The organism is Streptomyces sp. NPDC007991, from assembly GCF_042958445.1.
Classification (GTDB): domain Bacteria; phylum Actinomycetota; class Actinomycetes; order Streptomycetales; family Streptomycetaceae; genus Streptomyces.
In genome coordinates this window covers 613,582-671,252 of the sequence record NZ_JBIBJD010000005.1, presented here as the reverse complement: position 1 = coordinate 671,252, position 57,671 = coordinate 613,582, and the positions used below count along the sequence as shown (strand labels likewise).

At 69.0% G+C, this 57,671-nt stretch carries 42 protein-coding genes, 1 tRNA gene and 7 pseudogenes (1 of these 50 running past the window's edge); 32 read left to right on the top strand and 18 right to left on the bottom strand.

Annotated elements, in window-relative coordinates; genetic code table 11:
* Positions 1 to 2,163: the 5' portion of a cytochrome P450 gene (locus ACFZDA_RS17630; protein WP_391081664.1), read on the bottom strand. It extends 1,059 nt beyond the left edge of the window; only the first 2,163 of its 3,222 coding nucleotides appear in the window; its start codon is at positions 2,161 to 2,163; the stop codon falls past the left edge of the window.
* Between the two features lie 436 nt (positions 2,164 to 2,599).
* On the opposite strand from ACFZDA_RS17630, the gene ACFZDA_RS17625 reads away from it, so the two are divergent.
* A complete protein-coding gene (locus ACFZDA_RS17625) occupies positions 2,600 to 3,661 on the top strand; it encodes a zinc-binding dehydrogenase (protein ID WP_355397104.1) in 1,062 nt (353 codons plus the stop codon).
* Positions 3,662 to 4,266: 605 nt separating this feature from the next.
* Here ACFZDA_RS17625 and ACFZDA_RS17620 read toward each other — a convergent pair.
* Positions 4,267 to 4,895: pseudogene (locus tag ACFZDA_RS17620) on the bottom strand (alcohol dehydrogenase catalytic domain-containing protein); the annotation flags it as partial.
* 243 nt (positions 4,896 to 5,138) lie between these two features.
* On the opposite strand from ACFZDA_RS17620, the gene ACFZDA_RS17615 reads away from it, so the two are divergent.
* Positions 5,139 to 5,729, top strand: a complete 591-nt coding sequence (locus tag ACFZDA_RS17615) for a TetR family transcriptional regulator (RefSeq protein WP_391081661.1) — start codon at positions 5,139 to 5,141, stop codon at positions 5,727 to 5,729.
* A gap of 366 nt (positions 5,730 to 6,095) precedes the next feature.
* Here the strand turns inward: ACFZDA_RS17615 and ACFZDA_RS17610 are convergent, their stop codons facing one another.
* Positions 6,096 to 6,902 carry a class II aldolase/adducin family protein gene (locus ACFZDA_RS17610; RefSeq protein ID WP_391081658.1) on the bottom strand — a complete coding sequence of 269 codons (807 nt, stop codon included), beginning with the start codon at positions 6,900 to 6,902 and terminating at the stop codon, positions 6,096 to 6,098.
* Between the two features lie 40 nt (positions 6,903 to 6,942).
* The gene (locus tag ACFZDA_RS17605; protein WP_391081655.1) at positions 6,943 to 8,484 is read right to left on the bottom strand and encodes an aldehyde dehydrogenase family protein; all 1,542 of its coding nucleotides are present in this window, start codon (positions 8,482 to 8,484) and stop codon (positions 6,943 to 6,945) included.
* A gap of 143 nt (positions 8,485 to 8,627) precedes the next feature.
* Between ACFZDA_RS17605 and ACFZDA_RS17600 the strand changes: the two genes are divergently transcribed.
* From ACFZDA_RS17600 to ACFZDA_RS17565, 8 genes are all read left to right on the top strand, one after another.
* On the top strand, positions 8,628 to 9,599 hold the full coding sequence (locus ACFZDA_RS17600; protein ID WP_391081652.1) for an SMP-30/gluconolactonase/LRE family protein: 972 nt from the start codon (positions 8,628 to 8,630) through the stop codon (positions 9,597 to 9,599).
* A 76-nt stretch (positions 9,600 to 9,675) separates the two neighbouring features.
* Entirely contained in the window at positions 9,676 to 10,542 is an 867-nt protein-coding gene (locus ACFZDA_RS17595; RefSeq protein ID WP_391081649.1) for an SDR family NAD(P)-dependent oxidoreductase, read from the top strand.
* A gap of 111 nt (positions 10,543 to 10,653) precedes the next feature.
* Positions 10,654 to 11,856 (top strand): alanine racemase, encoded by a 1,203-nt coding sequence (locus tag ACFZDA_RS17590; RefSeq protein WP_391081746.1) that lies wholly within the window; start codon positions 10,654 to 10,656, stop codon positions 11,854 to 11,856.
* A 42-nt stretch (positions 11,857 to 11,898) separates the two neighbouring features.
* Positions 11,899 to 13,170, top strand: a complete 1,272-nt coding sequence (locus ACFZDA_RS17585; RefSeq protein ID WP_391081646.1) for an MFS transporter — start codon at positions 11,899 to 11,901, stop codon at positions 13,168 to 13,170.
* 48 nt (positions 13,171 to 13,218) lie between these two features.
* The gene (locus ACFZDA_RS17580) at positions 13,219 to 14,562 is read left to right on the top strand and encodes a D-arabinono-1,4-lactone oxidase (RefSeq protein ID WP_391081643.1); all 1,344 of its coding nucleotides are present in this window, start codon (positions 13,219 to 13,221) and stop codon (positions 14,560 to 14,562) included.
* A 46-nt stretch (positions 14,563 to 14,608) separates the two neighbouring features.
* Positions 14,609 to 15,898 carry a cytochrome P450 gene (locus tag ACFZDA_RS17575; protein WP_391081640.1) on the top strand — a complete coding sequence of 430 codons (1,290 nt, stop codon included), beginning with the start codon at positions 14,609 to 14,611 and terminating at the stop codon, positions 15,896 to 15,898.
* On the top strand, positions 15,895 to 17,136 hold the full coding sequence (locus ACFZDA_RS17570) for an FAD-dependent oxidoreductase (protein ID WP_391081637.1): 1,242 nt from the start codon (positions 15,895 to 15,897) through the stop codon (positions 17,134 to 17,136). Before ACFZDA_RS17575 ends, ACFZDA_RS17570 begins: the two co-directional genes overlap by 4 nt.
* Before the next feature lies 1 nt (position 17,137).
* A complete protein-coding gene (locus ACFZDA_RS17565) occupies positions 17,138 to 17,461 on the top strand; it encodes a 2Fe-2S iron-sulfur cluster-binding protein (RefSeq protein ID WP_318807473.1) in 324 nt (107 codons plus the stop codon).
* A 285-nt stretch (positions 17,462 to 17,746) separates the two neighbouring features.
* Here ACFZDA_RS17565 and ACFZDA_RS17560 read toward each other — a convergent pair whose 3' ends face one another.
* The 6 genes from ACFZDA_RS17560 to ACFZDA_RS17535 form a co-directional block, all read right to left on the bottom strand.
* Positions 17,747 to 18,424 carry a restriction endonuclease gene (locus ACFZDA_RS17560; protein ID WP_391081633.1) on the bottom strand — a complete coding sequence of 226 codons (678 nt, stop codon included), beginning with the start codon at positions 18,422 to 18,424 and terminating at the stop codon, positions 17,747 to 17,749.
* On the bottom strand, positions 18,424 to 18,792 hold the full coding sequence (locus ACFZDA_RS17555; protein ID WP_391081631.1) for a hypothetical protein: 369 nt from the start codon (positions 18,790 to 18,792) through the stop codon (positions 18,424 to 18,426). Before ACFZDA_RS17555 ends, ACFZDA_RS17560 begins: the two co-directional genes overlap by 1 nt.
* Positions 18,793 to 19,457: 665 nt before the next feature.
* Positions 19,458 to 19,531 (bottom strand) — tRNA-Met (locus ACFZDA_RS17550).
* Positions 19,532 to 19,593: 62 nt separating this feature from the next.
* On the bottom strand, positions 19,594 to 20,166 hold the full coding sequence (locus ACFZDA_RS17545) for a transcriptional regulator (protein WP_391081628.1): 573 nt from the start codon (positions 20,164 to 20,166) through the stop codon (positions 19,594 to 19,596).
* Positions 20,166 to 21,734 carry a helix-turn-helix domain-containing protein gene (locus ACFZDA_RS17540; protein WP_391081625.1) on the bottom strand — a complete coding sequence of 523 codons (1,569 nt, stop codon included), beginning with the start codon at positions 21,732 to 21,734 and terminating at the stop codon, positions 20,166 to 20,168. The genes ACFZDA_RS17545 and ACFZDA_RS17540 overlap by 1 nt, the downstream gene beginning before the upstream one ends.
* On the bottom strand, positions 21,731 to 22,018 hold the full coding sequence (locus ACFZDA_RS17535) for a helix-turn-helix domain-containing protein (RefSeq protein ID WP_391081622.1): 288 nt from the start codon (positions 22,016 to 22,018) through the stop codon (positions 21,731 to 21,733). Before ACFZDA_RS17535 ends, ACFZDA_RS17540 begins: the two co-directional genes overlap by 4 nt.
* A gap of 972 nt (positions 22,019 to 22,990) precedes the next feature.
* Here ACFZDA_RS17535 and ACFZDA_RS17530 point away from each other — a divergent pair.
* The 3 genes and pseudogenes from ACFZDA_RS17530 to ACFZDA_RS17520 all read left to right on the top strand — a co-directional run bounded on the left by ACFZDA_RS17530 (position 22,991) and on the right by ACFZDA_RS17520 (position 24,691).
* Complete coding sequence (locus ACFZDA_RS17530) at positions 22,991 to 23,161, top strand: hypothetical protein (protein ID WP_391081620.1); 171 nt, start codon at positions 22,991 to 22,993, stop codon at positions 23,159 to 23,161.
* A 149-nt stretch (positions 23,162 to 23,310) separates the two neighbouring features.
* A pseudogene (locus ACFZDA_RS17525) lies at positions 23,311 to 23,568 on the top strand (lyase family protein); the annotation flags it as partial.
* A gap of 196 nt (positions 23,569 to 23,764) precedes the next feature.
* The gene (locus tag ACFZDA_RS17520; protein WP_391081617.1) at positions 23,765 to 24,691 is read left to right on the top strand and encodes a S41 family peptidase; all 927 of its coding nucleotides are present in this window, start codon (positions 23,765 to 23,767) and stop codon (positions 24,689 to 24,691) included.
* Here the strand turns inward: ACFZDA_RS17520 and ACFZDA_RS17515 are convergent.
* From ACFZDA_RS17515 to ACFZDA_RS17505, 3 genes are read right to left on the bottom strand one after another with little or no spacing between them, the layout of a single operon-like run.
* A complete protein-coding gene (locus ACFZDA_RS17515; RefSeq protein WP_391081615.1) occupies positions 24,663 to 25,532 on the bottom strand; it encodes an IS5 family transposase in 870 nt (289 codons plus the stop codon). The genes ACFZDA_RS17520 and ACFZDA_RS17515 overlap by 29 nt on opposite strands.
* A gap of 57 nt (positions 25,533 to 25,589) precedes the next feature.
* Positions 25,590 to 26,009 (bottom strand): RacP protein, encoded by a 420-nt coding sequence (locus ACFZDA_RS17510; RefSeq protein WP_391081612.1) that lies wholly within the window; start codon positions 26,007 to 26,009, stop codon positions 25,590 to 25,592.
* A 2-nt stretch (positions 26,010 to 26,011) separates the two neighbouring features.
* On the bottom strand, positions 26,012 to 27,013 hold the full coding sequence (locus ACFZDA_RS17505; protein ID WP_391081610.1) for a DUF6192 family protein: 1,002 nt from the start codon (positions 27,011 to 27,013) through the stop codon (positions 26,012 to 26,014).
* A 584-nt stretch (positions 27,014 to 27,597) separates the two neighbouring features.
* Here ACFZDA_RS17505 and ACFZDA_RS17500 point away from each other — a divergent pair.
* The 3 genes from ACFZDA_RS17500 (at position 27,598) to ACFZDA_RS17490 (ending at position 32,743) form a co-directional block, all read left to right on the top strand.
* A protein-coding gene (locus tag ACFZDA_RS17500) for an IS5 family transposase (RefSeq protein WP_391081606.1) occupies positions 27,598 to 28,415 on the top strand; the annotation gives its coding sequence in 2 pieces (ribosomal slippage) (positions 27,598 to 27,958 and positions 27,958 to 28,415; 819 coding nt in all).
* Positions 28,416 to 28,866: 451 nt separating this feature from the next.
* Positions 28,867 to 31,416: a glycoside hydrolase family 3 C-terminal domain-containing protein gene (locus ACFZDA_RS17495; RefSeq protein ID WP_391081603.1), complete on the top strand. Its 2,550-nt coding sequence runs from the start codon at positions 28,867 to 28,869 to the stop codon at positions 31,414 to 31,416.
* A gap of 112 nt (positions 31,417 to 31,528) precedes the next feature.
* Positions 31,529 to 32,743: a family 1 glycosylhydrolase gene (locus ACFZDA_RS17490; protein ID WP_391081601.1), complete on the top strand. Its 1,215-nt coding sequence runs from the start codon at positions 31,529 to 31,531 to the stop codon at positions 32,741 to 32,743.
* Between the two features lie 384 nt (positions 32,744 to 33,127).
* On the opposite strand, the gene ACFZDA_RS17485 is transcribed toward ACFZDA_RS17490, so the two are convergent.
* A complete protein-coding gene (locus tag ACFZDA_RS17485) occupies positions 33,128 to 34,234 on the bottom strand; it encodes a substrate-binding domain-containing protein (RefSeq protein WP_391081598.1) in 1,107 nt (368 codons plus the stop codon).
* Positions 34,235 to 34,805: 571 nt separating this feature from the next.
* Here ACFZDA_RS17485 and ACFZDA_RS17480 point away from each other — a divergent pair.
* The 6 genes and pseudogenes from ACFZDA_RS17480 to ACFZDA_RS17455 all read left to right on the top strand — a co-directional run.
* Positions 34,806 to 36,077 (top strand): extracellular solute-binding protein, encoded by a 1,272-nt coding sequence (locus ACFZDA_RS17480; protein ID WP_391081595.1) that lies wholly within the window; start codon positions 34,806 to 34,808, stop codon positions 36,075 to 36,077.
* A 3-nt stretch (positions 36,078 to 36,080) separates the two neighbouring features.
* Positions 36,081 to 37,049 (top strand): ABC transporter permease subunit, encoded by a 969-nt coding sequence (locus ACFZDA_RS17475; RefSeq protein ID WP_391081593.1) that lies wholly within the window; start codon positions 36,081 to 36,083, stop codon positions 37,047 to 37,049.
* 11 nt (positions 37,050 to 37,060) lie between these two features.
* Positions 37,061 to 37,960, top strand: a complete 900-nt coding sequence (locus ACFZDA_RS17470; protein ID WP_391081590.1) for an ABC transporter permease subunit — start codon at positions 37,061 to 37,063, stop codon at positions 37,958 to 37,960.
* Between the two features lie 103 nt (positions 37,961 to 38,063).
* On the top strand, positions 38,064 to 40,454 hold the full coding sequence (locus ACFZDA_RS17465) for a carbohydrate-binding protein (protein ID WP_391081587.1): 2,391 nt from the start codon (positions 38,064 to 38,066) through the stop codon (positions 40,452 to 40,454).
* 143 nt (positions 40,455 to 40,597) lie between these two features.
* Complete coding sequence (locus ACFZDA_RS17460) at positions 40,598 to 40,933, top strand: hypothetical protein (RefSeq protein WP_391081585.1); 336 nt, start codon at positions 40,598 to 40,600, stop codon at positions 40,931 to 40,933.
* A 167-nt stretch (positions 40,934 to 41,100) separates the two neighbouring features.
* Positions 41,101 to 41,247 (top strand): annotated as a pseudogene (locus ACFZDA_RS17455) (ATP-binding protein); the annotation flags it as partial.
* A gap of 49 nt (positions 41,248 to 41,296) precedes the next feature.
* Here ACFZDA_RS17455 and ACFZDA_RS17450 read toward each other — a convergent pair.
* Positions 41,297 to 42,130 (bottom strand): NAD(P)H-binding protein, encoded by an 834-nt coding sequence (locus ACFZDA_RS17450; protein WP_391081582.1) that lies wholly within the window; start codon positions 42,128 to 42,130, stop codon positions 41,297 to 41,299.
* A gap of 492 nt (positions 42,131 to 42,622) precedes the next feature.
* Between ACFZDA_RS17450 and istA the strand changes: the two are divergent.
* Together istA and ACFZDA_RS17440 are read left to right on the top strand one after the other, a co-directional pair.
* Positions 42,623 to 44,211: pseudogene (gene istA, locus ACFZDA_RS17445) on the top strand (IS21 family transposase).
* Positions 44,208 to 44,921 carry an ATP-binding protein gene (locus tag ACFZDA_RS17440; protein ID WP_391081579.1) on the top strand — a complete coding sequence of 238 codons (714 nt, stop codon included), beginning with the start codon at positions 44,208 to 44,210 and terminating at the stop codon, positions 44,919 to 44,921. Before istA ends, ACFZDA_RS17440 begins: the two are co-directional and overlap by 4 nt.
* A 205-nt stretch (positions 44,922 to 45,126) precedes the next feature.
* On the opposite strand, the gene ACFZDA_RS17435 is transcribed toward ACFZDA_RS17440, so the two are convergent.
* On the bottom strand, positions 45,127 to 45,345 hold the full coding sequence (locus ACFZDA_RS17435; RefSeq protein ID WP_391081576.1) for a peptidase inhibitor family I36 protein: 219 nt from the start codon (positions 45,343 to 45,345) through the stop codon (positions 45,127 to 45,129).
* 212 nt (positions 45,346 to 45,557) lie between these two features.
* On the opposite strand from ACFZDA_RS17435, the pseudogene ACFZDA_RS17430 reads away from it, so the two are divergent.
* Positions 45,558 to 45,747, top strand: a pseudogene (locus ACFZDA_RS17430) (hypothetical protein); the annotation flags it as partial.
* 189 nt (positions 45,748 to 45,936) lie between these two features.
* Entirely contained in the window at positions 45,937 to 48,237 is a 2,301-nt protein-coding gene (locus tag ACFZDA_RS17425) for an FdhF/YdeP family oxidoreductase (RefSeq protein ID WP_391081573.1), read from the top strand.
* 149 nt (positions 48,238 to 48,386) lie between these two features.
* On the opposite strand, the pseudogene ACFZDA_RS17420 reads toward ACFZDA_RS17425, so the two are convergent.
* Together ACFZDA_RS17420 and ACFZDA_RS17415 are read right to left on the bottom strand one after the other, a co-directional pair.
* Positions 48,387 to 48,743 (bottom strand): annotated as a pseudogene (locus ACFZDA_RS17420) (leucine zipper domain-containing protein); the annotation flags it as partial.
* Between the two features lie 214 nt (positions 48,744 to 48,957).
* Positions 48,958 to 49,158, bottom strand: a complete 201-nt coding sequence (locus ACFZDA_RS17415; RefSeq protein ID WP_391081570.1) for a DUF2191 domain-containing protein — start codon at positions 49,156 to 49,158, stop codon at positions 48,958 to 48,960.
* 105 nt (positions 49,159 to 49,263) lie between these two features.
* On the opposite strand from ACFZDA_RS17415, the pseudogene ACFZDA_RS17410 reads away from it, so the two are divergent.
* The 6 genes and pseudogenes from ACFZDA_RS17410 to ACFZDA_RS17385 form a co-directional block, all read left to right on the top strand.
* A pseudogene (locus ACFZDA_RS17410) lies at positions 49,264 to 49,863 on the top strand (transposase family protein); the annotation flags it as partial.
* Between the two features lie 507 nt (positions 49,864 to 50,370).
* Entirely contained in the window at positions 50,371 to 50,991 is a 621-nt protein-coding gene (locus ACFZDA_RS17405; protein ID WP_391081568.1) for an AsnC family transcriptional regulator, read from the top strand.
* Between the two features lie 937 nt (positions 50,992 to 51,928).
* Positions 51,929 to 53,335: a glutamine synthetase family protein gene (locus ACFZDA_RS17400; protein WP_391081566.1), complete on the top strand. Its 1,407-nt coding sequence runs from the start codon at positions 51,929 to 51,931 to the stop codon at positions 53,333 to 53,335.
* Positions 53,336 to 54,251: 916 nt separating this feature from the next.
* Positions 54,252 to 54,998, top strand: coding sequence for a DDE-type integrase/transposase/recombinase (locus ACFZDA_RS17395; protein ID WP_391081563.1), 747 nt, complete (start codon positions 54,252 to 54,254; stop codon positions 54,996 to 54,998).
* 218 nt (positions 54,999 to 55,216) lie between these two features.
* Complete coding sequence (locus ACFZDA_RS17390) at positions 55,217 to 56,788, top strand: FAD-binding protein (protein WP_391081560.1); 1,572 nt, start codon at positions 55,217 to 55,219, stop codon at positions 56,786 to 56,788.
* 26 nt (positions 56,789 to 56,814) lie between these two features.
* Complete coding sequence (locus ACFZDA_RS17385; protein ID WP_391081753.1) at positions 56,815 to 56,988, top strand: hypothetical protein; 174 nt, start codon at positions 56,815 to 56,817, stop codon at positions 56,986 to 56,988.
* Positions 56,989 to 57,671 lie beyond the last annotated feature (683 nt).

Here is a 57,671-nt window from a genome sequence, read left to right as displayed (position 1 = left end):
GCGGTAGGTGACGCCCTCGGGCAGCCGCAGCTTGAGGAAGCGCTTGGAGCGGCCCAGTTCATGCTCCATGTCGACCAGTTCGTAGGCGTCGAGGACCTCCATCGGCTGCACGCCGTGGCGTGCCGCGAGCCCGCCGATGACCGAGTCGGTGGTGTCCTGAAGCTCGTACAGGCCCGTCTCCTGGTCGGTGGCCGGCTCGGTCTGCTGTATGTCTGCGGCGGTCCCGTACTGCTCCAGCAGGGCGGTCCACAACTCGCCGGTCCAGCGGTCGACGGTGCCGGCGAAGTCGCCGGCGGCGTCCGCGGCGCCGCGCTCCAGCAGTGAGGTGGCGCCCGCGGCGGTGAGCCGCTCGTCGATGAGGGTGGGGACGCGCTGGTAGGTGGCGGCCCAGTTGCGGTCGCCGACACCGAGTACGGCGTACTGCAGGCCGTCGAGCGCACCGGGCTCCAGCCCCTCCAGCCAGGCGACGAACTCCGTGGCGTCGTCGGTGGGGCGGCCGTTGTAGGAAGCCGCCACGATCACCACCGGCCCGCCACCCGCGGAAAGCTTGCCCACGGTGTCGTTGAGGGACGCAACAGACGGGGTGAACCCGCGCTCGTCGCCGTCCTCGGCCAGGTCGCTGGCGATGCCCGCGCAGGTGCCCAGGTTGGAGCCGTGCAGCAGGGTCAGCGCGGTTCCGGTGGCCCGCCGGACGGCGGGCCGGTCCTGACCGGCGGGGGCGTTGCCCGCGGCGAGGGCCGCGGCGACGGGCAGGCGCCGTTCCCCGCTGGTGCGCCGGGCCAGGTTCAGGGTGAACTCGTCGGGTTTGATGGTGAGGGACTGCTTGATCTTCAGCTGGTAGTTGGTGTGGTCGATCAGGCGGTAGCGGTGGATGACCAGCGCGAGGACCAGGGTGGCCTCGTGCAGCGCGAACTGGCGTCCGATGCAGGCGCGTTCGCCGTTGCCGAAGGGCTTGAACAGGTGGACGGGCCGCTGCTCCTCCCGCTCGGGCAGGAACCGGTCGGGGTCGAACAGCTCGACGTTCTCGCCCCAGGCGGGGTCGCGGTGCAGCTGCGGGATGAGGATCTGGATCGACTCGCCCTTGCGCACGGCGTATTTCCCGCCGATGACCGTGTCCTCGATCGGCTCCACCGCGAAGGCGGGCGCCGTCGGCCACAGCCGCAGGCCCTCGTTGAGCACCTGGCGGATGTACGTCAGCTTGCCGATGTCGCCGTAGTCGGGCTCGGGGGTGTCCGTGTCGCCCCACAGGGCGTCGACCTCGGCCTGGGCGCGGGCCAGGACCTCGGGGTGCTTGGTCAGGTAGTAGAGGGCGAAGGACAGGGCCCCGCTGGTGGTCTCATGGCCGGCGATGAGGAACGTGATCGCCTGGTAGCGGATGTTGACGTCGTCCAGGGGCTCGCCCGTCACCGCGTCACGGGTGTGCAGCATCCGCCCGAGCAGGTCGTCGGTGCTGGTGTCGCCGGACGCCCGGCGCTGCCGGATCACATCGTCGACCAGGCCCTCCATCAAGGCCACGTCCTCGCGGAACTGCTCCGCCTCCTTCCACTTGAACAACTCCGCGCCGGGAATGGACTCCCCCTTGTCCTGGGCGAAGCCGAGCGCCCGCGACAGGGCGGTGATGAAGGGGTGCGGCTCGTCGCGGTTGAAGGACTCGAAGTCGTAGCCGAAGCCGCACAGGCCGATCGTGTCGAGGGTCAGCCGGGTCATGTCGTCGGCGACGTTCACAGCCTCCGCGCCGGCGGCCTGGTCCCACTTCCCGATGAGCTCGCGGGCGACCTGGAGCATCGTCGCGTGGTAGCCGCGCATCGCGCCGAGCGAGAACGCCGGCATCAGGACGTCGTGCGCCTTGCGCCAGTTGGGCTCGTCGTTGAAGGCGGTGAAGAGCCCGTCGCCACCGATCCCCCGGAGGATCACCAGGTCGGGGTGGACGTTCTTGCGGAACCGGCTCTCGTCCGCCAGCTCGGTGACCAGGTCGAGGCCCGAGGCGAAGTTGATCTCGTTGCCGAAGACACGGAGCTTGAACAGCGGCCCCAGCTCCTTGGCCTCCTTCATCACATAGAGCAGGCCGTCGGCGCCGCTGGGGATGTCGAACGCGTGGCCGACCAGGGGCAGGGCGGGACGCTGGGGAATCGGTTCGGTTCCGCGCAGGGTCTCGTGAGTCATGAGCTTGCCTTTCGTTCCGCACAGGCTGTCGCTGGGCAGAACCATACACACGACATTGTCGTCCGACAATGTCGCTCGATTGTGGCACCTGACACAGTCGACTGAGGGAACGTTCGGAGGACTGCCCTCCCGCAACCCCGGTATCGGGGAGGCGCGGACACAGGTGGTCGCCTCGCTGGATGCCGACGTCCGGCGGCTCGCCGGTGACGCTCCGGCTCGCCGGGAAGGGGAAGCGTTCACGCAAGCGAGTCGACCAACTCAATCAAAGGACATTGTCGGATGACAATGTCGGCTGTATGTTGGCTTCATGCCGCCGCGTCCTGCGGGCACAAAGGCAGACCCGTGATCACCAAGGCCTGCCTTCCCCAGTGCGTTACCGGGGTCATGGCGACCTCGCGGCCCTGCCCACCGACATCCAAGAAATCGAGGTCACACCATGCCCACCATGCTCGCCGGACGTCTCCACCTGGACACTCAGACGTTTGCAGTGGAGGAGGTGGCCGTCCCCGTTCCCGGCCCTGGAGAGGTGCTGGTCGAAGTCAGGGCCGCCGGAGTCTGTTTGTCCGACGTCCACTTGATCGACGGCAGCCTCAGCTCGTCCTTCCCTGTCGACGAGGTGGTCCGCTCGCGTGCGGTCACCCTCGGGCACGAGGTCGCGGGCGTTGTCCACACCCTCGGCCCGGACCTGATGGGGGATTGGGCCCCCGGCATGCGTGTCGCTCTGCAAGCTGGGCAGGCGTGCGGCCAGTGCGACGACTGCATGCGGCGCTCGTCGTGTCGGATGCCGCTGACCCGCGGAGTCGACTACGACGGCGGCTGGGCCGAGTACGCGATCGCCCGCGAGGACACGCTCGCCCCGATCCCCGACCACTTGCCGTTCGACCAGGCCGCGATCATCCCCGACGCGGTCTCCACCCCCTACGCCGCGATTGTCGAGACGGGTGCGGTCCGCCCGGCGCAGGCCGTCGGCATCTGGGGTGCGGGCGGCCTGGGCGCGCACGGCATCCGGCTCGCCCGCCTGGCCGGGGCGACCCCCGTCATCGCCATCGACCCGCTGCCGAAGGCCCGCGAGCGCGCCCTCGCCTTCGGCGCCGACTTCGCGCTCGACCCTGCCGCGGCGGACTTCGCCGCTGCTGTGGACCTCGCCACTGGTGGCCGTGGCCTGGACGCCGCCTTCGACTTCGCCGGCGTCCCCGTGGTCCGTGAGCAGGCCGCGGCCGTCCTGGGCCCCGGCGGGGTGCTGGTACTGGCTGGACTCACCCCCAAGCCCCTCACCGTCACCGACAGCACAGAGTTCTGCTTCCGCGGCAACCAGATCCGTGGCCACTACGGCTCCGGACCTGAACACGTGACCCAGCTCATCGGCCTGGCTTCCACCGGCCGGCTCGACCTGGCCCCCTCCATCACCGCCCACATCCCGCTGGCCGAAGCCGCCGACGCCGTCAGCCGGCTGGAGAAGAAGATCGGCGACCCGATCCGGTTCGTGCTCACCCCTTGAGCGTCTGCCCTACGTGCTGAGCGGGGGCCCGGACGATCGGAGCACAGGGTCGGTGGTGCCCAGAGCTCCACGTACCCGGTGCTCACCGCCGTCCGATGGCTGCACGGATGAGCCGCAGGAGAGGAATGAGCCTGTGCCCGTTCCCTCCCCAGCGAGTGCCCGGATGGTGTCAGGCGGGTCGGCGACGGCGGACCAAGCCGCGCGCCGACGTCTCCTCAAGGTCCGGATTCGGCGCGCGTCTCAGCCCTTGTTGCCCCGGGGCCGCGGCTGAGCGGCTCGTGGCCCCGGACCGCGCCGGGACCGTTGGGGCGGGACCGGCGCACAGGAGCCCGGCGGTGGCCTGGTCCAGGTCATGTGCCGCCGCCGGGCACTCCTTTGCGACTCGCCGCACAGGCCGGATTCCCCTCCCGGCGCCCCCCGGTCCGGCCGGGGTGTTCGGCTCCGGGACTCTGCCGATACTCCCTCGACTGGGCGGGCCGCCACCGGCTCGCAGCCGGGTCTGCATACGGCGCCGCGGAGAAACCGGGGTGGAGGCCGCTCCGGATCCTGCGGAGCTTGGTGGGAAATCCTTCGAACCACCTTCAGGAGACCCAAAGAAAGGAAGCCTCGGCAAAGCCGTCCGCCGTCGGGTCGAGCGCGAGATCGGCACCGAAGGCGAGGGCCCGCTCCCGAGCCGTGGGCAGGGGTCGACCGCGATGACCGGGGCTGCGCCGACCATACGGGCGAGCCGGATGCCGTGGGCACCGAGGCCGCCCGCACCTCAGATCCCGACCGCCTGTGCCGGGCGTACCGCACCCGTGTCCACGATGGCGGCGTAGGGGGTGGAGACCGCGTCGGGGATGATGGCGGCCTGGCCGAAGGAGAGGCCGTCCGGCAGGGCGATCAGGGTGTCCTCACACGCCACGGCGCACTCGGCCCAGCCGTCGTCACAGTCCACACCGCGCCTCAGCGGCTGCCGACACGAGGCGCCACGCAGACAGCCGCCACACCCGCCGCACGCCTGCCCTGCCTGCAGCACCACCCGAGTACCGGGCTTCCATCCCCCGGCCACCTCCGGTCCCACGGCGTGGATGACGTCGGCGACCTCATGGCCGAGCGTGACGGTGCACGTCTTCGCGACGGCGTCGACGGGGAACGCGGGACTGATGCTGCCGTCGACCAGGTGGACGTCGGACAGGCATACGCCCGCGGCCCGCACCCCGACCAGCACCTCCCCCGGGCCGGGGGTGGGCACGGGGACCTCTTCGACGTGCTGTCGGAGCCGAGGAACGGTCGGCGCCGTCGCACGCGAGGCTCGGCGGCGCGTACCGCCGCCTCCTCGACGGCGGGGGAGCGAGCCCGTGGGGCCCGTCAGCGAGACATCGCCACCGTATCGGGTCACCTGACGACCGAATCATAGTTGGTCGATCGTCCAAGACGCCGGTTAGCATGGAGTGAGCATCTCACTCTTGATGAAACGGTGGACCGAATGTCTCGCATGGCAGCGAAGGATCGACGGGAAGAACTCATCGCCGCGGCGTTCCGTGTCATGGTCCGCGACGGAGTCGTCAAGACCACGACACGCGCTGTCGTCAACGAGGCGAAGATGCCGCTGGGCGTTTTTCACTACTGCTTCAACTCACGTGAGGAGCTCCTGCAGGAGGTCATCACCCGCATCACGGACAGCGGCGTGGCCAAGGCCCGGAAAGTGTTCGAGGGAGAGGGCGACCTCGGCGCACGCATCGCCAGGAGCCTCTACACCTTCTGGGAGGGGGTCGAGCTCAGCCCGGGAGAGCATCAGGTGGGGTACGAACTCACTCACTACGCGTTGCGCCAGGAGGGCTTTGAGGATCTGGCTCGCCGGCAGTACGCGCATTACCTGGAAGTCCACGAGCAGCTCCTGGCTGAAGCCGCCGAGAGCGCGGGCATCACGTGGACGGTGCCCCTTCCCGTTCTGGCCCGCTACCTCAACGCGGTGCTGGACGGCGTCACGCTGTGCTGGCTGGCCGACCGCAACAGCGAGAACACCCGCGAGGTGCTCCGTCTGACCGGCGAGCACCTCACGAGCCTCGCCGCCAAGGACGCGTGAGGTGAGGCGCGGGTGAGCGCACGCTCATAGACACTGGCCGCCCCTCCTCGTCGGATGGCGGCCCCACCAGGAAGTCGGGTGGGTGCGGCGGCCTTGAGGCCCTCCCCCGCCCGAGGGCAGGAGATTCCGGTCCGTACTGCTACGCGGTACCACCTCGGGTTCCTGTTTCACGGACCGCTGCCGACCGGTGAGGATCGGTCTTACACGGCCTCCGCAGGCCTGACATCCCGCCCGTCCGGCGGCAGATCCGACAACTACGTCGTCGGACAAGGCGATCCTGCCATGAATCTGCGGCCCTCCGGGCCGCCAGGGGCAGGATGCCCTACACCTCCACCCGACGTGGCTTCCTGGGGTCAGCGCGTCATGTCAGTCGAACAGGTCGGGCTGGTCTGCGGTGATCTGGTCCCACAGGGGGCGGAACTGGAACCAGCCCGGCAGGGGGCCGGAGATCTGGTCGCGCACCATCCGCGCCGTCTCGAGGTCGATGAGCTTCGGCTCACCCGCGGCCATGGCCAGCAGCTGCGCCTGGCAGGAGCGTTCCATGGTGATGAAGTACCAGGCCGCCTCAGCGACGGAGGCCCCGACCGTCAGCAGCCCGTGGTTCTGCAGAACGACGGCCTTGCCCTCCCCCAGCGCCACACCGATCCGCCGGCCTTCCTCGGTGTCGTTCACCACGCCGCGGTAGTCGGAGTAGATGCCGTGGTCCTCGTAGAAGGCGCAGGCGTCCTGGGTGATCGGCTCGAGCGGGACGCCGAGGCTGGAGAAGGCCTTGCCGTGCAGGGAGTGGGTGTGTGCGGCCGCGACCACGTCCGGCCGGGCCCGGTGCACCTCGGAGTGGATACAGAACGCGGCGTTGTTGACCGGGCGCTTGCCCTGAAGGAGCTTGCCGTCATGGTCGACGAGGATCAGGTCGCGGACGCGGATCTGGCTGAACGACATCCCGAAGGGGTTGACCCAGAAGGCCGAGGGGTTCTCCGGGTCGCGGGCCGTGATGTGTCCGGCCACGCCCTCGGAGAAACCGAAGCGGGCGAACAGGCGGAAGGCGGCCGCGAGTTCCTGCTTGCGGACCTGACGCTCCTCCTCGACGCTCAGGTTCTGCGGGGGCAGCGGCAGGGTGACGCCCTCGGGCATGGCGCCGACGGACATGTGCGGGGCGGCGGCTGTCGTGGTCATCGGGATCTGGCCTTTCGTGATCGGGTGGGCGATGGCGCGGTTACTTGCCCCGGCGGCGCAGGCGGTTGCCGTACATGAGGTCCACCAGGCGCAGGATGGACCGGTAGGCCGAGGGGTCGAACGGGAGCATGTGAAGGTCGCGGCGGGTCGGGAAGCGGTTCACGCTGACGGCCTGGAGCCTGGTGTACTTGCGGATTCCTTCGGCGCCGTGCCGTACGCCGAGGCCCGATTCCTTCCAGCCGCCCATGGGCAGGCCGAAGGCCATGTAGTTGGTCTGGGCGTCGTTGATGGTGACGCAGCCTGCCTCGAGACGCTCCGCGAGGTGCCGGGCGCGCTTCATGTTCGAGCTGATGACGGAGGCCTGCAGGCCGTAGGTGCTGTCGTTGACGAGCCGGACGGCCTCCTCGGCGTTTGCGACCTTCATCACGGGCAGGGTGGGTCCGAAGGTCTCCTCACGCATGCATGTCATGGTGTGGTCGACATCGACGAGCAGCGTGGGTCCGAAGAACCGGCCCGGGCCGGGGGCGGCGTGGCCGCCCACGAGGACGCGCGCTCCTCGGCTCACGGCATCCTTGACGTGGTCCTCGACGATCGACATCTGGGGCGGGAAGGTCATGGCGCCCACATCGGTGCTGCCCAGCCCTGCCGGCCTGCCGGAGGTGACCTCCTCGAACCGCCGGCGCAGCCTGGCGACGAACGCGTCGTACACCGGCTCCTCGACGTAGACGCGCTCCACCGAGGTGCACATCTGCCCCCCGTTGCACAGAGCACCGTGCAGGGTGACGTTCACCGCCCGCTCCAGCGAGGCATCGGCCAGCACGATCAGAGCGTCCTTGCCGCCGAGTTCGAGTGAGCACGGGACGAGCCGCTCGCCCGCCCGCGCGGCGACGGCCCGGCCGGTCTTCGTGGATCCGGTGAACATCACGAAGTCGGCGGCGTCGACCAGGGCCTGGCCGGTGGCGCCGGCGCCGGTCACGACCTGGAAGACGTCCCTCGGCCAGCCGCACTCACGGGTCATCTTCTCCATGAGCAGCGCGGTCAGCGGCGTGTACTGCGAAGGTTTGAGGACGACCGCGTTGCCGGCGGCCAGGGCCGGAATGGCGTCACCGAAGGAGTTGATCAACGGGTTGTTCCAGGGGCCGATGACTCCGACCACACCGAGGGGGACCCGCCGGGTGTACATGCTGCGGCCGAGTACGAACGGCGAGAGCGAGCGGATCTTCGTGTCGGCGAGGTAGTGCCGTGCGCGCTTGGCCCAGTGGGCGAAGGCGCTGACGCAGTAGACGATCTCGACGATCGCGTCCTCTTCGGTCTTGCCGTTCTCCGCGACGATGGAGTCGGTGATCTCCTGCCGGTGAGTCAGCAGCCACCGACGGCCGCGCGTAAAGAATTCCGCACGGCTTCGGGCGCTCAGTTCAGCCCAGCCCGGCTGTGCCCGCCGGGCTCGTGCGACCGCTTGCGCCACCTCCTGCGCCGACGCGTCTGCGACGTGGCCGACCACTGCTGCGGTGGCCGGGTTGTCCACTGCGATGTGTGCGTCCGCCCGGGCGCCGTCGGGCGTGAGCGATCGAGTCTGAGCCACGGAAAAACTCCTGCCGGAACGTTGACTTCGGTTTGCCCAGAATGAGACGGTCACCCGTGCAAGTCAAGCGTCTTGTACGGATGACCAACTCGGTTTGCGGCAGCGACACCACGCCCAGGGCCCGTCACCAAGGAGCGGCTGGAATGAAACGGACGGCATCGGTCGCGTTGAGCGGTTTCGGCGTTCCCGAGTCACTGCGCTGGCATCAGGGAGCTCTGTGGTTCTCCGACCTCGCACACGGCACGGTGCACCGCTGGGACGGTACGGGAGAGGCCGAGACGGTCCTCAAGGTTCCCGGCCGGGCCGGCGGGCTCGGCTGGCTTCCGGACGGGCGCATGCTCGTCGCCTCCATGGACGGAGGCGTGGTGTACCGGCTGGAAGCAGACGGCGAGCTTGCCGAGCACGCGGATCTGCGGCACCTTGTCGGCGGCCCGGTCAACGACATGCTCGTCGACCCGCACGGACGTGCGTACGTGGGCAATTTCGGCTTTGACTACCATGCGTTCGCCCGCGAGCACGCCAACGCCATGCTCTACGCGCCGCCCGGCCCGACGAAGGCACCGATCGCGTGCCTGGCCGCGGACGGGACCCTGCTCGGGGTGACGGAGCCGGTGCTCTTCCCCAATGGATGCGTCCTGACGGCCGACGCCGCCACCATGGTGGTGGCCGAAACCCTGGCCATGCGGCTGACCGCCTTCCCCGTGCTGCCCGACGGCACGCTCGGACAGCCGCGCCCCTGGGCCCCGCTGATCTCGCCGTTCCTGTGGCGCGCGGTGAACCATCCGGGGTTTCTCGGCCGGATCACCCGCAGGATCTCGGCGCTGCTGGACCACCCGGCCATCGCCAAGCGCTCCGCCTCACCGATCGCGCCCGACGGCATCGCCTGGCACGGCGACGGCGAGACGATGTGGATCGCGAACGCGCTGCGCGGCGAATGCGTGCGTGTGGCCGAGGGCGGCCGCGTCCTCGACCGCGTGGCGACGAGCCAGAACACCCTGAGCTGCCTGGTCGCAGGTCACGACGGGCGCACCCTGTTCGCCGCGACGGTGCCGACCGACGATCCCGTCCGTGCCGCGAAGCTGAACGGTGGTCGCATCGAGATGCTCCGGCTGTGAATCCCCGAGGGGCGAACGAGGACCATCTCGTATCGGACAGTTGACTTGGACACTCGACCAGGAGACTCTGTTGGCCATGAGAGAAGCGTCTGAAAACAGCCGGGTCCTTCTCGTCACCGGCGCGGCCTCCGGCATCGGGGCCGCGATCGCGCAGTCGGCGGTCGCACGCGGTCACCGCGTGATGCTGTCCGATGTCAACGAGCAGGCCGTACAGGCCAGGGCGCTCAGTCTGGGCGGCCGGGCCGCCGGCTGTGTCCTGGACATCCGGGATCCGGCGGCGTGGGTCAGGGCGTTCGAAGCGACGCAGGCCGCGTTCGGAGCCGTCGACGTGCTGGTCAACAACGCCGGCATCACCCACACCGGCCACGCACGTGACCTCGGCCCCGGGCAGCACCGCGACATCCTGGAGGTCAACCTGCTCGGCGCCGTCACCGGCACCTGCACGGCGATCGAGCGGATGACCGCGCAGGGCCGCGGCCACATCATCACCGTCTGCAGCATGACGTCGTTCCTCCCGCTCCCCGGATACGCGACGTACTGCGGCTCGAAACACGGGCTGCGGGCCTTTCACCACAGCGTGGCCCTGGAGGAACGCGACGGGCCACTGGACTTCACGATCATTCATCCTCCGTCCACGCGCACGGACATGCTGGAGCAGGAACTGGCCGACCCCGCCTGCGCCATCTCCTTCGCCGAGAAGTCCTACGCGCCCGAGGAGATCGCCAAGACCGTCGTCGACGCGATCGTCTCCAAGCCGGTCGAGGTGGTGTTCCCTCCCCTGGGCGGCCGCATCCAGCGGATCGCCGGCGTCTTCCCCCGCCTGATGCGGTGGGTGATCCCGCTCGCCGAGGCCAAGGGACGAAAGCAGCGGGAGCGGATCATCGCCCCCACGGGCCGCCACCGCTCCGCTACGGCGCGGCCTTCGGACCGCTCCACCGTCTGACGCGGTTCCGGCCGCCGCTTGCCGGGCCGGTCCACCGAACTACCGAGAAAGGGTGCGGATGTGAGCGCACATGTGGCGTCCTGGCCGGACATGAAATCGGCCGCCTCCGCCATGGCCGGCTTCAGCGAGGCCCGGATGGCCCAACTGGAGCAGGCCACCCAGCACGTGGATCCGCCGTTCGCCGTGGTGGACCTCGATGCCTTCGACGCCAACGCCGGCGATCTGGTGCACCGCACGGGCGGTCGCGCCACGATCCGCCTGGCCAGCAAGTCGGTCCGCAGCCGCGACCTGATCCAGCGCGTTCTGAAGCGCCAGGGCTACCGGGGCATTCTCGCCTTCACCCTGCCCGAAGCCCTGTGGCTGGCCGAGGACCACGAGGACGTGGTCATCGGCTACCCGACCGCGGACCGCACCGCGTTGCAGCAGCTGGCCAAGGACGAGCGGGCGGCCTCACGTATCACCCTCATGATCGACTCCGTCGCCCAGCTGGACTTCATCGACGAGGCCGTCGGCGTGGCCCGCCCCCGTCTGCGGCTGTGCATCGATCTGGACGCCTCCCTGGAACTGGCCGGCGGACGCATCCACCTGGGCCCGTACCGCTCCCCCGTGCACACCCCGCAGCAGGCGTCCGCGCTCGCCCGGGCGATCCAGAGCCGTCAGGGATTCCACCTGGCCGGGATCATGTCCTACGAAGGACAGATCGCCGGCATGGGGGACAACCAGCCCGGATCCCCTCTCAAGCGCGCCGCGCTGCGCGCCATGCAGCGTCTGTCGGCACGTGAACTGGCCGACCGGCGCGCCGCCGCGATCGCCGCGGTCGAGACCGTCACCCCGCTGGAGTTCGTCAACGGCGGCGGCACCGGCTCCGTGGAGCAGACCTCGGCCGAACACGTCATCACCGAGATCGGCGCCGGTTCGGGCCTGTACGGACCGGGGTTGTTCGACTTCTACCGGCGCTTTTGTCCCCGGCCCGCCGCCTACTTCGTCATGCCGGTCGTACGCCGTCCCACGGACAGGATCGCCACCGTACTCGGGGGCGGCTGGGTCGCCTCCGGCCCGCCCGGCCGCGACCGTCTGCCCACCCTCAGCTGGCCCCGGGGCCTGCGGATGAACCCGCTGGAAGGAGCGGGGGAGGTGCAGACACCGGTGCTCGGCCCGGCAGCACACGGACTGCGCCTCGGCGACCACGTGTGGTTCCGGCACGCCAAAGCCGGCGAACTGTGCGAGCGGGTGAACACCCTCCACCTGGTCTCCGGCAGCGACATCGTCGGCCAGGCCCCCACCTACCGGGGTGAAGGACACGCCTTCCTCTGACCCGTCTCCCCCATCCGCGGCCCACCTTCCCCCGGAGGCCCGATGCTCCCCGACGTCAACTCCCCCGCTCCTGCCCTGGCAAGCCCCCTCGGCCCGGCCACCGCCCAGGGACCGGCCGAACCCGTCTCGCGCCGCTGGGCCAGTCTGTACGGCCTGGTGTGGTTCGGCTTCTGGATGGCAAACCTCGTCCCCCTCCAACTGCTGCTCCCCCAGCAGCTGGAAGCGATCGATCCGGCCTCGAAGGTCTACGACTTCGCCGTCGTCAACGGTGTCTCCGGGCTGGTCGCACTCCTCGCCCTGCCCCTGTGCGGCGCCCTGTGCGACCGTTCCCGCAGCCGCTTCGGCCGGCGCAGACTCTGGCTCACGGCAGGCGCTGTCGCCTTCGCCGCCGGGCTGATCGTCACCGGCGCTCAGACCACCGTGGCCGGCGTGGTCGTGGCGTGGGCGGCCAGCATGATCGGTCTCAGCGCAGCCACCGCCGGGCTCACCGCCATCATCGCCGACCGTGTTCCCGAGGACCAGCGCGGCATGATCTCCAGCGCCATCTACGGTCCCCAGGCCCTCGGCGTGGTCGTCGGCATCGCCCTCGTGTCGGCTTTCGGACTCTCCCCCATGTCCGGCTTCGCCGTCATCGCGGTCCTGCTGATCGTCTCTCTGGTGCCGTTCCTGGCCGCCCATCGCGACATCGCCTTCACCGTCGAGGCGCCGCTCAGCCTCGCGGAACTGCTCGCGTCGATGGGCAGCTCGCTCAGGAACCGGGAATTCGCCTGGGCCTTCAGCGGACGGCTCCTGGTCAATCTGGCGAACTCGCTGGGCACGTGTTACACGCTCTACTTCCTCAGCGACGGCCTCAACGTCCCCGATCCGGCCGGCAGCCTGCTGGTCTGCACCGTTGTCTATCTCCTGGCCGGCCTTCTGGCCACCGCCGCCGCCGGTGTGCTGTCCGACCGCCTCGGCCGACGACGCATCTTCGTCGCCCTGGCGGCGCTGCTCCAGGCTGCTTCCGGCTTCCTGCTGGCGAGCGCCCCCAACCTCACCGTCATGATGGTGGCATCCGCTCTCATGGGCGGCGGCTTCGGTGCGTACATGGCCGTCGACCAGGCCCTGATCACACAAGTGCTCCCCGACGCCGAGAGCCGGGCCAAGGACCTCGGCATCATGAACATCGGCTCGGTCCTTCCCCCGGCGATCGCCCCGTTGATCGCCGGAGCGATCATCAGTTCGCAGCACGGCTACCCGCTCCTCTTCGCGCTCGTAGGCGCGGCCGCCGCCGTCGGAGCGGTCCTCGTCTACCGCATCCGTTCCGTCCGCTAGATGCGCAAATGGCACCACCGCCCAGCTCACCGAGGGGAGAAGAGGAACATGGCAACGACCCGCTACGGCGCGCACGCGGGCAAGGACCGCGCGAAGGGGAGTGTGTGGCGGAACTGGGCCGGGAACGTCACCGCCCGCCCGGTGAGGGACGTCGCACCCGCCTCGGTCGATGAGCTCTGCGCCGTCGTGCGCGAGGCCGCCGAGGACGGCCTGCCGGTGAAGCCCGTCGGCAGCGGCCACTCGTTCACCGCCGCTGCCGCGACCGAGGGCGTGCTGATACGGCCCGACCGCCTGAGGGGCATTCGCGCCATCGACCGGGAGGCCAAAACCGTGACCGTGGAAGCGGGCACACCGCTCAGGGACCTGAACGCCGCCCTGGCCCGGGAAGGCCTGTCACTCACCAACATGGGCGACATCATGGAGCAGACCGTCGCCGGCGCGACCAGTACGGGCACCCATGGCACGGGCCGCAGCTCGGCCGCGATCGCGGCCCAGATACGCGGCCTTGAACTGGTGACCGCGGACGGCTCGTTGCTCACGTGCTCCGAGAAGGAGAACCCGGACGTGTTCGCCGCTGCACGCATCGGGCTGGGCGCGCTCGGGGTCGTCAGTGCCCTCACGTTCGCCGTGGAACCGCTGTTCCTTCTCACCGCGCACGACGAACCGATGACGTTCGACAGGGTCACCGCGACCTTCGACGAACTCCACGCGGCCAACGAGCACTTCGAGTTCTACTGGTTCCCGCACACCGGAAACTGCAACACCCTGCGCAACAACCGCAGCACAGGTCCGCTCGCCCCGATGGGCCGGTTCAGAGGCTGGTTCGAGGACGAGTTTCTCTCCAACGGTGTTTTCCAGGCAGCCAACTCGCTGGGGCGGGCCGTGCCCGCCGCCGTCCCGGCCATAGCGAGGGTGTCGAGCCGGGCTCTTTCCGCCCGCACCTACACGGACATCCCGTACAAGGTCTTCACCTCCCCCCGCCGGGTGAAGATGATCGAGATGGAGTACGCCCTCCCGCGCGAGGCACTGATCGACGCCCTGCGCGAGGTGAAGGCCATGGTCGACCGTTCGGATCTGCGGATCAGCTTTCCCGTCGAAGTGCGTACGGCACCCGCGGACGACATCACCCTCTCCACAGCGTCGGGCCGTGAGAGCGGATACATCGCCGTCCACACCTACCGGGGCATGCCCTTTGGTGAGTACTTCGCCGCGGCGGAGCGCATCTTCACCGCGCACGGCGGACGCCCGCACTGGGGCAAGCTGCACACACGTGACGCCGACTACTTCGCGGCGGCGTATCCACGCTTCGGTGAATTCACCGCACTGCGCGACCGCCTCGATCCGGATCGGCGCTTCACCAACGCATACCTGCGACGAGTCCTGGGCGACTGACCCGGCCCTGTCCACAGCTCATCACAGAAAGGCGGGAGTCAAACCCATGTCCTCCACACAGCTGACTTCGGTGGCAGATCTTCCCGCCATCGAGGACTTCATCACGTTCGACAATTTCTCACGCGACTTCGTGGAAGCGGCACAGGAGTTGCGGGGCCGAGAAGGAACCGACTTTCTCCGCGGCCCGATGAACAGCCTCGTCGTGCTCCGCAACAAAGACGCCAGAACGCTTGCCGCGAATCCGGCGCTGGGCAACGTGCCCGCGGACATCGTCCTGTGGATGGCCACCGAAGCGGACCTCGGCTCCGGGCCCGTGACCAAACCGGATCCCGAACAGACCGAAGGGTACGGCAGGTTCCTGCGGAACCAGGTGTTCACCACCAACCCTCCGCTGCATCAGCCGTACCGCAATCTCCTGGTCCGGCCACTGATGCCCCGCAACATCCTCCGTTTCGCCCCCTCCGCCGCACGCCTCGCACAGGAACTTGTCGAGGAGTGCGCCGGGCGCGACCGGACCGACTTCTCCCGGGAGTTCGCCGGGCGGTTCGTCACCCGCTTCTGGGCCGAGCAACTCGGGCTGAGCAGCAACCAGGCGGCGCACGTCCAGCACCTCATGGAGGAGATGAGCCTGACGTTCCTGCTCACCCGCACGCCCGAGCAGTCGCAGCGCCTGTTCTCCGCTGCGGCGACGTACATGGACGTGGTCGGAGAAGCCGTTCAAAAGGCCTGGTCGGACGGAGGCAACGCGCTTCTCGACGACATGGCGGCCGAACTCGCCACGATCGACATGGAGGGCAAGCCGCAGGACATCGGCTCGTTGGTGGCCTCGAACTTCTTCGACGGCTTCCACACGATCGGTGTGGCGATCGAGAACGTGGTCTTCCGCATGCTGAGCGACGAAACGGCCCTGGAACAGGTCCGTGCCGACCCGGCGCTGGTCACCAGTGCCTTCTACGAGGGCACACGTCTGGAGTCCCCGCTGATGCTCAGCCAGCGACTGACGCTGCAGGACGTCGAGTACAACGGCGTCTTCGTCCCCGCCGGCACACCGGTCGTCATGATGTGGGCCGCGGCCAATCGCGATCCCGAGGTCTTCGACGACCCCGACAGCTACCGGCTGACCCGGCCAATCCAGCACGGCGCGACCTTCGGCGGCGGTGCCCATCTGTGCCCAGGCAGGAACGTGGCCCGGATGCTCACCGAGATCGCCGTGACCGCGCTGACCGCGCCCGGTGTCGATATCGCACTGGTCGGAGACGATCACGCATGGGCGGCCCACTCCCTGATGCGGCAGCTGACGGCGTTGCCGGTCACCATCCGACGGGTACACCGGTGAAGACCGTCGTCATCGTCGGTGCGGGACAGGCCGGCTCGGAACTGGCCGTGGCACTGCGGCAGAACGGTTTCAGCGACCGGATCCTGCTCGTCGGGGCCGAACCCCACCTGCCCTACCAGCGCCCGCCCCTGTCCAAAGCGTTCCTGCGCGGCAAAGTCGAGCAGGTGGCCCTGCGGACTCGCGCCCTGGACGCCTACACCAACGCCGGCATCGAGATCGAACTGGACACTGCCGCGGTCGGGATCGACCGCCGGACACGATCCGTCGCCCTGGCCGACGGCCGCACGCTGCGCTACGACAAGCTGGCCCTCACCACCGGTGGCAGTCCGCGTCCTCTCCCATTCGGCCCCGGCCACATCGCAGGCAGGACTCTGCACACCCTCGACGACGCGATCGCGCTGCGGCAGGAACTCCGCTCCGGCGGCACCCTGCTGATCGTCGGCGGCGGATTCATCGGCCTGGAGACGGCGGCCGCCGCGACCGCCATGGGGATCGCGGTGACACTCGTAGAGGCCCAGCCGCGAGTCCTGGCCCGGACGTGCCCACCGGCCGTCTCCGCCTTCGTCGAACGCGAGCACCGCCATCACGGTGTCGATCTGCGCACAGGCGTGTGTGTCCGCAGCGTCGCCCGGCGCGACGCAGCCCTCCTTGCGGAGCTCAGCGATGACACCGTGGTCAGAGCCAACCTGATCCTGACCGGCGTGGGGATCGCTGCGAACGACACCCTGGCCGCCACCGCGCAACTGGCCGTCGACGACGGTGTCCTGGTCGACGCCGTGGCCCGGACCGAGGACCCCGACATCGTCGCCGCGGGCGACTGCACACGACAGTGGCACGGTTTCCTCGGCCGCAGCGTACGCCTCGAATCCGTTCAGAACGCTACCGACCAGGCCAGAACCGCGGCCCGCACCTTGTGCGGAAAGCCGACCGAGCGCTTCACGGCGCCCTGGTTCTGGTCCGATCAGTACGACCACAAGATCCAGACGGCCGGCCTGCCGCAGACCGGCGACACAGAAGTCGTCCGCGGCGACCCGTCATCGAACTCCTTCAGCGTGGTGTATCTGCGCAACGGCATCATCACCGGCCTGCACGCGGTCAACCGGCCGCGCGATTTCACGGCCGCCCGGCAACTCGTCACGGCGCGGGCCGCCATGACCGGGGACGAAGCCGCCTTGGAAGACCTCCCGCTGTCCGAACTGATGAAGCGACACCAACCCACCGCAGAAAGGCGTGCCTGACGTGCCAGTGATCAGATTCATCGAGGCCGACGGAACACCGCACCCCGTGGAGGCCGCCGTCGGCCAGAGCCTCAAGCAAGCGGCACTCGACCATCTCGTGCCCGGCATCATCGGCGACTGCGGCGGCTGCGCTTCCTGCGGAACCTGTCACGCCTACATCGACGACAAGCACCTACCGCTCCTTGCTCCGGCTGACGAAAACGAGGAGATGATCCTCGAGGGCGTACCGGCGTCACGCACCTCCAACAGCCGCCTCACCTGCCAAATCCCTGTGACAGCCGACATGGCCGGGATGGAAGTGCACATTCCTGACACCCAGTTCTAAGTGGGCGGGCCATGTCTCTGGTGCCAGGGTGGCTCGGCCGGCTCGATGCCGGGCTCACCGAGCTGAGTAAGCGGCTCGGCGAGCGGCACGCCGACGTCGACCAGGAGAGTCGAGAGTCACAGGGCGAGCAAAAAAAGACGATACGGCCCCCGAAGAGTCCGGCGCGTACAAGCCCTCATCCCCCGCAGGCACGGACGAACCCGCCCCCATTCCTGTCCCCAACCAGGGGACAGGAGCGGGTTCAGCGGTTCGCCCCTGCAAGAATCCGCGAACGCGCGCGCTTCTTCATGCGGCCCGGCGCAGGGGTGTCTTGCGAGCCGTGGGCAGCCGCAGAAGGTCTTGCAGGGGCGTGCCGTGTTCGGCCCACCGGCGCAGCCGGTCCCGGTCGACCCAGTGCACCTGGTGGCGCTCGCCCCATGCTTGGGCGTCCCGGGTGAAGGAGCCGTTGGTGACCACGACTGCGGTGTCGGCTCCGTGCGCGGGACCTGCGGTGCCTTTGACCTGGTACATCACTGACGAGCCGACTTTGCCGGCGACGGTGGTGTGCTTGGCCTGCAGGACGATTCTGCCGCGTTGGCGGTCCTCACCGATGACGTCTGCGGCCTGGTCTCCTTGTCGGCCGACCTGTCGTGCGTTCCATCCGTCCCTAAGGAGCAGGTCACGCAGGGCGAACTCGAAGGCCCGGTCGTCCATGGCGTCGAGCTGTGCGAGCGTGATCCGCAGCCGGGCCAGCGTCTGGGCCCGCACTTTCTGGGCCCGTGCCTCGCGCATGAATTTCCAGGCTGCGTACCCCAGGGCGAGAGCCGCAAGGAGGGCGAGCAACGGCCAGATGCGGACGGCTGCCTGCCATGTGGCTGTGGCGATCTTGGCCAGCAGCCAGAGTGCGGCGCAGGCGACGGCCGCGGCGGCGGCCTGTTCCCTGCCGCCGCGGGGTGGGCGCAGCCGGGGCGAGCGGCGGGGCATCAGTGGCCCACGCTCGCTGACACTGATGGTGTAGGGGTTTGCGGTGTTGTCGGGGAGGCTTCTCCGAAGCCGATGAGCTGGCTCCACAGCCACACCACCGCGATCAGCCCTGCGATCGACCAGCCGCTCAGCTTCTTCGCGCTGGGGCGGGGTTTGCGCCGGTAATGACTGCGCACCTTGTAGTAACCCTCGGGCGGCTTCGCCACTGCTTCCTCCTCCGTGTCGTCAGGCCGCCAACTGCGGTCTGATCTCTGGGAATTGGTGTAGCAGCGGGCACTGACAAATCCGCCGGTTTGATCAGTGGAGGCCTTGGCAGTGCCTCGAAAACGCGCCGTGATGCGGTCATGGGTCCGGCGGTGTTCGAACATGCGGGACAGCGGTCCTCGGGTCTGCGGAAATTCCTGTCATGCGGACTGGACTGGCGTGTTCTGGTGCGGCTGGGGTGGCCGATGCAGGTGCTCATGGATCGCAGTGCTCTGTTTCCGTCACTTCGATCACATGCAGAAATGGCATGAAGCAGTACGTGTTCGATGCGCTCCGTCTGAGAGGCAGGTCAGGTGCCGATGGGCGGCTTTCGACGCGGGGGCGCTGTGGGGCTGCCTTTCTCGGCGGGGCCGAGAGGGGTACGGGCAGCCCCGGCGGTTGTGGCTACGCCTCGGGCCGACGGCGGGTTGAAGACCGGTGCGTGTGCGCGGCCTGGGGCTTGCGTTTCGTCGGCGAGGGCGGGTCCGGGGGTCCGTCATGGGGTCATTCGGCCGCTTCGGGCAGGTGTGTGAGGGTGGAGCCGTCGATGTTCTTGGAGATGTGCAGGCGCTGGGTGATGCGGCGACGCAGTTCGGGAACGTGCGCGCGGGCATCCCCTGTCCGTGATGATGCCTGTGCCAGAAAGCCCGGCCTTTCTCGCTGAACGAGGACGTCGCGCGCTCCAGAGCGAATCGTGCCGCCAGGCCGAAAGACCGCCCCGCCCCAGCCGGTCGGGGCCCAGGGAGTGCGAGAGGGCCCGGATCTCGTGGATCCGGGCCCTCTTCGGCAGTAGCGGGGACAGGATTTGAACCTGCGACCTCTGGGTTATGAGCCCAGCGAGCTACCGAGCTGCTCCACCCCGCGTCGGTATCCCCCACCGTACGCCATCCCAGCAGGCGCCGAAGACCGCCTTCCGGCGCAGGGCCCTATGCGGCGAAGCCGACGTTGGTGACGTACTCGTACTGGCCCCACTGCGAGCCGAGGTCGACGATCGTGTCCTGCCACGCGGCCTCGAGGCTCTGGTGGTCACCGGCCGCCCAGGAGCCGACGATGCGGTCCCAGCGGCGCACGTTCATCGTCCGGTACTCCACCACGCGCTGCAGCTGCTGCGGCACCTGGGACTGGTTGAGCGGGTGGATCTCCACCCGGGTGCCGCGTCCGTCGCGGTTGAGGCGTCTGAGGAGATGGCGGGCGACGTTGTGACGGCGCACCGTCCGATATGCCTGGTCGATGCGTTCCAGGCTGGTCTTGGAGGGGCGGCGTTTGCCCTCCAGCCAGGCCTTCAGCGTCCGGTGGGTCACGGTGAGTCCGGCGTCCTGCGCGGCCTTCAGGGTCTGGGGCGACTTCGTCAGGTAGTGCAGGCGCGCCATCCAGCCGCGCTTGGCGGTCACGGGAGTGGCGATGCCGCCCGCGAGTTCGTCGAGTTTGCGGGCGACGGCGTCGCTGCCCTTGATGCCCCGGGCGCCGAACCGTCCGAAGTCGATGTTCTTCTGCGGCACTACTCCCCCTCGCCTGCGTGCTCAGCGACGTTGGTTCCGGCGGTGTACGTGTCCTTGACCTTGACCTCGGTGACAGCTCGGCCTTCGGCGAAGACACGGCGCCAGTCACCGATGACGTGGAGTTCGTCGGTGCCCATCACCCGGACGACGGCCAGGCCCTCGTCATGGGCCTTGAGCGCCTTGAGCCACAGGTTGGCGAAGGCCTGGCTGCGGATGAGGTGCATCCAGTCCGGCCGGTAGAGCTCCCGGTTGTAGTTCGACTCCCCCATCGTGGAGACGAACTTCGAGTACATCGCCTTCACGTACTCCAGCGTCACCGTGTCGCCCTGCTCGATCGCCGTGTCGCGGGCGTCCTTCAGGGCGATGCGGAACTTCTCCAGCAGGTTCTCCGTCGCCCCGGAGGTGTACGACTCGTGGATCTGAGGTGGCTCGCACAGCTGGTGCCTGGGACCGGACAGGCGCAGCAGGAGGCGGAGCGTCGGCTCGGTGACCCACAGGGGGCCGGGCTCGTCCCGCTGGCCGATCGGGTTGGGCAGCACCGCCTCGTGCTCCCACTCGGGCGGGGTGATCAGATGGACTCCGGAGCGGCGGCGGTCGTGGGCGAGGCCGGTGGAGTGCTCGAGCTGGCCCAGGGGTAGGTGCGTCTTGAGGGCGGAGAGGTAGGCGCCGTTGATGTCGAGCGCGGTCACCTGGTGCCGGCCGGGCGGGAGTTCGTGACGGGTCCACTTGGGGCGGGCTTCCCAGATCTGGTCCGCGCCGCGCGCGGTCTGCTTCTTGAGGATGTCGGGGATCCAGGGGTGCGCGATCACGTCGTAGCGGGCGCCCTTACGGGTCTCGTCCAGCAGTCGCATCGCGTCCGGGATAGCCCGTTTCACCAGCGCCGCCGTGGCTGCGTCGACGTCGCCCCGGTGCTCGGCAAGCGCACCCTGCACGGCCTTGCGGATCAGGTCGACCGGGCCGGACGGCTCCTGGAACGCATGGCGGGCCGGGCCCCTGGAACGCTCCGTCGCACGCGCCGGACGTGGCGTGCGCAGCGCCGCTTTCGAGGTGTGCGCGGTGGGCTGTCCGGCTGGCGGGGCAGCTGGGGCCCCGGTGGCGGTGGGCCGGCAGTCGGCCGGGGTCAGGTGCTGAGCGAACCCCGCCACGCGTTGTCCGGCCGGACGGCCGCACAGCACGCAGGGCTCGGGGGCGACGAGCAGCTGCACGTCGTCGCCGTCCTCGTCCTGGCCGAGGTCGGGCGAAGACAAGGGGGTGACGGTCGCGGCCGTGCCTGACGTGACGGGCTGCTCCGCAGCCGGCGCCGCCTCGGTCTCGGTCTCGGATCCGGTGGCGAGCTTGGCGTTCAGCCCGTCCAGCAGGTAGGCGTATTTGGTGCGGATCTCGCCGACCGGGTCCCGGCCGCTTTCCCATCCGCTGAGGGTTGAGGGGCTCACGCCGAGCGCGCGTGCCACCTGTGCCTTGGACAGCCGAGCCCGCTCCCGCAGCTCGCGGCGCACCTGGCAGGGCGGGAGTTCGGCCTGGGGGCCGACGGCGTCAAGCAGCGAGTCGATCGCGTCGAAGCCGCTCACCGGCCCGTCCCCCTCGCTTCGGTCCGCACGGTACGACGCCTGTCGGCGGGCAGAGCCTCGCACGCTCTGGTCGGACCCGCCAGGAGATCCAGCGCGCCGATGCCGTAGTGCTCGGCCAGGACGTCGACGTCGCGCAGACTCCAGGAGATGGCGCCCGACTGCCGGCGCGACACCTGTGTCTGCGTCAGTCCCAGCACCCCCGCGACCGAGCGCTGCGATTCACCCGTTACCTGCATCAACGCGGCCACCGCCAGCCGCAGCGACTCCTCCAAGCGCAATCCCATGCCACCATCTTACCTGAACCCATGCAACTTCCGCATTAAGGTCAGCTTTTCACTATCATTGATGCGGAAACGCTTTCAGCGTTCGGAGGGAGCTGAAGGTTCTCGGGTACGCGGCGTGTCAGCGATCCATGCCGCCCCGATCACGGGTAGCCGTCGGGCCGCGCGCCGGGCTTCCCGATTCGCCCGGCGCGCCTGTTCCACCGCACGATCGGCCAGGCACCGCGGGCACACGAGGTCCACGACAGCTGCGGCGCAGGGCCCGGCGCAGCCGGAGCCCCGGCGGTGGCGGCCACCCACGGCAGTGGCGGCGCACCGTACGCACTCCAGTGCCCAAGAGCGCGGCGACCAGGGAGGCGTTGCCGGCGTAGCGGGCCAGGAGGAACGCCGTCTGCGCCTGGTGGCCGACCGGGAACCGGGCCGCGAACTCGGTGCGCTCGTCGGGCTGGAGGAGGGCGTCGCGGCGTTCGCAGTGCGGCGTCTTCGTGCTGTTCCGGGCGATGCCCGGCGAGCTGATGTCCATAGCTCAAGAAGCCTGCCGGGGGGCGTCTGCGGACAGCGGGCTGCCATTGAGATTGTTCTTGTCTGCCAAGATCCTCCGGGCTTGCCGATGGCTTCGAGCGGCTGGGGGCGGTTTGACGTCTTGCCGAAGTCCCAGCGGGTGCCCGGTGTTTGTTCCTGGCTCCGGGTGGCCGTCCCGGGCCGGCACCTCGGGGTTTGGGAGGACGGGCCGGGCAGGCGAGGCCCTCAAACGGTCCAGCTCACGGCCTGCTTCGCGAAGCGGAAGGTGTGCTCCGGATCGAAGCGGCTGCGTATCGCGCTGATCAGCCGCCGCAGCCCGCCGTCCCGCGGCGATGGTCTCCCGGACGGAGAGCCGGCTGACCCGCGGCAGAGACCGCCTTATAGGGCCGCCTTATAAGCTACATCGGGATTGAGTCTTGGACGCGCTGCCCGGCCCGCTGCTGCAATCGGCCTATGCCGAACCAGAACCACCGCCTCGCCCTCGCCCCCAGTGACGGCATCCGGGCCGAGGTCCTGCCGCCCGATGGGCGATGGCCGAAGGCGTCCGTCCCCTTCTACGGCGGCACCGCCTGGTTCCTGCCGTCCGGCGGCGCCTGCGACAAGGCGAAGGACGAGTCGTTCTGAGCCGGTACCGACGGCGGTGAGAGTGCCCGGACTCTCCGCGGCGCGGTCGTGGCAGTCTCACCGCCCTGGCGGACCGTGCTCGCTCTCCCTCTTGCCGCACCCCACGCACCCGCACGCCTGAACACGCTCCGAGGAAGGCCCGGCCTGCCATGACCGCCGTAGCGCACCGCAGCGAGCACGACCTGCTCGGTTATCGCGACGTCCCCGCCGAGGCGTACTGGGGCATCCACACCCTGCGCGCCAGGGAGAACTTCGCCATCACCGGCACGCCGATTGCCGCCTGCCCGCACCTGATCGGCGCTCTGGCCGCCGTGAAGGAGGCCGCCGCCCTGGCGAACGAGGAAGGCGGCCGGCTGGATCCGAGGAAGGCGGCCGCCATCGTGGAGGCATGCCGTGAGATCCGTGAGTGCGTGTTTCTGATCTGTGGTGCTTCGTCAGTAGCTGATCGTCAGGGTTAGGGTTGCTCGTGAGTCGAGAGCCTGTTCGGGGGGATGGATGCGGCGGGAACGTTCACTACGCTTGGCGGTCTGCGCTGGCGTGGTTGGAGTAGCGGTCGCCGCGACGGGGTGCACGAGCCGTTCGCACGATTCAGCGGCTTCCGACATGTCGCCCAGTGCGCGGACCTACCTGTCGCAGGCGCTGAACATCATGGAGAAGCACTCTCTTGTTCGTCACCAGGTTGACTGGCCGGACTTGCGGAGCAGGGCGTTCTCACAGGCGCGCGGCGCGCAGAAGACGGCGGATACGTACGGGGCGATCTACTCGGCTCTAAATGCGCTGGGCGACGGGCACAGTGTTTTCTGGGAGCCTGAGGAGGCGAAGGAGCGTTATGGAGGGTCTGTAGTCAACTTCGATGGCCTGAAAGGCCGTTCTTTGAAAAGCGGTGTGGGCTACATTTCTCTGCCTGGTGTGCTGGGGTCTCAGGAGGCGTACGACCAGTACGTGCGGCAGGGCCGGAGAGCCGTGGCGAAGGCCGGCGCGGGTAAAGCCTGCGGCTGGGTGGTGGATCTGCGCTCGGACACTGGTGGCAACATGTGGCCGATGCTTGCGGTGGTAGGTCCAATCCTGGGCGATGGCACGGTCGGTGCGTTCGTGGATGCCGACGGCAGCAAGTCCGTTTGGTCGATTAAGCACGGGAGTCCATACGAAGACGGCAAGTTGGTCGGCTGGGGCGATGGCCGACCGTTCGCCAAGAGCGCCCCGCCGGTCGCGGTCCTGACCGGTAAGCGAACAGGCAGTTCGGGTGAAGCGGTCGTGGTGGCCTTCCGGGGACGTCCTGACACCCGGTTCTTCGGCGAGCAGACCTACGGCGTCCCCACGGGAAACAAGCCGTACCACCTAGCCGACGGAGCTGTGCTGCTCCTCACGGAAGTCAAGGACGCGGACCGAACGGGCCGTGCATATGACGCGCCGATTCCTCCAGACGTGGAGATTGTCAAAGACCCACGCCCGATGGCACGTAACCGGGACGAGGTCCTGCAGGCAGCACAGAGCTGGCTCCTCAAACAGGCTGCCTGTCGTCAACCGTGAAATGCTCCGGCGGTTTCCTCGGCCAGCTGGGGGTGGCCCCCTTCCGTGCGAGACGCCTGGTCATGAGGGTGATGGCGGCCCAGGTGATCAGGGTCTCGGAGTGCTGGATGAGCCGTTCGTAGTCCCTCGCATGGCGGCGGGCGTGCATCATCCACGCGAGCGACCTCTCGACGACCCAGCGGCGGGGCAGCACGATGAAGCCGGAGGCGTCCTTGGGACGGCTGACCGGCTTGATCGTGAGGTTGAGGTGCTGTTTCGCCCAGTCCACGAGCTTCCCGGCGTAAGCGGAGTCGGCACACACGATTGTGATCTCGGGGTGCATCAGGCGCAGGCGGAAGAGGATTTCCTTGGCGGCTGCGGCGTCATGCAGGTCGGCGGGGGTGACCATGACGAGCAAGGGAAGTCCGCGGGTGTCGACAACCAGGTGGCGCTTGCGGCCGTTGATCTTCTTGCCCGCGTCGTAACCGCGGGTGGCCTTGGAGACGGTCTCAGCGGCTTTCACGCTCTGGGAGTCGATCACGGTGGCCACCGCTCGGGGTCCTTTGCCCATGTCACGGCGGATCCGGCCCGCCAGATGATCACGGATCTGGCCGACGATCCCGGCAGCGGCCCAGCGGGCCATGAACCCCCAGACCGTGCGCCAGGGCGGGAAATCCGCAGGCAGGGCCCGCCACTTGCAGCCGGTGTCCACGACGTAGCGGATCGCATCGACGATCTCGCGGCGGGGATGCTTCTCCGGCCGGCCGCCCTTGCTGGTCTCGCAGGCCGGGCTGGGCAACAGCCCTTCGAGCAGCGCCCATTCAGCATTGGTGGTGTCCGAGGGGTAACAGCGACTGCGCATGACGGCTGGCCTTCAGACGGTGCGGCAGGGCCGCCCGCAGGGCGGTCCCGCCGCAGGTCAGGAGCTGGCGATGAGGTCGAGGGTGGACTCGATGGAGTTGAGCTGGGCGACGATGTGCTTCACCCACTTGTCGTTCGGGTGGGTGGCGGCGTGCGGGGCGACGGTGCCGGTGATGAACCGGCGGAACTCGGTCAGCTTCTCCCTGACCACCGCCCGTTCGTATGCCTCCAGCACCGGCCTCTCCGCGCCGAGCTGATAGCCCGTCGCCTTGGTCCAGGTCAGCGGAGGCCATCCCTTCTCCGCGGCCTGATCCTTCAGCGCGGCGATCCCCGAACGGACCTGACTCGGGGACAGGTCACTCGCGCGTACCAGCTGAGGGAACTCAAGGCCGGCGGGTCTGGCCTCAAACAGCACGAACCGCAGGGTGTCCGCGTGACGTCTGGCTGCGTCGCCCCGTCGCCGTGAGGCGCGGGGCATGCCTACTCGCCCTTCAACATGCGGGCGAGCTCGTCGTCCATGTCGACCTTGCCCGTGTCGACCGCGGTCTCGATCCAGTCCAGGGTCGCCCGGACCCGGGCGACATTCTCATGCACGATCGTGCGCTCGTCGTCGTTGAGGGTGCGGTCGCGCAGGCCGGGGACGGTGCGGCCGGCCGCGGCGACGAACGAGTGGCAGGCGGTGACCAGGTCCAGGAACTCCACCGTTCGGTCGAGGTGACGCACGGCCGGGGCGACCGGGCTGGTCTCCTCGAAGTGCTCGCGGGCTTGCCGACTGCGTTCGGCCTGGGCATGGTTGGCCTGGAAGCGGGCGGTGTCGTCGCTCATCGCCTTGAAGGCGACGTCCGGCCTGCGCAGCAGGCTGGTGGCGGCGGTCGTCGCGACCGTCTCGTCGCGGGTGAACTCCTCCACCACCCGGACCTTGTCCTCCGACGACACTTTGGCCGCCACCTGCGGACGCTTGAGGAAGTCCGTGGTCACCGCCGCGGCGACCTCCTCGTCCTGGGCCAGTGAATGGATCGCGGTGACCTTCTCCTGCGTCGTGATGGGAGTTTCGACCTGCTGTCCCACCCGCCGGCTGGCGTCGTCCGTGTTCCACCGGGCCTTGCCGTCCGGTGGCGTCAGAATCGCAGCGAACCGCTCGTTCTCATCCTCGATGTTCGCCAGAGCACGGTGGACGGTATAGGACGCGATCTTGGGCTGGCGGCGTTCCTTCGGCCAGCGGGAGGCCACCCACCTCGTGGTCTTCACCGTGGAGGCGCTCAGTCCGATGTCCTCGGCCAGCCGCTTCATCGACTGCTCGACCGTGTACTCGGTCTCCGCGATCGGGCCGCCTCGCTGCCTCATCGGCTCGATCTCCAGGGCGCGGTCTCCGATCGTGAACTGCCCGCGTGTCAGCTGTTCGACGACGTCCCGCAGCTCGGCCACGATCTGTTCGTAGCGGGAATGGCTGACGCTTCCGACCTTTTCGGCCACTTCTGTCATGGAGTGTCTCACCACCAACTGCGGTCCCAGGCGCGGCACTTCGGGCCGTGATAGGTCAGGTCCCGCATCTGTCACCGAGAGTCAGACCGAAAATCCTAAGATCACAACGAATGACCGTAAATGACCGGACCCTGAACGAAGTTGGACTCAGGATGCGTTCGACCAGCGGTCACTGTGACCGATCTGCGAACGGTTCCTTGCGGCGCCTCCAGGCTCTCACCACACATCGTCGTGAGCAGTACCGGGCGTCCGAGCGACGGTCGACGCCAGGCACCCACCGGGTCCCGCACTCCGGGCACTCAGCCGTGTCGGCCTCACCCTGGACGGCCGCCAGGCGCTTGCGCAGCCGCCGCTCCTTCCGCCACTGCCTGGACCGACATTCCGACGAGCAGAACACGGCACCGGGCCGGGCGTCCGGCCTCAGCCGTTCACCACAAGCCCGACAGATCCTGTCCCCGGCCTTCCCGGTGTCCTTGGACACCACGCCAGCGTAGGGCTCACGGCTACTCAGAACTTGGGCTTAGAGGTCCTAACAGAAGCTGTCGATCATGTGACTGTCGGTCTGGTTGCTCGTTGGTCCTGCCGTGGGGAAGAGGGAGTCGCGGCCGTGGATCGTCTCGGACGAACTGTGGTCGCTCATCGAGCCGTTGTTGCCCAAGCCGGGGCCGAAGCTGGTCGAGGGCAGGCTGCGGATACCGGACCGGCAGGCCCTGTGCGGGATCCTGTTCGTGCTGCACACCGGCATCCAGTGGGAGTACCTGCCGCAGGAGCTGGGCTTCGGCTCGGGCATGACCTGCTGGCGGCGCCTGGCCGCATGGAACGAGGCCGGAGTGTGGGACGAGCTGCATCTGGTGCTGCTGAAGAAGCTGCGGGCCGCGAAGAAGCTGGACTGGTCACGGGCAGTGATCGACTCCTCCCACGTCAGGGCGGCCCGGCGCGGCCCAAAAGCGGACCCAGCCCCGTCGACCGCGCACGGCCGGGCAGCAAGCACCACGTCCTGACCGACGGGCAGGGCATCCCGCTCGCGGTGTCGCTGACCGGCGGAAACCGCAACGACGTCACCCAGTTACTGCCTCTGCTGGACAGGGTTCCGGCCGTGGCGGGCGTTGTCGGCCGGCCCAGACGCAGACCCGACGCCCTGCTCGCCGATCGCGGTTACGACCACGACAAGTGCCGCCGACTCCTGTGGCAGCGCGGCATCCGCCCGGTCATCGCCGAACGAGGCGTGGAACATGGCTCTGGCCTGGGTGTTTTCCGGTGGGTGGTCGAGAGAACGATCGCCTGGCTGCACGGCTTCCGCCGACTGCGGATCCGCTGGGAGCGACGCGACGACATCCACGAGGCCTTCCTCGGCCTCGCCACCTGCCTGATCACCCACCGACACGTCCGACGCCTTTGTTAGGACCTCTTAGAAACACGCACTGACCGGCGGCACCGCGCGGAGGCCCCGCCGACGCGCAACACGAGCGAGCGCGCCCCGATCCCCGGCCGCGTCCGCACCGCCCATCCCACCGTCCCTTCCTCACCCCAGCCAGGGACATGGGCAAAGCGATCACAACGGTGATGGCAGCCCCCGACCACGCCCATACGCCTGTTGACCTGGGCGAACAGGCTCGCGCAATAGTTGGCGCACCAACCTCGGCGAACGGGCTCAACGCCGATCGGCTGGGTGACGCCGACCACCGCCAACCGCCGGTCATGCCTCGCCGGGATCGCCGCAGGAGCTGGCGCTCGCCGCTTCCGCCTCGGCTCCTGTGCCCTGCTGTGGGTCTCTGCTCTTTACAGGCCAGTTTCTATGCGCTTAGATTCCGGCGTACCGAAGAAGTTAAGCGCTTAGATCCGATGGGACCAGCATGAGCCGCGCTGTCTTGCCTGATGACGCCGAGCTGACCTGCCGCATCCAGGGCCTGGACCTGGAGTCGAAGGTCCGGCTGCTGACGGGTGTGAGCCTGTGGAAAGTTCCGGCCGAGCCCCGGCTCGGGCTGGCGGCGGTGACGGTGTCGGACGGCCCGCAGGGGGTTCGCGGCACCTTGGACGACCCCGCGGACACCGGGCTGCTGGCCCCGGCGCCCAGCGCGGTGGCGGCGGCGTGGGACACGGGCCTCGCCGAGCGGCTGGGGGAGCTGTTCGCCATCGAGGCGCAACGCAAGGGCGTTGACGTGGTGCTGGCGCCGGCGGTGAACCTGCAGCGCACGCCGGTGGCCGGCCGGCATTTCGAGTACTTCTCCGAGGACCCGCTGCTGACTGCGGCGGTGGCCGCCGCGGCCGTCCGCGGCCTCCAGGGGCGGGGCGTCGGCGCGTGCCTGAAGCACTTCGTGGCCAACGACTCGGAGACCGACCGCACCCGCTACCGGGCCCGGCTGGATGAGCGCACGCTGCGTGAGGTGTACCTGGCTCCGTTCGAGCAGGTCCTTGCCGAGGCCGAGCCGTGGAGCGTGATGGCCGCCTACTCCGGGGTCGACGACGGCACGCAGTCGGCGCCGATGACCGAGCACACGCGGCTGCTGCGTGAGGTCCTGAAGCAGGAGTGGGGTTTTGCCGGGCCGGTGGTCAGCGACTGGTCCGCCACCAAATCGACGGTGGCCTCGGCGCTCGGCGGCCTGGACCTGGTGATGCCCGGCCCGCACGGCCCCTGGGGCGAGGCTCTCGTGGCGGCTGTCCGCGCCGGCGAGGTGCCGGAGCACCTGGTGGACGACAAGGTGCTGCGGCTGCTGCGCCTGGCCCGCCACACCGGCCGGCTCGGGGCGCCGGGCCACGATCCGCGGCCGTCTGCGACTCCCGCAGCGCCGGGGCCGGAAGAGTTCGGCCTGCTGCGCGAGGTCGCCGCCCGTGGCACGGTGGTGCTGCGTAACGGGCAGGACCTGCTGCCGCTGTCCCCGGAGAGGCTGGGCAGCGTGGCGCTGATCGGCCCGAACGCCGTGGACCCCTACCTACAGGGAGGCGGCAGCGCGTTCGTCCCGGCGATCCGCACCGTCTCCTTCGCCGAAGGGCTGCGCGCCGCCCTGCCCGAGCAGGTGCGCCTGAGCGTGCACCGCGGCGGGGACTCCCGCCTGGGCGCCCCGTTCGTGTCCGGTGACCTGCCGGCCGACCCGGACACCAGTGCACCCGGGGTGCGGGCCGAGTTCTTCGACGCCGACGGCACCCTGGTCGGTGGCGAGCTGCGCCGCAGCGGTGACTGGAGCGCCTACGGCGCCTTCACCCCCGCCACCCGCCGCGTCGTCCTGCGCACAGTGCTGACCCTGACCGAGCCCGGAACACACCGTCTGCAGGTCGGGTGCGTGGGCCGCTTCTCGGTGACCGTGGACGGCGCCGAGATCTGGTCCGGAGACGACGACCGGGGCGTGGAGCTGGTACTCGAATCCAGCCACCACCACCCCCCGCTCAAGGACATCGAACTCCACGTGGGTGACGAGCCGCGCCGCGTCGCCCTCATGGTGGACCTCACCGTCGTCGACGCCGGCGGCTACGACCGCTTCGTCACCGCCCAGCTGCGGCACGCTCCGCCCGGGCCCACCCCGTACGAGGAGATCGCCGAGGCCGTGGCCGCGGCGGCGGACGCCGAGGTGGCCGTGGTCGTGGTGGGCACCAACGAGGAGGTCGAGTCCGAGGGCTGGGACCGCACCGGGATGGACCTGCCCGGCCACCAGAACGAGCTGGTGCGCGAGGTGCTCGCCGCCAACCCGCGCACGATCGTGGTCGTCAACGCCGGAGCGCCCGTGCTCCTGCCCTGGGCCGACGAAGCTCCCGCGCTGCTGTGGGCGTGGCTGCCGGGCCAGGAGGCGGGGCACGCTCTGGCCGACGTGCTCCTCGGCCGCGCCGAGCCGTCGGGCCGACTGCCGTGGACGCTGCCCGCCCGGGCAGAAGACGTCCCCGTCCCCGACGCCCGCCCCCGCGACGGCATCGTGGACTACACCGAAGGCGTCCACGTCGGCCACCGGGCCTGGGACCGCGCCGGACTCGCTCCGGCCTTCCCCTTCGGCCACGGCCTCGGCTGGACCCACTGGTCCTACGACGCCGTGACCCTTTCCCTCAAGTCCCCCGTCTCCGCCGCCTCCCTGATCAGCCCCGCAGGCGGAGACGGGCTCAACCTGACCGTGGAACTGACCAACACCGGCCCGCGCCCGGGCCGCGAGGTCGTCCAGGTCTATCTGGAGCCCCCGCAGGACGGCGTCGACCGGCCGGTGCGCCTCCTCGCGGGCTTCGCCACCGTCCACGCGGAGGCCGGCGCCCGCGCCAGCGCCGAGGTCCACGTACCCGCACGGGCCTTCCAGATCTGGGACACCCAGACGCAGGACTGGCACACCCCGCCCGGCCGCTACCGGCTCCACATCGGGCGCTCCAGCCGCGACCTGCGCCTGGCCGTCGATACGGCCGTCGACCCCCACCACGCCCGCACCCGCTGAAGCCAGCTGTCCAGCCAGCCCATCCGCCCACCAGTAGAAGTCACCCACCACTGCCACGCGGCCGTTGCTCACATCGCCCTCGCAGACGGCACGATTTCGGAAAGGCCCCTCCGTGACCCCCACTTCCGACGGTCTCCCCTTCCCTGACGGCTTCCTGTGGGGAGCCTCCACCGCCGCCCACCAGATCGAGGGCAACAACGTCAACAGCGACTGGTGGCAGTTGGAACAGCGCGGCGGGTCCGCCACGCAGTCCATCGCCGAGCGCAGCGGTGACGCCGCCGACAGCTACCACCGGTGGCCCGAGGACATGGACCTGCTCGCCGGGCTCGGTTTCACCGATTACCGCTTCAGTATCGAATGGGCCCGTATCGAGCCCGCCGAGGGACACTTCTCCCGCGCGGCGATCGCGCACTACCGGCGGATGGTTGAGGGCGCGCTGGAGCGCGGCCTTAGGCCGATGGTCACCCTGCAGCATTTCACCGTGCCCAGATGGTTCGCCGAGCGTGGCGGATGGACCGCGGACGGCGCCACCGCTCTCTTCGAGCGGTACGTGGCCGCCACCGCGCCCGTCATCGGCACCGGCGTCCGGCATGTGTGCACCATCAACGAGCCCAACATCGCCGCGATCTTCGGCGCAGTCCAGGAGCTCGGCACCGAGGAGCCACTCCTCGCGGGCCTCCCGCTTCCCGACAAGGCCATCGGCGACGCCCTGATCGACGCTCACCACCGTGCCAGGGCCGCCGTGAAGGCGATCTCCGCCGACATCCAGGTCGGCTGGACCGTCGCCAACCAGGTCTACCAGGCCCTGCCCGGCGCCGATGAGGTCACCGCCGCCTACCGTCACCCCCGCGAGGACGTGTTCCTGGAGGCCGCCCGCGGCGACGACTGGATCGGCGTCCAGTCCTACACCCGCACCAGGATCGGCCCCGATGGCCCCCTGCCCGCACCCGACGACGCCGAACGCACTCTCAACGGCTGGGAGTACTACCCCCAGGCCCTCGGCCACGCCCTACGGCACACCGCCAAGGTCGTCGGCGATCTCCCGCTGATCGTCACCGAGAACGGCATCGCCACCGATGACGACAGCCGCCGTATCGACTACACCACCGGAGCGCTCCAGGAGGTCGCCGCCGCCTTGGAGGACGGCCTCGACGTGCGCGGCTACCTGCACTGGAGCGCCCTCGACAACTACGAGTGGGGCTCCTACAAGCCCACCTTCGGACTCATCGCCGTCGACCCCGAGACCTTCGAGCGCACCCCCAAGCCGTCGGCGGCCTGGCTCGGCGGGCTTGGCCGGACCCGGGTGCTGCCGCGGGCCGGCGCATAAGGCGGTGCAACGACACGGACGGCGTGGCGGTGACCTCTTCAGCCCGGTGACAGCATCGGCCTGAGCGGCCGAATCATCGCCGACGTGCCCAGAGCAGCTGAAGCTTGGCCCCGGATGCAGCCGCAGCCGGGGCCTCGTGCGCGATCCGGAGCCGGTGGTCGGCGACGGCGCGACGGGCCTGTGGAAGGCACTGACCCAGGTGTTTCCCGCCGCCCGGCAGGTGCTGGGTGCAAGGCCCGCAGCGTCTCGAACGCCCTCCCGGAAACCGCGCAGCCGGGCTCGACGAAGGTGATGCAGGAGGCGTTCGCGAAGCCCTACGGCGCCAGATGGCCCAGGGCCGTCGCGAAGATCACCGACGACGTCACCCGTTGCGCCGCGCAAGACTCAGGGCCGTGAGCAGCCGCAGCTCTCGCGCAGCACCACCTGGACCGGCAGTCGGCGCGTGACCGGCGACCCGGCCGGGTCAGCGATCCGCTCCACGAGGATGTCCACCACGACATGACCCATCGCCTGCATGGGCTGCCGTACGGTCGTCAGCGCGGGCCGTACGACCCGTCCCGCCACGACCCCGTCGAAGCCTGTCACGGCGACCTGCTCCGGGACGCGTACCTGGTGCTCGGCCAGTGCCTTCATCAGGTCGATGGCCACCTCGTCGCTGACGCACACGAACGCCTCGGGCAGCGTGTCCCGTGCCAGGACGTCGGCGACGACGGTTTCCACGTCGTTCCCGACGGTCAGCTCCGCGGGCTTGGCCGGCACGCGCAGCCCGGCTGCCCGCAGTGCTGCCTTGAAGCCGGCGAACCGCTCCTGGGCGTCGAAGGTGTCCATGTAGCCGACGAACAGCAGGTCGCGCATCCCGTGATCGGCGACCAGGTGCTGTGTCATCGCGCGCATGCCGCCTCGGTTGTCGATCGAGACGTGGCTCAGGCCGTCGTCCTGCGGACGCTGCGAGACCGCGACGACCGGGATCCGGCGCGAGATGCGCTCCAGGACGTCGCCGAGGCCGGAATGGTGAGGGAACACCGCGAGCCCGTCGACGCGTCCGACGATGTCGGTGACCCGGGTGGCGCTGTCGGCACGGCTGGCCGCGCCGATCAGCAACGCGTAGCCCCTCTGCCAGCACTCGAGTTCGACACCGCGCTGCACCTCGTGGACGTAGAGCGGGAAGCGGCGGTAGTCGTCGTCGCCGTCGTCGCGGACCACCGGCACCTTGGCACGGGACCGCGTGCTGATCGGCGCCACGCCTCCGAGGCTGCCGTCGGGTTCCGGGAGGAAGATGTCGAACGAGTACAGGCCCAGCGCCCCGGTGTGCCCGTGGGCCAGCCCGCGCGCGCTCGCGCTGGGGACATAGTTCAGCGCCTCGGCGGCGGCCTCGACGATTTTCCGGGTCTCTTCCTTCACCTTGTGGGGGCGACGGAAGGTCATCGACACGGTCGCGATGGACACCCCGGCGCGTTCCGCCACGTCGTAGACCGTCGGAGCCTTCGCCACGTTCCCTGCCTTTCCTCAACCGCTTGCTGCCGCCATGTTATGCGCTTAGACAGCGAGTGCGGCCATGCCGGATCCAGCCGCACGGTCCTCCGCGGCGGCCTCGATCGCGTCCCCTCCCTGATCGCCCCCCTCCCCGCACCTGCCCTGACCAGGGTGGAGTCGTCGTGATCTCTCCCGGATCCCGGGGGCGATCTTGGCCTGATCCGATTGTTGCGGGTGCTGGCCGGCCGCAGGCCGGGTCCTCTTGGGCCGTCGAGATCCGGGCAGGGCCACCGAGTGCACTTCGGCCGCGGGCTGGGGCGGGGCCGCGCGATGGCCTCGGCCGCCCCATCGCTGAGTTTCCGCAGGCAGGAACGGCGCCTGCGACCGGCGGTGATCCTGCCGTCGTAGGCCCCCGGGGAGGCACCCGGCGGCCGCACGTCGGACCGTAGCCGTAACGTGATCGGCACTGGCTCTTTACAGCCCCCCTCCTATGCGCTTAGATTCCCAGCACGCTGAGAATCTAAGCGCTTATATCAATCGATCCCCCTGTCATCCGGGTGGGTGGGCGCTGCCACGAAAGGGGCACCAGATGGTGCTGAGGAAGGCTTCTACGGCCGCCATGTGCGTGACCGCCGCGTTGGTCGTGGCGGGATGCGGGCGAAGCGACACCGGAGCGTCGTCGACACCCACAGGGTCGGTGCCGTCCGGCAAGGTCACAGGCACGATCACCATGTGGGCGCAGGGCGGCGAGGGCGAGAAGCTCCCGGAGCTGCTCAAGGGCTTCGAGGCGGAGAACCCCGGTGTGAAGGTGAACGTCACCGCGATCCCCTGGGCCGACGCGCACGCCAAGTACCAGACGGCGATCGCGGGCGGCACGACGCCGGACATCGCGCAGATGGGCACGACCTGGATGGCCGATTTCGCAAGCGCCTTCCAGCAGGTGCCGAAGGAGATCGACACCAGTGACGTCTTCCCCGGTGCCAAGCCGGCGACGATGGTGAAGGACGCCACGCTCGGGGTGCCCTGGTACGTCGATACCCGCGCCATCTTCTACCGCACCGACCTCGCCAAGAAGGCCGGGTACACCAGTCCGCCGAAGACCTGGGCCGACTTCCAGGCCATGATGAAGGCGATGCAGTCCAAGGCGGGTGCGAAGTGGGGTATCTCGCCCACCGGCGGCAACGCCGGTGACTTCTTCCAGGGCGCGCTGCCGTTCGTCTGGTCGGCCGGGGGGTCGGTGATGAACAGCGCCGGCACCAAGTGGACCTTCGACACCCCGCAGATGCTCGCGGCGATGAAGTACTACCAGAGCTTCTACACCAAGGGCATCGCCGACCCCAGCCCCAGCACGGAGACCGGGTCCGCGGAGGCGGCGTTCGTCAAGGGCAGCACTCCGGCCCTCATCAACGGCCCCTGGGAGATCGGCGCGATCAACCAGGCCGGCGGCAAGGGCTTCGACAAGAAGTACGCCGTCATGCCGTTCCCGAAGAACCAGAGCGCCACCTCGTTCATCGGCGGCGCCAACCTGGTGGTCTTCCGCAACTCCAAGCAGAGTGCGGCGGCCTGGAAGCTGGCGCAGTACCTGTCCAAGCCGAGCGTCCAGGCCAGCTGGTACGAGATAACCGGTGACCTGCCGGCCGCGCAGTCCGCCTGGAGCGACTCCAGCCTGGCCGGTGACCCGAAGCTGGCGGCGTTCAAGGAGCAGCTGGGCGACGTCAAGGCGCCGCCCAACAACACCGCCTGGACCCAGGTCAGCGCCGCCGCCGACGAGCAGCTCGAACGCATCATCAAGGGCGCCGACCCCGCCGCGGCGCTGCGCGAGCTGCAAAAGAGCGCGGACTCGATCGGGACCGGGGACTGACCGATGGCATCCACTACCGCAGGCGCCCCGGCCGGCAAGCGCCGCGCCGCCCGGGGCGCGGGGCCCCGGCCCCGGAAGGCCCGAAGCGGCCCCTCGGCCATGCGGCGGCGGAACGGATGGGCCGCGTGGGGGTTCGCGCTGCCGTTCCTGCTGGTCTTCGGGTTCTTCATGCTGGTCCCGCTGGTCTCCTCGTTCCTGATGTCGTTCACCGACTTCCGCAACAGCGACGTGCAGAACCCGTTCGCGGTGAACTTCGTCGGTCTGCAGCAGTACGCGGACCTGTTCGGGGATGCGCAGTTCCGCACGTCCATGCTCAACACCGCGGTCGTCGTCGTGGTGGGCATCCCGCTGACCATGGCGGCTGCCCTCGCCCTGGCCGTGGCGCTCAACAGCGGCATCACGCGCTTCCGTACGGCGTTCCGCACCGGCTTCTACATGCCCGTGGTGACCAGCATCGTCGCCGTCGCCGTCGTGTGGCGCTTCATCCTGCAGCCCGACGGACTGCTCAACACGATGCTCGGCTGGATCGGCATCACCGGCCCCGACTGGCTGCACAGCACCACCTGGGCGCTGCCGTCGCTGATCGGGATGACCGCGTGGCGCAACATGGGCACGCTGATGGTGATCTTCCTGGCCGGCCTGCAGAACGTCCCGCCGGAACTCCACGAGGCGGCCACCGTGGACGGCGCGAGCCCCTGGCAGCGCTTTTACCGGATCACTCTGCCGCTGCTGCGTCCCACCCTGCTGTTCGGCGCGGTGCTGCTGTCGGTGGCCTACCTGCAGTTCTTCGAGGAATCGTTCGTCATGACCCGCGGCGGCCCACTGAACTCGACGCTGTCGGTGAGCTACTTCACCTACAACCAGTTCGGTTTCGGCAAGTACGGCTATGCCGCGGCCGCCAGCTATGTGCTGTTCACGGCGATCGCCGCGCTCAGCATGCTCCAGTTCCGCCTGCTGCGGTCGAAGGACTGAGGGAGCCGACCATGACCCCCACGCACACCCCCAGCGCCCCCTCCACGACCACCATTGCCACCGAGCACGGCAGAGGCTCCGACGCTGTGGGGACGTCGCGGCGCGCCCGCGCCCTCACCTACGCGGTGCTCACGCTCGCCGTGGCCGCGACCCTGATGCCGTTCGTCTGGATGCTGCTGTCGTCCTTCAAGACGCAGGGCGAGCTGCTGCGCGACCCCAGCGGCTGGCTGCCGAAGTCGCCGACCCTGAGCAACTACACCGCCTGGCTCGGTGACCTGCACATCGGCCACTACTTCCTCAACAGCCTGATCGTCGCGTTCGTCACCGTGCTGGGCAACCTGCTCTTCTGCTCCATGATCGGCTACGCGCTGGCCAAGCTGGACTTCCCCGGCAAGCGCCTGCTCTTCGCCCTGGTGATGATCACGCTCATGGTGCCCGGCGTGGTGACCTTCGTCCCGCTGTTCGTCATGGTGGCCAAGCTGCAGCTGGTCAACACCTACGCCGCGCTGATCCTGCCGTACCTGGCCACGCCGCTGGGGGTGTTCCTCATGCGCCAGTTCATGCTCGGCATCCCCGACTCCCTGCTGGAGGCGGCCAGGATCGACGGCGCCGGGCACGTGCGGACCTTCGTGCGGATCGTGCTGCCGTTGTGCGGGCCGCCGCTGGCCACCTTGGCGATCCTGACCTTCCTCAGCTCATGGAACAACTTCCTGTGGCCGCTGGTGGCCTCCCAGAGCGAGGACAAGTACACCCTTCCGGTCGCCCTGGCGCTGTACTCGCAGGGCCAGAACGCCACCCACTACGGCCTGCTGCTGGCCGGTTCGGTCCTGGTCATCGCACCCATCGTCGCCCTGTTCGTGGCCTTGCAGCGTTTCTTCGTCCAAGGCGTCGCCACCGTCGGCATCAAGTAGCCGCAGCGACTCGGGACGCAGCCCCCAAATGTCCCCTCTCCCCACGCGTTCGAAAGATGCTCGCCCGCTGGGACGGCGAGCCCAGACCGTAAGGAGCCGCTCCATGTCCACATCTGATTCCACGCCCGCAGGGCCGCCGTCCCCGCAGGGCCGCGCCCGGCTCAGCCGCCGCAGCTTCATGACCGCCGCCGTGGTGACAGCGGCAGGATCCGCGCTCGCACTGCCGGGCCGGGCGAGCGCCGCCCCCAGCCGCCCGCCCGCCACCTCCAAGGCGCAGGTGACATGGAGCTCGGAGTCCACCGCGAGCGGCTACGCGCCCAAGAGCGCCGCCTGGTACGCCGACCCGGCGGCCGGCCTGGCCGCGGTCGCCTACAAGCTCAGCCAGCAGGACGACATCGCCCTGGCCGCCTCGGGCAGGAACTTCGGGCAGGTCATCAACATCGACCCGGCGAAGGCGTATCAGAGCATGCTCGGCGTCGGCTCCTCGATGGAGGACTCGACCATCCACAACCTGGCGATGATGAGCCCGGCCGTGCGGACCAAGGTCCTGCGCGCGGTCTTCGACCCCGCCAGGGGCGCCGGCTTCAACATCACCCGCATCTGCTTCGGCACCGCCGACTTCAGCCACCCGCCGTTCTACACCTACGACGACGGACCGGCCGACCCGACCCTGTCGCGGTTCTCCATCCAGAAGGACATCGACAACCACATCATCTCCACCCTGAAGGAAGCACTCCGGATCAACCCGGACCTCCTCGTCTTCGGCACCGCCTGGAGCCCCCCGGCCTGGATGAAGGACAACAACAGCCTCATCGGCGGCCACCTGCTCGACGAGCACATCCCCACCCTCGCCCGCTACTACCGCAAGATCGTGCAGGCGTACGCCGCACAGGGCATCCCCATCCACGCCGTCACCCCCCAGAACGAACCCCTCTACGCGGCGCCCTACCCGAGCATGCTGGTCACCCCGCAGCAGGAGGCCAAGGTCGTCGACGCCATGCGCAAGGAGTTCGACGCGGCCGGCCTCACCACACAGATCTGGGCCTTCGACCACAACTTCGCCGACGCCGCGAAGTTCGCCGCCGGGATGCTCGGTACCAAGAGCTCCGGATACACCGACACCTACCGCAACACCAAGGCCATCGCCTTCCACGACTACGACGGCGACCCGAGCGCGATGTCCCTGCTGAAGACCGAATACCCCGACCTCGACATGGCCATGACCGAGCGCATGTGGTGGGGCACGGCGGGCGCGGACCGGATCGCGCGGTACATGCGCAGCTGGTCGACGACCTACGTCTCGTGGGTGACGATGCTCGACCAGAACCGCGACAGCCAGCAGTTCGGTAACCCCGACCCCACCCCGCTCATCCAGGACCCCGACAACCGCAACACCTACTGGGCCCTGCCCGAGTACTACCTGTTCGCACAGTTCTCCAAGTTCATCAAGCGCGGCGCCAAGCGCATCTGGAGCGACTACGGCAGCGCCGACACCGTCACCACGGTGGCCTTCAAGAACCCGGACGGCACGATCGCGACCGTCGTGGTCAACCAGACCTCCGACGCCCAGGAATTCACCCTGCGCAGTGGTGATCAGCAGCTCATAGACAGCATCCCGGCGAAGACCGCGGGCACGTACGTCTGGACCCCCTCGACAGCACCCGCCGCCACCACCGACGCCTACAGCCAGATCCAGGCCGAGGCATACACCAACGCCTCCGGCGTCGGCGTCGAGTCCACCGGCGACACCAGCGGCGGGGAGGACCTCGCCTACATCGCGGACGGCGACTGGGCCCAGTACGACAAGGTGGCCTTCGGCACCCAGGCCGCGACCCAGTTCAAGGTCCGGGTGGCCTCCGGCAGCAGCGTCAGCGGCAAGATCGAAGTCCGCCTCGACTCCCGCACCAGCACCCCGGTCGCCAGCGTCCCGGTGTCCAACACCGGCGGCTGGCAGACCTGGACCACCAAGCTCGTCGACGTCTCCGGCATCACCGGCACCCACACCGTCTACCTGACCTTCGCCGGCGACCAGCCCGACGACTTCGCCAACCTCAACTGGTTCACGTTCACCCACGACACCGGCACCGACGCGTACAGCACGATCCAAGCCGAGAACTACCTCAACGCCTCCGGCGTCCAGGGCGAGACCACAGCCGACACCGGCGGCGGGGTCGACATCGGCCACATCGCAGACGGCGACTGGGCCGAATACCCCAAGGTCGTCTTCGGCACCCAGGCCGCAACCCAGTTCAAGGTCCGCGTGGCATCAGGCGCCGCCAGCGGCGTCAACGGAGTCATCGAGGTCCGCCTCGACTCCCTCTCCAGCACCCCGGTCGCCAGCGTCCCGGTGTCCAACACCGGCGGCTGGCAGACCTGGACCACCAAGACCGCCGACCTCTCCGGCATCACCGGCACCCACACCGTCTACCTGGCCTTCACCAGCGGCCAGTCCGAAGAATTCTGCAACATCAACTGGTTCACGTTCGCCCACTGAGCCGTTCTCTGTAGCGGTCGGCTGCGGCGACCTGCCTGGGCAGCTAGATGCCCAGGCAGGTCGCCCAGATCGTGTTTTCACGTATGGCGGGCCCGATGGCCCGTCCAGGCGCGAGGAGGCGACTTGGACAGGAGTAAGCGTGCGTGTTCACCCTGTTCTCCTATCAAGATTCTGCGAACTCGCCCGCTTCCGCCTTCGATCTGGTCCACCAGGGCGACGCCGACCTGACCGGCTGGCCCTACCGGCGGCGGCGCACAGCCCTGGAAAAGCTGTTCACCGATCACGGCCTGGCCGCGCCGCTGACACTCTGCCCGTCGACCACCGACCCGGCCATCACGGCGCAGTGGCTGGCGTGGACTGCGGCCGGGCTGGAAGGGCTGTGCCCCGCCAGGAAGCGACGAACGCGTCGACACACGCCGCCTGGAACTGCCACGGGTCCGTCGCCAGCGGCTCCTGCGGGACGGCTCCGCCCGCGATGACCTGCAATCTCGCCTCGGCCACAGGCACACCTTCCTCGCACCTGAACGGTCAAGGCAGCACCTGAAAAACCGGGGTGCCGCCGCGAGAACCAACGAGGACCGCGGGGACGGGATACGGCCAGGTGGCAGCGGCAACCTGTGTGAGGGAACAAGTGCCAGCCCCAGATGGCTGGACCAGGACGTTCACGGATCCGCGGCTCTGCACCGCCATCGTCGACCGTCTCACTTTCGACGCAGCCATCATCGAAACCGGCACGGACTCCCACCGCCTCGCCCAGACCAAAGCCCGCGCCGAGCAGGCCGCCACACTCTGACCCCACCATCGGGAACCACCAGACGACCGGCTCTGACCAGCCGGGTGTCTCAGCGGAAGATGCCGGCATTCTCCGCAGCCCACTGCTGGAAGGATCTGGCCGGGGAGCCGGTGAGCCGTGAAACCGTGTCGCGCACCATCAGTAGCTCGTCATTGACGTCTCCGCCCATGACGTCGAGCACCGCGTCCGCGGCCTCGTCCCCGAAGACCGCGGCCATCTGAGCGAGAGCCTCCTGCCGGCTGATCTCGATGAAGGGCACATCCCGCCCGAGCGTTGCCGCGATGGCCTCGGCCTGCTGCCGGGCGGTCACTGGCTCTGGACCGGTCAGGGCATACGTCCGCCCCTGGTGGCCGGGCTCGGTCAGTGCCACGCGCGCCACCGACGCGATGTCCGCGGGGTGGATCGTGGGCAGCCCGGTGTCCGCATACGGCGCGCGGACCGTCCCGTGGTCGCGGATCGACGCCGCCCACATCAGAGCGTTCGAGGCGAACTGTGTCGGCCGCAGGATCGTCCAGGCCATGCCGCTGTCCTTGAGCAGCCGCTCGACCGCCAGGTTCTCGCCGGCGGGGCCCAGGTGCGGATGGGTCTGGACGGTAATGGACGACACCAGCACCACGTGCTCCACACCCGCCAGCCGGGCGGCCTTGATGATGTCGGCATCCGAGCCCAGACGCGACACGAGGAACAGCAAGCGCACCCCGTCCAGAGCGGGCTTGAACGACTCCGGCTCCGCGAAGTCACCCTCAACGGCCTCGACCCCTTCGGGGAACGCGGCCCGTGCGGCGTCACGGGTGAGCCCTCTCAGTGGCCCTGCACCACATGCGTGCAACTCCCTCAGCAGTGCACTTCCTATGTTTCCGGTGGCTCCGGTCACGAGGATCACGGGCGCGTTCTCCTGTCGTCGGTGATCAACTTGAGGACACGCTAGAAGCTCAATCGCACTTCAGGTCAAGGAAACTCCTGGCCCTTCCCGCTGACAGGCACGCACGCGGACACCCTGGCGCTTCGCGCCCCGCACTGCTCTCCAACGAACTGCCACTGCCCTTGCCGCACACCTGAGTGACACTTGTCGGCGATCACGTAATTCCCCACGATTCGCATGATCAGCGTCACGTAATTCCCCACCCCCGTGGTCACGACTCCCCACCGGGACGCTGGCCGTCGGCGGTGCCGCTGACCACGCTCGAACTGGCCTGATTCTCCCTGTTTCGTGCGGTTTGAGATGTCAGTAGGTCTTCCCTGCGAGTCGGTCGGGATCCCCATGGGCATGCCGGTGCCCGGGTTGAGGACCCGGACCTCTCGGAGCCGTCACGGTCCCGCGAACCGCGAGCCGAGAGGCCGACGGACGCACCGGATGGCAAGGAGAACGTTCACCGTGGTCGACATCGTTGAGATCTACGTGCACTGGTACGCGGGCCGGTCCAAGAGCCAGGTGTCCGCCTCGCTGAGGGTGGACCACAAGACGGTCAGGAAGTACCTGGGGCCGGCAGAGGCGGCGGGGATCACCCCGGGCGGGCCGCCCATGAGCGAGGCGGACTGGGCCAAGCTGCTCAAGAGCTGGTTCCCGGAGCTCGCCAGCCGGAAGCTGAGCCAGGTCAGGTGGGGAGAGATCGAGCCGCACCGCGACTACGTCAAGGAACTGCTGAAGACGACGACAGTCACCACGATTCACCAACGCCTGCGGGACGAGGGCAAGTTGAAGGTGTCGCTGTCGACGTTCCGGCGCTGGGTGCATGAGAACCTGCCCGACGAGGCGGCCCGCTCGAAGGTCACGGTGCTGCGTGAGAACGTCGAGCCGGGCTCGGAGGCCCAGATCGACTACGGCTTCCTGGGACAGTGGATCAACCCGGCCACCGGCAAGCGGCACCGGATCTGGTCGTTCGTGATGGTGCTGCCGTGCTCGCGGCACATGTTCGTCCGCCCGGTGGTGCACATGGACCAGCGCGCCTGGCCCCTCTCGCACGCGGAAGCCTTCCGCTATTTCGGCGGCGTCCCGCGCCGCCTGGTGCCGGACAACCTCAAGACCGGGGTGGACGAGCCGGACCTCTACGACCCGCAGATCAACAAGTGGTATGCCGAACTCGCCTCCTACTACGGGACGTTGGTGGACCGGCCCGGGCCTCGAAGCCGAAGGACAAGCCCCGGGTTGAGCGGCCCATGCCCTATGTTCGTGACTCGTTCTGGAGCGGGCGGATGTTCACCTCGCTGGAGCACATGCAGGCCGAGGCCCTGACCTGGGCGAGGAACACCGCAGGCCAGCGGCAGTGCCGACCGTTGGACGGGGCCAAGCCGATGGCGGTCTTCGAGGCCGTGGAGACCCGGGCCCTCATGCCGCTGCCAGAGACACCGTTCGTGCTGGCCAGAGGGTCGACCGCGACGGTCGGCCCGGACATCCACATCAAGGTCGGCCGCACTCTCTACTCGGTGCCCTGGAGACTGATCGGACGCCGCGTCGATGTCCGCTCCACCGCCACCATGGTTCAGATCTTCCACGAAGGCGGGCTGGTCAAGACCCACGCCGCGCTGGAACAGGGCAAGCGCACCGACAAGAACGACTACCCGCCCGAGAAGATCGCCTTCCAGATGAAGACGCCGATCTGGTGCCGTGGCCAAGCCTCGCAGGTCGGTGACGCCTGCCGCGAGGTGATCGACCAGCTCCTCGAGGTCAACGCCCTCTACCGCCTCCGGGCCGCCCAGGGAGTGCTCGGCCTGCGCAAGAAGTACGGCGACACACGCCTGGAGGCCGCCTGCCGCAAGGCGGTCACGGTCGGCGACCCGTCCTACCGCACCGTCAAGGGCATCCTGGTCGCCGGCACCGAGACCGACCCGGAACCGGAGACCGGCGACGCCGGAGCCGCGGCCTTCCTGCACGGGCCCGAGGGCCTGTTCGCCATCCCCCCGCAGACGCCAGGCCAGCTCCACGACGACCAGGACCGCGGTGACGCCGTGGAGGCCGCCCGATGAGCGTGATGACCACCGCCCTGCGCGAATCGCTCAAGACCCTACGGCTGTCGGGAATGCTGGAGACCCTTGACGCCCGGCTCACCCAAGCCCAGAAAGGCGAACTCGGACACGTCGACTTCCTCCAGGTCCTCTGCCAGGACGAGATCACCCGCCGCGAGACCGTCGCCTCCGAACGCCGCCTATTCAAAGCGAAGTTCGAGCAGCAAGCCACCCTGGAAGGGTTCGACTTCAACGCCTCCCCGAAGCTGCCCGCCGCCCAGATCCGCGACCTGGCCGCCCTGCGCTGGCTCCACTCCGGCCAGTCCGTCATCCTGTTCGGCCCGGTCGGCGTCGGAAAGACACACGTCGCCCAGGCCCTCGGCCACCTCGCCATCCGCCAGGGCGCAGGCGTCCGCTTCACCAAGACCAGCCGCATCTTGGCCAAGCTCGCCGGCGGCCACGCGGACCGCACCTGGGACAAGCGCATCCGCGAACTCATCCGCCCCGACCTGCTCATCCTCGACGACTTCGCAATGCGTCAGCTGACCGCACCCCAGGCCGACGACCTCTACGAACTCGTCAGCGAGCGACAGGCGAACGCGTCGGACCACTCCGCCGCGACACCCGCGCCACCGCGCAGCGCGAGCGTCCTGACCGGGACTACTCCGTGCCGTCCGCCGGCAGGCGCTCGGGCAGCCCGAGCCGCGGGAACTGGTCGTCGTGGAACGTGACGATCTCGGTGATCGCCCCGCAGGTGACGCGCAGGACGTCGATCGTCAGCGGCAGGTACGCGCCCTCCCGCTTCTGCTCTCTCGACCCAGTCGTTCACCACCGCGTCGCGGCCGATGTACAGGCCCGGCGTGGGCCCGCCCGGCATCGCCGGGCAGGGCTGACTGCTGTCTGCGCATCGGACGCGATCGCTGGGTGGGGGAGGGGTCAGCCGCAGTCGTTGCGGTTGATCTTCAGGGAGCGGGTCTGGTCGTTGAGGTTGTAGCCGCACAGGTCGTGGATGGATCCGCCGCTGCGCGTGACGCACACGTGCCGGCCGCTGTGGTTGCGCTTTTCATACACGCGGGCGGTGCGGTCGGAGTTGTTGCGGATGGAGCTGCCGCGGTCACGGATCGCGGACGGCAGGTCCTTTACACTGCCGTCCACGGCACGCCGCACCCACGGCTGACCGCCGAAGGCGCGGGGACGACATCGCCTGGTCCGAGTACCGGCTCGACAAGCGCGAGCTACCCGCGGGCGCGGGGACGACACGCCATTCGAAGGCAAGCGCATCCACGTGCGGGAGCTACCCCCGCGTGTGCGGGGACGACGCCGGCGCCCAGGCCAATGGCAGCGTCCTGGACGAGCTATCCCCGCGTGTGTGGGGACGACACTTGTTGAGCTGCGGTGACGCTATCAGGAAGGGTCTCAGCGCGACAGGCATCGACAAGCGGCCCGTCGACGGCCCGGTCGCCGTCATCGCCCCCGGCACCAAGGGGCACCGGCGCGGTCGGTCTCGTCGGAGACCGGGTCTACGACGTGAAGCACCACTGCGGTTCCGACCAGGCCGCCCGTCCACGGCAGCCGGCGACTTCGTCGACGTCAGGTGAGGGTGGTGGACCTGGCTGCATTTTGCCCCGATACGCCCGGTAGAAGACTGGCTGTTCTGACGGCCGCGAATTGCTCGGAGTGAGGCGACGGCTGCGGTCGACTTTGCTCTCGCATGCGATAATCCACATATAGGGCAAAGAGGTAGTCATGGCTGAGAAACCGATCAACCCGTCCGTATCGGATGTGACCTCGTCAGGACCCGAGAAGGCCAGCGTCGGAATTCACGGCATCACCGAATCCGCGCGGTATTCCATGGCCGAAATGGGGCCGAAGCGGAGTCTGCAGACGCTGTTGAAGGTGAACCACGTCGACGGTTTCGACTGTCCGAGCTGTGCGTGGGGTGACCCCGATCCCGACCACCGGAAGATCGCGGAGTTCTGCGAGAACGGCGCGAAGGCCGTCGCGTGGGAGGCCACGCGCAAACGCGTCGACGCGGCGTTCTTCGCCGAGCACTCCGTCGCTGACCTACGGGAGCGGGACGGTCACTGGCTGGAGTCGCAGGGCCGGCTGGCCCAGCCGATGCACCTCGCCCCCGGCGCGACGCACTACGCGCCCATTTCGTGGGAGGACGCGCTCGCCCTCACCGCCGATCGCCTGCTCGGCCTCGCCGATCCGAACCGTGCCGTCTTCTACACCAGCGGCCGGACGAGCAACGAGGCCGCCTTCCTCTACCAGTTGCTGGCGCGCAGGCTCGGCACGAACAATCTGCCCGACTGCTCGAACATGTGCCACGAGTCGAGCGGCGAGGCCCTGAGCGCGACCGTCGGCGTCGGAAAAGGTCTCATCACGATCTCCGACATCACCGATTACGCGGACTTGATCATCATCGTGGGCCAGAACCCCGGCACCTGCCACCCCCGCATGCTCAGCGCGCTCGAACAGGCCAAGCGGCGCGGCGCCCGCATCATCGCGGCCAACCCGCTCCCCGAAGCCGGGTTCGGCCGCTATCACAACCCACAGACCGCGCGCGGCCTGGTCGGCCCGGGCACGCAGCTCGCCGACCGCTGGCTCCCGGTGCGCATCAACGGCGATCTGGCCCTTTTCGCGGGCCTGAACCGTACCCTGGTCGACCGGGAGGACTCCCAGCCGGGCTCCGTGCTCGACCACCACTTCATCGACCGGTACTGCGACGGCTTCGAAGCGGCCGCCACAGCATGGCGTGCCCTGGACTGGTCGCAGATCGAGACGATGGCCGGCCTGCCCCGCCGCCTGATCGAGGACTGCGCGGCCGACGTGCTCGCCGCGGACAGCGTCATCGTCTGCTGGGCGATGGGCCTCACCCAGCACCGCAACGCCGTGGCAACCATCCGCGAGATCGTCAACTTCCTCCTGTTGCGCGGCAATATCGGGCGCCCCGGTGCCGGGCCCGCCCCGATCCGCGGGCACAGCAACGTCCAGGGCGACCGCAGCATGGGCATCTGGGAGAGGATGCCGCAACCGTTCCTGGACAGGCTTCGCGACGAGTTCGGGTTCGATCCGCCCCATGCCCACGGCCTGGACACCGTCGGCTCGATCAAGGCCATGCGCGACGGTGAGGTCGACGTGTTCATGGGCCTCGGCGGCAACTTCGCCGCGGCCACGCCGGACACGCAGGTCACGGAGACCGCGCTGGCCAACTGCGCCCTCACCGTCCACGTCGCGACCAAGCTGAACCGGTCCCATCTGTGCCACGGCACCGAGGCGTTGCTTCTGCCCTGCCTCGGCCGCACCGAGCGCGACCGGCAGGTCTCCGGTGAGCAGTTCGTGACGGTCGAGGACACGATGGCCATGGTGCACTCGTCGCACGGACGGCTCCTTCCGGGATCACCGCACCTGCGCAGCGAGGTCGCGATCGTCGCCGACCTCGGGCACGCTCTCTTCGGCGACGACCTCGGCTGGCGCGGCATGCGCGACGACTACGCCGTGATCCGCCGCCACATCGAGCACGTCTGCCCCGGATTCCACGCATTCGAGGAGCGCGTCCGGCAGCCCGGCGGCTTCATGCTCCCCCGGGCACCGCGCGACTCCCGCACCTTTCCCACGTCGACCGGCAAGGCGCAGTTCACGGTCAACCCACCGACCGCGCCCGAAGTTCCGCCGGGACACCTGCTGCTGACGACGGTACGGTCGCACGACCAGTTCAACACCACCGTCTACGGCCTCGACGACCGTTACCGCGGCATCAAGGGAGGACGGCGGGTCGTCTTCCTCAACCGGAAGGACCTCCGCGACCTCCACCTCCACGACGGCGACCTGGTCGATCTGATCAGCGTCAACCCGGACGGTGAACGCCGCGCCCCCGGCTTCCGCGCCGTCCGCTATCCGACGCCGCGCGGCTGCGCCGCCGCCTACTACCCGGAGACGAACGTGCTGGTCGCCCTGGACTCCACGGCCGACACCAGTAACACGCCGGTGACCAAATCCATCGTGATCCGCATCGAACCCTCCGACGGGGGAGCTTCGGTGTGACGGTCAGGTCAGAGGCGGGACTCACCCTGCTGTGAGGTCGGGGCCTCGGTCCTGGCGGCCCGGATCCGGAGACCAAGCCCTTGGTGGAGGTCCTCGCGGCCGCCAATGAAGGAACGAATCCCCGATCCGGGCAGCCAACTGCCGATCGGGTCTAGGTGTGCTGTTCGGGCACGTTGGTGACGCGGCTGGCTGGGGTGGGCGGTGGAGGCTGCGATGCCCGTGCGGGCGGCCAGCCGCAGGGGTCCGATGCGGTGCTCGCGCCGTAGGCGCACGACCTGTTCCTCAATGGCGGCCGGGGTCCGGCGGGGCTGGTGCTGCGGGCGGCTGGAGCGGTCCCGCATCCCGGCGGCTCCGTGCATCCGGTAACGGCCTGCCCAGCGGGCTGCGGTGGTGTGGCTGACCTGGAAGCGCTCCGCGGCCCGCCGTATCGGCCAGCGGTCCTCGATGACACACCGAGCCAGACGCAGCCGACCGGTCGGCGTCAGCGGGGCGTTACGGTGGGACAACGAGGGCCTCCTGGCAGTCGGTTGCAGATCTCGCAATCCACACCGAAACCAGAAGGCCCTCACCCCTTTCAAGGACCGCTCAAGGCGTGTCGCCCGTCACCAACGTCCCCGAACAGCACACCTAAGGCGTGTCCCGTAAACGCCTTCGCCGTCTGTGCCGACGAACCCTTGGATGCGTCGTGCGGCAGTTTGAGCGGCGGCAGGCTGCAGAGGCTCAGCCTTGCGGCTCCTGCGGCTTGACGTCGAGCTCGCGCAGATTTTGATCCTTGAGCTCGGTGCGGGCCTCCGTGCGGTGGCCACGGGCGATGTAGTCCCGCACAATCGCCTCGATCGCGTCCTGGGGCGAGCCGATCCCAGCCAGGACCATCACCCCCACTACGAGTTCGGCGTCGAGACTGATATTGACCTTGGCCATCGTGCCCCCTCATCACGTCGCACGCGCACTCTAGCTGCTCACGGTTCCGTAGCGTGCGCTCAAGATCCGATCTCAGGGGACTGTCCAGAGTGGGATGATCTTGCTGTGGCTGGTGTGATCACGGCGTCGGAGCCGTCCTGGATAGCCCCGTTCTCCGGGCTGAGCCCGCGTCAGTTCGACAAGCTGATCACCGCCCTGCGGCGTGAAGGCGCGGATCCGGTCCGCAAGGGTCGGCCTTGGAGTCTGCCGATGAAGGACAGGGTTCTGCTGGTCGCCGCGTACTGGCGCACGAACCTCACCCTGCGACAGCTCGCCCCGCTGTTCGGCATCTCGAAGTCGGCCGCCGACCGCGTCGTCGACCACCTTGGGCCGTTGCTGGCACTGCCCGCAAGCGGTTCCGCAGGGACACCGTGCTGATCGTGGACGGCACCCTGGTGCCCACGCGTGACCACACCGTCGCCGAGCAGTCGAAGAACTATCGGTACTCAACCAATCACCAAGTCGTCATCGATGCCGACACCAGGCTCGTCGTCACCGTCGGCCGGCCCGTGCCCGGCAACCGCAACGACTGCAAGGCGTGGGAGCTGTCCGGCGCGAAAGACGCCGTCGGCAAGGCCACGGTCATCGCGGACGGCGGCTACAGGGGCACCGGCCTGGTCATCCCGCACCGTCGCGAGCGGGGCAAGAACGAACTCCCGGCCTGGAATAGCGGCCGTTCTCGCGCCGCACCCACGCCTCGGTCGGGCGCACCTCATAGCCGAGCCCCTGGGCGCAGGCGATGGTGGGCGTTGCGTACCAGGCCGGGCCCTCGCTCTGTACACGAGGGTCCAGTGCAGATCTCCCGAGTCTGGGCCGGCCTGCGATGACCTGAGCAGCCCGGTTTCTGCCAGTTCGTCAAGTAGAGCGGGCAGTTCCGCGAGCGGGACGCCACAGGCGCGCGCCATCTGATCGAGCTCGCTCAGTGGCCGCCGTCAGTGGCTGCGGAGCACTCGGCGCAGGCATCGGCCCACTGGCCGTCGGCGCGATGATGGACAGTCGGCGTCCTGAACATGCTCCTCACCGCCGGAACACTCATCGGCGCACTCCCACTCCGGATCAGCCTGTCGCCCGGGCCACTGATGTTCGACCAGATCTGCTTGGCTTTCATCGAGATCGACTGCGCACTGGGCGGCGCCGCCACGGTGGCCGGTGCGCTGAACCCGTCCCCCCCATATGCTCACCATCGAACGCACCGTCAGCGGCCACGACATCTTCGCCACCGTGGCCACCCGCGACCTGGCGGCCATGTCCCGCTACACGCTCGACCATCTGCCGGCGATCAAGGGCGTGACCGCCGTCCGCGCGCGGATCGTCACGCACATGTTCATCGAGGCCGGGCGCTGGCGGATCGACGCACTGGCTCCCGGACAGCGAGCCCGGCTCACCGCCGCCACCAGGTCCGCACCCACCGGCCGAGACGCACGTCAGGTCACGCCCGCCGACCGGGCCGTCCTCGCGCACCTGGCTCAGGACGGGCGGGCCTCGTACCAGACCCCGGCAACCGCCCTGGGGACCAGCGCCTCCACAGTGAAACGGCGCATCGACCACCTCACCGGACTGGGACTGCTCGGCTTTCGTTGCGACTTCGCCCGCCCGCTGGGCGGTCGGCCCGTGGCGGCCACCTTCCGGGCCAGAGTCGCACCGGCGAGCCTGCCGGACCTCGGGCACGCCCTGATCCGGCTGCCGCAGACGCGCAACTGCGCCGCGATCAGCGGCCCCAGCAATCTCATTCTCCAGGCCACCATCGGAAACGTCCCTCCGGACATCTGGGCGGAGCCGCGCGGAGACCTCTGACCAGGCGTCTGCAGCCGGCCCCCTTGACCGTTGGTGGGGCGCGCGTCCAGATCGTGATCGAACTCCGGGAGCAGGGCACGGTCAGCTGCTGTGGGCCTTCTTCGAAAGCTCTCCCAGGTCTGTGCCGAGGGTCTGTTGGCCGGGTCTTGCCCCAGGCTGCGGAGGACGATCTCGCCGACATCGCCGCCGTCGAGACCGCACCGCACTGTTCCTTCGCCCGCTACGGCCGACTTGATGCCCTTCAGGCCGGCAGCGCCGCGTGTCCGGGCTGTGGTTCCCGGCCGCACCGTATTCACGGCACCTACCCGCGTTTTCCTGCTGATCTGCCGGTGGGGGCATGCCCGTGGCTGTGGTGGTGCGGTGGCCGCGGCGACCCTGGCCCCCGGCCGCAGTTCTCTCCCAGCGCCGGCCCTGCCCCCACTCCTGCGACCGGTCGGTGCACCCGTCAAGCGGCTCAACGTTCGATGGGGCGGCGTTCACCGTGCGCCGGGCGCACGGTGAGCGCACGGTGTGCGCCCTGCCCGAGTCGGGAGGGCTGTCCCTACCCTACGAACGACGCCGGGAATCCCGGCCTCACTCGTGCTCTGCTCCAGATGGAGGCACCGCATGAACCGCATGAACCGCAGGGCCGCCGCCCTTGCGGCGTCGTCCCTGCCTAGCTGTGCTGACCGGACAGGTTGGTGACGCGGCTGGCTGGTGTGTGGCCGCCTTGGTCGCCGTCACCGCGATCAACGCGGTCGGCATGACCCCTGCCTGGTGACATTCCGGTCTACCTCGCCTGTGCAAGGGCGCGGGCTACGGCCCGGTCCGTGGAGCCTGGGCAGCCGGCGCCGCATGATTGGCTGCATCGCCGTCGTCCGCGTCGTGATCATCAGCGTCATCATCTGCCTGCCTCAGTCCGCACCCCATACCCCGAGTCCTTCAAGGAGGACCTCTGATGCACAGCCACGACGAACAGCGCGACGAGCAACCCACAGCACTCGGGCCCTGGCCCACTGGCGCCGTCACGCTGGGGGCGTTCAAGGAATCCGTCCAGAGTGGGGAGATCACAGCGGTGAGACTCGCCGTGCCGGACATGCAGGGTCGCCCCAAGGGGAAGATCCTCACCGCTCCCGTCTTCGTGGACCGGATGAACTCCGAGGCGGAGATGTGCGCCTACGTCCTGGCCACAGACGTCGACATGACCCCGCTCGATGGCTTCACCCTCACCGGCTGGGAGCAGGGCTATGGCGACCTCGCTGTGAAGGCGGATCCGAGCAGCATCCGCCTCCTGCCCCACCAGCCCGGCACGGCCCTCATCATGGGTGACGTCTTCCACCACGACGGCCGGCCCGTCGAGATCGCTCCCCGCCACATGCTGCGCACTCAGCTGGAGCGCCTGGCCGATCTCGGCTATCACGCGGCACTGGGCACGGAGGTTGAATTCGTGCTGTACCAGGGCACTGGCCAGGAGGCGCACAGGTCGGCATACCGTGGTCTGCGCCCGGCGTGGTCCGGCGATCTCGACTACGCCCTCAGCCATCCCCCGGAAGTCGCCGACTTCTTCCAGTGCCTCCACGATGCCCTGCGGGAAGCGGGCGTTCCCGTCGAGGCGATCAAGACCGAGAGTGCGGCAGGCCAGGTCGAAGTGACCTTCGCCTACGGCGAGGCGATGTCGGCGTGCGACGCCTACACCGCCTTCCGGCTCATCATGCCGGACCTCGCTCAGCGGCGCGGTATGACTCCGACGTTCATGGCCGCACCCGCCACCGGTATTGGCAGCGGCCTGCATGTGCACCTGTCGCTGTGGTCCGCCAACGGCAACGCGTTCACCTACCACCGGAGCACGGACCTGCCTGCGGTGTTGGAACGGGCCATTGCCGGCCTGGTGTCCGGCTTGCCACACCTGGCTCCGCTGTATGCCCCCACCCCCAACGCCTACAAGCGGTACGCTCCGCACACCTTCGCCCCGACCAGCTACACCTGGGGCTTCGACAACCGCACCTGCGCCATTCGCGTCACCGGTGTCGGCGAGAGCGCCCACCTCGAAGTCCGCCTGCCGGGCGCCGACGCCAACCTCTACCTCGCGCTCACTGCCGCCTGCGCCGCCATCATCCACGGTATCCAGGACCGCCCCGAGCTTCCGGCGCCCTGTGGCGGCGACGCCTACACGGCAAGCGACGCCACCCCCGTGCCGGCCGACCTCACCGAGGCCATGAACAGCTTCATGGGCAACAAGGTCGCGTACGACGCCCTCGGGGAAACGGTCATGAACCACTACGCCCGCGCGGCCCAGGCCGAACTCGCCTGGCACCGCAGGCAGGTCACCGATGTTGAGCGCGAGCGGGGTTTCCACCGTGCTTGATCTGCCCTTCGCCCCGTCAGGAGACGTCCTCCACGGTGACGGGACTTCCAGCGGCTCGATCGCTTAGCCGCGGCGCCAGTAGTCCACTTGGCTCGCCGACCACAACGGCGGGGAGGTGGGAGTCTGGGCGTAGTGCGCCCACTCGCCGATCGTCACCTGCTGTGGGGCGACTGACCGGCCAGCGTCGTCGCGGCCGTCCGCGCTGAACTTCCCTGGCCTCAGATATGGGCGCGCACCTCTTCCGGGATGGCGGTGCCTGCGAGCTGGAGCCCATCGTCCGGGTGCGGGGTGTCGTTGCGGAGGGCCGCGGTGATCTCGATGAAGCCGTAGGACAGCAGGCCGGGTGGGCCTTCGAGGTCGACTCTTCCGCCTGCCGCTCCGCTTCGAGCGCCCTCGCCTCGCAGTCATCGCACAGGTGCGGGGGGGCTGTCCCCGCGGCCCAGTCGACCCTGGTGCCGGCGCTCCATCGGTCGTCGGTGAACTTGGTCCCGCAGGTCGGGCACACCGGACGCTGGGCCTCGCGTTCGGCTGCCTCCTGCGCTTGGCGGCGTCGCGCCTCTTCGTCCGCGGGTGCGTCGCGTCGCCCCACCGGGGATCGGGTGTGGACCAGCGGGTGCGCCACATCGGCTGTCCTGGCCGTCAGTGTCCTTCACCTTGCGGTGGAACTGGCGCATGTACGTGTCGAACTTCAAGGCGCCGGGGTTCCTCCACGTGCCCGTCGCCGGGAGAGCGACCTCGGTGGCGTAGGAGGAGATGCTGCCGATCCCGTCAGACTCGTCGGCAAAAGCCTTGGCGGCCGCGATGGCTTCGGCCTGCTCACCTGCCACGCCGCGTCGACTCGGAGTCCAGGTGCGTGTACTGCCTGCGCCAGGTGGAGCCTTTACAGCCCGAGGCGTGACGGCGTGTCCCGTCGTCGTTGAACAGCACGACTCCATACACCGGGCGTCCCGGGGATGCCTTCGCTCCCCGGGGCCCGTGGTCTGTCCGGACGCGGGACAGATTCAGATCTCCAGGCCGCCGTGATGGTGAGCCAGTTGGCGGCTTCGGCGTCGGTCATCAGCACCGCCTGGGGCCGGGTGGGCGTCGCCGTCCTGGACGATGTGGACGTGACCCGGGTGTCGTCACCTGGTCCGGGATCGTCTACGTCGCGGTCGTCGTGGAGGTGTACTTCCGGGCGATCGTCGGCTGGTCCGCCGCCACCAGCGAACGGGCCAAGCTCGTCCTCGACGCCCTGGACATGGCGTCGAGGCGTCGGGACCGCGCCGGAACTCCCACTGGCCCAGGGCCAGTTCACCATTCGGATGCGGGCAGCCAGTACACGTCTTTCGCGTTCGGCGCCCACCTCCTCGAGGCCGGTATCGACGCCTCGATCGGCACCGTCGGTGATGCCCGGGAAAACGCCCTGATGGAACGCCAGATCGGCTTCGAGAAAACGGAGTTGATCAAACCGCGCAGGCACTGGCACGGCCTCGCCGACGTCGAGCTCGCTACCGCGGAATGGGGCGACTGGTTCGACAACCAGCGCCTCCACACGCGATCGGCGACGTCCCGCCCCACGAGCACGAGACCAACCACTGTGCCCGACACCGGCCCCAACCGGCGGCCGATCCAAGTAGGTCCAACTGGCATGGAACTTGGACTTGAGAATGGGCAGCTCAGCTGATCAGAACACATATCCAAGGGGCGGAGCTGCACCCAGGTTGCGTGCCTCCCGCTCGGCCATAAGGCCGCGCGGGAGGCACGCTTTCGAGTGGCCGACTTGTGGGCCGGGCACGCTGAGCGGCCGTGGTGGTGACGATCGGTTGACCGCTCATTCCGGAGGCGACCGACCCTCCGACGGTTTCGCGAAGGCAGGCCATAGTGATCAACAGACGAGATGTATTGCGGGCAGGCACCGTCAGCGCCCTCGGCGCCGGGACCGTGGCTCTGACGGCGCCGCCCGGTGCGGCTGCGGCAACCGAGGCAGCAAAGTCGGTCAGCCGTAAGGACTGGGAGCGGCTGGCTGCGTCACTCTCCCCCGGCGCCACCCTCTACCGGCCGCGAAACCCGGACTACCCTCCGCTGGCGATCCCGTTCAACCACCGGTACGCCGGGATCCACCCCGCCGGAATCGTCGCCTGCGCCACCACAAAGGACGTACACGAGGCGATCCGCTGGGCCCGCGCGGTGGGGCTGCCCGCCGTGCCTCGTACCGGACTGGGACACAACTACGCCGGCTACTCCACCACCACGGGTCTGCTGCTCAACATGAGCCGGATGAAGAGCATCGTCTCCACTCCGCAGCGGAGAGCCGCCCGCGCTCGGGCATACGGGCCGATCAAGGTTGTTCACGAGGCGGGCACCGTCACTGTCGGGGCCGGGGTCACCAACGGCGACCTGCACCCGCTGCTCGAGAACCAAGGCATCTTCGTACCGACCGGCCGCTGCCCCTCGGTCGGAGTCGCGGGACTGGTGCTGGGCGGAGGTATCGGCTTCAGCGACAAGATGTTCGGCCTGACCTGCGACCGGCTGGTCGCCACGACCGTCGTGCTGGCGGACGGCCGGGTGGTCAAGGCCAGTGAGGATTCCGAGCCCGATCTGTTCTGGGCCTGCCGGGGCGGCGCGGGCAACAACTTCGGGGTGCACACCTCGTTCACGCTCCGGTACGAGCAGTTCCAGGGCAACGTGGGGTTCTACCAGTTCCGCTGGAGCCTGGACTCCGTACTGCCGGTGATCGCGGCCACACAGCAGATCGTCCAGGACACCTTGGACAACAAGCGGTTCCACTGCCGCCTCGGTATCGGCACCCACGGGCGAACCCGGGACCGGATCCGCACGAACGCCAACGTCAATGTGATCGGCCAGCACTACGGATCCATCGATGAGTTGCGGACGATCCTCGCCCCGCTGCTTGCCATCGGCACAGCCGACGAGCGTGCCCGGAACCGCGCCGCCATCCAGGAAGTCACCCCGGCCAAGGCGACTACGCTGCTGAACGCCACCACTCCCGTGGAGAAGTTCGCCTCCAAGTCAGGGATCCTGACCTCCCGGACACTCCTCACCGACAAGCAGATCAGCGCCGCAGCCGAGCAGCTGCTCGCCTGGCCGGGCAGCGGCAACGAGGACGGAGCCGGGTTTGCGATGTTCGCGCTCGGCGGGGAGATCAACCAGGTGCCTCCGAAGGCGACCGCGTTCGTGCACCGAGGCAGCACGTTCATCCTGGCCGCCGAGACCAACTGGGCGGACAACGACCACCCCGATGTCGCCGCCGTGAATCGGCGCTGGCTCCAGGATTTCTACAACGCCATCTTTGACGGCACGCCCCCTGAGCACTCGTACCAGAATTTTCCCGATCCAGAGCTGAGGGACTGGCGCAAGGCGTACTACGGTGCGAACTACCCCCGGCTGGTCCATGTGAAGCGGCAGTACGACCCGAGCGGCTTCTTCGACTACCCACAGGCAATCGGCTCCTGATGCTCTCCCCGGGCTCGGCTTGGGGGATGCTCGACGCTCTCCCGGCGGCGGCCTCTTCGTCCCGGGGGCCCTCCCGGCTGATCTACCGGCCGAGCACCGACGCTCGGCCGGACGGCCGCAAGAGCTTCGCCTGGACCGATTACCGCGACCTGGTCCAGGCCGCGCTCCAGCAGCTCGGCGGCCCGATCGTGCTGGTCTGACGGCGGCCGTGGCGAGCGGCTCTGATCCCCTTGTTGTGGTGCCGGATCCCGGGTCGGGCCCGCGGACCGGCCCGGCGGCGGTGACGACGGCCCGTGCCCGCCATTCGCCCTCGCGCCACCCGGACGGGGGATGGCTCGTGCGCCACGCCGACCTCTGAGACCTGGTGGGCGCCGGCCGGGTGACCTGGCAGGTCGGTTCTCGGCCCGGCCGGTCGACGACGCCCCGGTCGGCTTCGGCCTCCAGGGGGGACCGTCCATGTGCGTGCTCTGGATCAAGCTCCCGCGGGAGTCCCCCGGCTTCGAGTTGACACCCGGGATCCCGGCGGCAAAAGTACTAATTGTGCATGTTTGAGCACGTTTCGTGTTTGAAAATGCTTCCATTGCCAGCCCGTCCATCGGTCCATCCACCTCAGCCCCGGTTATCGCGGGCTGCCCCGCCTGCTACGCGCCGCAGGCAGTTTCCGCGATGCTGCCTGCCGCCTGCGCCCGGCGAACCCGCGCCCACCCGGCCGGTTCTCGCTCATCCGGGAACACGAGCAACGGCCTGCCCGACCGGCCCACGGCGTGGTGATCGGGCACACGTCGGGCGGGCCCGGCCGCCCGCGCCCCCACGCCCGGCCGGGCCCTGGCGTCGTGGGCCCCAGCTCTCGCCACAACCCCAACCGGACCCCCCCCCAGGACCA

What these genes read in the sequence shown, in the direction of transcription:
- ACFZDA_RS17625 (WP_355397104.1), top strand. Translation starts at nt 2,600, where the DNA reads ATGCCCACCATGCTCGCCGGACGTCTCCACCTGGACACTCAGACGTTT.
- ACFZDA_RS17615 (WP_391081661.1), top strand. Translation starts at nt 5,139, where the DNA reads ATGGCAGCGAAGGATCGACGGGAAGAACTCATCGCCGCGGCGTTCCGT.
- ACFZDA_RS17610 (WP_391081658.1), bottom strand. Translation starts at nt 6,902, where the DNA reads ATGACCACGACAGCCGCCGCCCCGCACATGTCCGTCGGCGCCATGCCC.
- ACFZDA_RS17600 (WP_391081652.1), top strand. Translation starts at nt 8,628, where the DNA reads ATGAAACGGACGGCATCGGTCGCGTTGAGCGGTTTCGGCGTTCCCGAG.
- ACFZDA_RS17595 (WP_391081649.1), top strand. Translation starts at nt 9,676, where the DNA reads ATGAGAGAAGCGTCTGAAAACAGCCGGGTCCTTCTCGTCACCGGCGCG.
- ACFZDA_RS17590 (WP_391081746.1), top strand. Translation starts at nt 10,654, where the DNA reads ATGGCCGGCTTCAGCGAGGCCCGGATGGCCCAACTGGAGCAGGCCACC.
- ACFZDA_RS17585 (WP_391081646.1), top strand. Translation starts at nt 11,899, where the DNA reads ATGCTCCCCGACGTCAACTCCCCCGCTCCTGCCCTGGCAAGCCCCCTC.
- ACFZDA_RS17580 (WP_391081643.1), top strand. Translation starts at nt 13,219, where the DNA reads ATGGCAACGACCCGCTACGGCGCGCACGCGGGCAAGGACCGCGCGAAG.
- ACFZDA_RS17575 (WP_391081640.1), top strand. Translation starts at nt 14,609, where the DNA reads ATGTCCTCCACACAGCTGACTTCGGTGGCAGATCTTCCCGCCATCGAG.
- ACFZDA_RS17560 (WP_391081633.1), bottom strand. Translation starts at nt 18,424, where the DNA reads ATGCCCCGCCGCTCGCCCCGGCTGCGCCCACCCCGCGGCGGCAGGGAA.
- ACFZDA_RS17555 (WP_391081631.1), bottom strand. Translation starts at nt 18,792, where the DNA reads ATGTTCGAACACCGCCGGACCCATGACCGCATCACGGCGCGTTTTCGA.
- ACFZDA_RS17535 (WP_391081622.1), bottom strand. Translation starts at nt 22,018, where the DNA reads ATGGGATTGCGCTTGGAGGAGTCGCTGCGGCTGGCGGTGGCCGCGTTG.
- ACFZDA_RS17530 (WP_391081620.1), top strand. Translation starts at nt 22,991, where the DNA reads ATGCCGAACCAGAACCACCGCCTCGCCCTCGCCCCCAGTGACGGCATC.
- ACFZDA_RS17520 (WP_391081617.1), top strand. Translation starts at nt 23,765, where the DNA reads ATGTCGCCCAGTGCGCGGACCTACCTGTCGCAGGCGCTGAACATCATG.
- ACFZDA_RS17515 (WP_391081615.1), bottom strand. Translation starts at nt 25,532, where the DNA reads ATGCGCAGTCGCTGTTACCCCTCGGACACCACCAATGCTGAATGGGCG.
- ACFZDA_RS17510 (WP_391081612.1), bottom strand. Translation starts at nt 26,009, where the DNA reads ATGCCCCGCGCCTCACGGCGACGGGGCGACGCAGCCAGACGTCACGCG.
- ACFZDA_RS17505 (WP_391081610.1), bottom strand. Translation starts at nt 27,013, where the DNA reads ATGACAGAAGTGGCCGAAAAGGTCGGAAGCGTCAGCCATTCCCGCTAC.
- ACFZDA_RS17495 (WP_391081603.1), top strand. Translation starts at nt 28,867, where the DNA reads ATGAGCCGCGCTGTCTTGCCTGATGACGCCGAGCTGACCTGCCGCATC.
- ACFZDA_RS17480 (WP_391081595.1), top strand. Translation starts at nt 34,806, where the DNA reads ATGGTGCTGAGGAAGGCTTCTACGGCCGCCATGTGCGTGACCGCCGCG.
- ACFZDA_RS17475 (WP_391081593.1), top strand. Translation starts at nt 36,081, where the DNA reads ATGGCATCCACTACCGCAGGCGCCCCGGCCGGCAAGCGCCGCGCCGCC.
- ACFZDA_RS17470 (WP_391081590.1), top strand. Translation starts at nt 37,061, where the DNA reads ATGACCCCCACGCACACCCCCAGCGCCCCCTCCACGACCACCATTGCC.
- ACFZDA_RS17465 (WP_391081587.1), top strand. Translation starts at nt 38,064, where the DNA reads ATGTCCACATCTGATTCCACGCCCGCAGGGCCGCCGTCCCCGCAGGGC.
- ACFZDA_RS17440 (WP_391081579.1), top strand. Translation starts at nt 44,208, where the DNA reads ATGAGCGTGATGACCACCGCCCTGCGCGAATCGCTCAAGACCCTACGG.
- ACFZDA_RS17425 (WP_391081573.1), top strand. Translation starts at nt 45,937, where the DNA reads ATGGCTGAGAAACCGATCAACCCGTCCGTATCGGATGTGACCTCGTCA.
- ACFZDA_RS17415 (WP_391081570.1), bottom strand. Translation starts at nt 49,158, where the DNA reads ATGGCCAAGGTCAATATCAGTCTCGACGCCGAACTCGTAGTGGGGGTG.
- ACFZDA_RS17405 (WP_391081568.1), top strand. Translation starts at nt 50,371, where the DNA reads ATGCTCACCATCGAACGCACCGTCAGCGGCCACGACATCTTCGCCACC.
- ACFZDA_RS17400 (WP_391081566.1), top strand. Translation starts at nt 51,929, where the DNA reads ATGCACAGCCACGACGAACAGCGCGACGAGCAACCCACAGCACTCGGG.
- ACFZDA_RS17385 (WP_391081753.1), top strand. Translation starts at nt 56,815, where the DNA reads ATGCTCGACGCTCTCCCGGCGGCGGCCTCTTCGTCCCGGGGGCCCTCC.